General features: G+C 67.8%; 51 protein-coding genes (2 of these 51 cut by a window edge). 17 read left to right on the top strand and 34 right to left on the bottom strand.

The window, feature by feature from the left end; genetic code table 11:
- The 4 genes from EJJ38_RS02815 to EJJ38_RS02800 form a co-directional block, all read right to left on the bottom strand.
- Positions 1-686, bottom strand: the 5' portion of a protein-coding gene (locus EJJ38_RS02815; RefSeq protein WP_127088593.1) for a hypothetical protein. 139 nt of this gene lie to the left of the window's left edge; 686 of the gene's 825 nt are visible here — the first part of the coding sequence; it begins with the start codon at positions 684-686; the stop codon falls past the left edge of the window.
- Between the two features lie 75 nt (positions 687-761).
- Positions 762-1,685, bottom strand: a complete 924-nt coding sequence (locus EJJ38_RS02810; protein WP_127088592.1) for a sugar kinase — start codon at positions 1,683-1,685, stop codon at positions 762-764.
- Positions 1,686-2,057: 372 nt separating this feature from the next.
- A complete protein-coding gene (locus tag EJJ38_RS02805; RefSeq protein WP_127088591.1) occupies positions 2,058-3,242 on the bottom strand; it encodes a pyridoxal phosphate-dependent aminotransferase in 1,185 nt (394 codons plus the stop codon).
- Positions 3,243-3,346: 104 nt separating this feature from the next.
- Complete coding sequence (locus EJJ38_RS02800; protein WP_127088590.1) at positions 3,347-4,057, bottom strand: GntR family transcriptional regulator; 711 nt, start codon at positions 4,055-4,057, stop codon at positions 3,347-3,349.
- Between the two features lie 143 nt (positions 4,058-4,200).
- On the opposite strand from EJJ38_RS02800, the gene EJJ38_RS02795 reads away from it, so the two are divergent.
- The 3 genes from EJJ38_RS02795 (at position 4,201) to EJJ38_RS02785 (ending at position 7,790) form a co-directional block, all read left to right on the top strand.
- A complete protein-coding gene (locus tag EJJ38_RS02795) occupies positions 4,201-5,163 on the top strand; it encodes a Bug family tripartite tricarboxylate transporter substrate binding protein (RefSeq protein WP_127088589.1) in 963 nt (320 codons plus the stop codon).
- 78 nt (positions 5,164-5,241) lie between these two features.
- Positions 5,242-7,011, top strand: coding sequence for an L-arabinonate dehydratase (gene araD / locus EJJ38_RS02790; RefSeq protein WP_127088588.1), 1,770 nt, complete (start codon positions 5,242-5,244; stop codon positions 7,009-7,011).
- Between the two features lie 14 nt (positions 7,012-7,025).
- The gene (locus EJJ38_RS02785; protein ID WP_127088587.1) at positions 7,026-7,790 is read left to right on the top strand and encodes an aldolase/citrate lyase family protein; all 765 of its coding nucleotides are present in this window, start codon (positions 7,026-7,028) and stop codon (positions 7,788-7,790) included.
- 120 nt (positions 7,791-7,910) lie between these two features.
- Here EJJ38_RS02785 and EJJ38_RS02780 read toward each other — a convergent pair whose 3' ends face one another.
- Both EJJ38_RS02780 and acnA read right to left on the bottom strand, forming a co-directional pair.
- Positions 7,911-8,699: a DUF1223 domain-containing protein gene (locus tag EJJ38_RS02780; RefSeq protein WP_127088679.1), complete on the bottom strand. Its 789-nt coding sequence runs from the start codon at positions 8,697-8,699 to the stop codon at positions 7,911-7,913.
- 185 nt (positions 8,700-8,884) lie between these two features.
- Entirely contained in the window at positions 8,885-11,581 is a 2,697-nt protein-coding gene (acnA, locus tag EJJ38_RS02775) for an aconitate hydratase AcnA (protein ID WP_127088586.1), read from the bottom strand.
- Between the two features lie 144 nt (positions 11,582-11,725).
- Here acnA and ccmA point away from each other — a divergent pair, with 144 nt between their 5' ends.
- Both ccmA and ccmB read left to right on the top strand, forming a co-directional pair.
- Positions 11,726-12,379, top strand: coding sequence for a heme ABC exporter ATP-binding protein CcmA (gene ccmA / locus EJJ38_RS02770; protein WP_127088585.1), 654 nt, complete (start codon positions 11,726-11,728; stop codon positions 12,377-12,379).
- Complete coding sequence (gene ccmB, locus EJJ38_RS02765) at positions 12,376-13,044, top strand: heme exporter protein CcmB (RefSeq protein ID WP_127088584.1); 669 nt, start codon at positions 12,376-12,378, stop codon at positions 13,042-13,044. Before ccmA ends, ccmB begins: the two co-directional genes overlap by 4 nt.
- A 288-nt stretch (positions 13,045-13,332) precedes the next feature.
- On the opposite strand, the gene rplI is transcribed toward ccmB, so the two are convergent.
- The 4 genes from rplI to rpsF form a co-directional block, all read right to left on the bottom strand.
- Positions 13,333-13,905: a 50S ribosomal protein L9 gene (gene rplI / locus EJJ38_RS02760; RefSeq protein ID WP_127088583.1), complete on the bottom strand. Its 573-nt coding sequence runs from the start codon at positions 13,903-13,905 to the stop codon at positions 13,333-13,335.
- Between the two features lie 51 nt (positions 13,906-13,956).
- Positions 13,957-14,919, bottom strand: coding sequence for a DUF2232 domain-containing protein (locus EJJ38_RS02755; RefSeq protein ID WP_164738385.1), 963 nt, complete (start codon positions 14,917-14,919; stop codon positions 13,957-13,959).
- Positions 14,920-15,062: 143 nt separating this feature from the next.
- On the bottom strand, positions 15,063-15,320 hold the full coding sequence (gene rpsR, locus EJJ38_RS02750) for a 30S ribosomal protein S18 (RefSeq protein WP_012172827.1): 258 nt from the start codon (positions 15,318-15,320) through the stop codon (positions 15,063-15,065).
- Positions 15,320-15,757 (bottom strand): 30S ribosomal protein S6, encoded by a 438-nt coding sequence (gene rpsF, locus EJJ38_RS02745; RefSeq protein WP_127088581.1) that lies wholly within the window; start codon positions 15,755-15,757, stop codon positions 15,320-15,322. Before rpsF ends, rpsR begins: the two co-directional genes overlap by 1 nt.
- A 387-nt stretch (positions 15,758-16,144) precedes the next feature.
- Between rpsF and fabD the strand changes: the two genes are divergently transcribed.
- The 7 genes from fabD to gmk all read left to right on the top strand — a co-directional run bounded on the left by fabD (position 16,145) and on the right by gmk (position 22,722).
- Positions 16,145-17,101 carry an ACP S-malonyltransferase gene (gene fabD, locus EJJ38_RS02740; protein WP_127088580.1) on the top strand — a complete coding sequence of 319 codons (957 nt, stop codon included), beginning with the start codon at positions 16,145-16,147 and terminating at the stop codon, positions 17,099-17,101.
- Positions 17,102-17,133: 32 nt separating this feature from the next.
- The gene (gene fabG / locus EJJ38_RS02735) at positions 17,134-17,871 is read left to right on the top strand and encodes a 3-oxoacyl-[acyl-carrier-protein] reductase (RefSeq protein ID WP_127088579.1); all 738 of its coding nucleotides are present in this window, start codon (positions 17,134-17,136) and stop codon (positions 17,869-17,871) included.
- A 247-nt stretch (positions 17,872-18,118) separates the two neighbouring features.
- The gene (locus EJJ38_RS02730; RefSeq protein ID WP_127088678.1) at positions 18,119-18,355 is read left to right on the top strand and encodes an acyl carrier protein; all 237 of its coding nucleotides are present in this window, start codon (positions 18,119-18,121) and stop codon (positions 18,353-18,355) included.
- Positions 18,356-18,432: 77 nt separating this feature from the next.
- Positions 18,433-19,695, top strand: coding sequence for a beta-ketoacyl-ACP synthase II (gene fabF, locus EJJ38_RS02725; RefSeq protein ID WP_127088578.1), 1,263 nt, complete (start codon positions 18,433-18,435; stop codon positions 19,693-19,695).
- A 159-nt stretch (positions 19,696-19,854) separates the two neighbouring features.
- Positions 19,855-21,087 carry an endolytic transglycosylase MltG gene (mltG, locus tag EJJ38_RS02720; RefSeq protein ID WP_127088577.1) on the top strand — a complete coding sequence of 411 codons (1,233 nt, stop codon included), beginning with the start codon at positions 19,855-19,857 and terminating at the stop codon, positions 21,085-21,087.
- 26 nt (positions 21,088-21,113) lie between these two features.
- On the top strand, positions 21,114-22,016 hold the full coding sequence (locus EJJ38_RS02715; protein WP_245454082.1) for a YicC/YloC family endoribonuclease: 903 nt from the start codon (positions 21,114-21,116) through the stop codon (positions 22,014-22,016).
- A gap of 100 nt (positions 22,017-22,116) precedes the next feature.
- A complete protein-coding gene (gene gmk / locus EJJ38_RS02710) occupies positions 22,117-22,722 on the top strand; it encodes a guanylate kinase (protein ID WP_420836863.1) in 606 nt (201 codons plus the stop codon).
- A 40-nt stretch (positions 22,723-22,762) separates the two neighbouring features.
- Here gmk and EJJ38_RS02705 read toward each other — a convergent pair whose 3' ends face one another.
- The 16 genes from EJJ38_RS02705 to EJJ38_RS02635 form a co-directional block, all read right to left on the bottom strand.
- Positions 22,763-24,022 carry a histidine-type phosphatase gene (locus tag EJJ38_RS02705; RefSeq protein ID WP_127088575.1) on the bottom strand — a complete coding sequence of 420 codons (1,260 nt, stop codon included), beginning with the start codon at positions 24,020-24,022 and terminating at the stop codon, positions 22,763-22,765.
- A gap of 61 nt (positions 24,023-24,083) precedes the next feature.
- Positions 24,084-25,406: a diguanylate cyclase domain-containing protein gene (locus EJJ38_RS02700; protein WP_164738384.1), complete on the bottom strand. Its 1,323-nt coding sequence runs from the start codon at positions 25,404-25,406 to the stop codon at positions 24,084-24,086.
- Between the two features lie 82 nt (positions 25,407-25,488).
- On the bottom strand, positions 25,489-26,343 hold the full coding sequence (rsmA, locus tag EJJ38_RS02695; protein WP_127088573.1) for a 16S rRNA (adenine(1518)-N(6)/adenine(1519)-N(6))-dimethyltransferase RsmA: 855 nt from the start codon (positions 26,341-26,343) through the stop codon (positions 25,489-25,491).
- Positions 26,340-27,368, bottom strand: coding sequence for a 4-hydroxythreonine-4-phosphate dehydrogenase PdxA (gene pdxA, locus EJJ38_RS02690; protein WP_127088572.1), 1,029 nt, complete (start codon positions 27,366-27,368; stop codon positions 26,340-26,342). The genes rsmA and pdxA overlap by 4 nt, the downstream gene beginning before the upstream one ends.
- Positions 27,368-28,279 (bottom strand): peptidylprolyl isomerase, encoded by a 912-nt coding sequence (locus EJJ38_RS02685; protein WP_127088571.1) that lies wholly within the window; start codon positions 28,277-28,279, stop codon positions 27,368-27,370. The genes pdxA and EJJ38_RS02685 overlap by 1 nt, the downstream gene beginning before the upstream one ends.
- A gap of 182 nt (positions 28,280-28,461) precedes the next feature.
- Positions 28,462-30,957, bottom strand: a complete 2,496-nt coding sequence (locus EJJ38_RS02680) for an LPS-assembly protein LptD (RefSeq protein WP_127088570.1) — start codon at positions 30,955-30,957, stop codon at positions 28,462-28,464.
- Positions 30,954-32,051, bottom strand: coding sequence for an LPS export ABC transporter permease LptG (gene lptG, locus EJJ38_RS02675; protein WP_127088569.1), 1,098 nt, complete (start codon positions 32,049-32,051; stop codon positions 30,954-30,956). Before lptG ends, EJJ38_RS02680 begins: the two co-directional genes overlap by 4 nt.
- Positions 32,052-32,055: 4 nt before the next feature.
- Complete coding sequence (locus tag EJJ38_RS02670) at positions 32,056-33,219, bottom strand: LptF/LptG family permease (RefSeq protein ID WP_127088568.1); 1,164 nt, start codon at positions 33,217-33,219, stop codon at positions 32,056-32,058.
- 115 nt (positions 33,220-33,334) lie between these two features.
- The gene (mepA, locus tag EJJ38_RS02665; protein WP_127088567.1) at positions 33,335-34,258 is read right to left on the bottom strand and encodes a penicillin-insensitive murein endopeptidase; all 924 of its coding nucleotides are present in this window, start codon (positions 34,256-34,258) and stop codon (positions 33,335-33,337) included.
- A gap of 2 nt (positions 34,259-34,260) precedes the next feature.
- Positions 34,261-35,634: a ribosome biogenesis GTPase Der gene (der, locus tag EJJ38_RS02660; protein ID WP_127088566.1), complete on the bottom strand. Its 1,374-nt coding sequence runs from the start codon at positions 35,632-35,634 to the stop codon at positions 34,261-34,263.
- A gap of 24 nt (positions 35,635-35,658) precedes the next feature.
- The gene (locus EJJ38_RS20565; RefSeq protein WP_245454081.1) at positions 35,659-35,925 is read right to left on the bottom strand and encodes a hypothetical protein; all 267 of its coding nucleotides are present in this window, start codon (positions 35,923-35,925) and stop codon (positions 35,659-35,661) included.
- Between the two features lie 15 nt (positions 35,926-35,940).
- Positions 35,941-36,603: a tetratricopeptide repeat protein gene (locus tag EJJ38_RS02655; protein WP_245454080.1), complete on the bottom strand. Its 663-nt coding sequence runs from the start codon at positions 36,601-36,603 to the stop codon at positions 35,941-35,943.
- A 75-nt stretch (positions 36,604-36,678) separates the two neighbouring features.
- The gene (locus tag EJJ38_RS02650; RefSeq protein WP_127088565.1) at positions 36,679-37,851 is read right to left on the bottom strand and encodes a benzoate/H(+) symporter BenE family transporter; all 1,173 of its coding nucleotides are present in this window, start codon (positions 37,849-37,851) and stop codon (positions 36,679-36,681) included.
- Between the two features lie 88 nt (positions 37,852-37,939).
- The gene (locus EJJ38_RS02645) at positions 37,940-38,773 is read right to left on the bottom strand and encodes a class D beta-lactamase (protein WP_127088564.1); all 834 of its coding nucleotides are present in this window, start codon (positions 38,771-38,773) and stop codon (positions 37,940-37,942) included.
- Positions 38,770-39,600 (bottom strand): 3-methyl-2-oxobutanoate hydroxymethyltransferase, encoded by an 831-nt coding sequence (gene panB, locus EJJ38_RS02640; protein ID WP_127088563.1) that lies wholly within the window; start codon positions 39,598-39,600, stop codon positions 38,770-38,772. Before panB ends, EJJ38_RS02645 begins: the two co-directional genes overlap by 4 nt.
- Before the next feature lie 58 nt (positions 39,601-39,658).
- Positions 39,659-40,225 (bottom strand): NnrU family protein, encoded by a 567-nt coding sequence (locus EJJ38_RS02635; protein WP_127088562.1) that lies wholly within the window; start codon positions 40,223-40,225, stop codon positions 39,659-39,661.
- Between the two features lie 334 nt (positions 40,226-40,559).
- On the opposite strand from EJJ38_RS02635, the gene guaB reads away from it, so the two are divergent.
- Positions 40,560-42,062: an IMP dehydrogenase gene (guaB, locus tag EJJ38_RS02630; protein ID WP_127088561.1), complete on the top strand. Its 1,503-nt coding sequence runs from the start codon at positions 40,560-40,562 to the stop codon at positions 42,060-42,062.
- Between the two features lie 75 nt (positions 42,063-42,137).
- On the opposite strand, the gene metH is transcribed toward guaB, so the two are convergent.
- From metH to EJJ38_RS02615, 3 genes are read right to left on the bottom strand one after another with little or no spacing between them, the layout of a single operon-like run.
- Positions 42,138-45,860: a methionine synthase gene (metH, locus tag EJJ38_RS02625; RefSeq protein WP_127088560.1), complete on the bottom strand. Its 3,723-nt coding sequence runs from the start codon at positions 45,858-45,860 to the stop codon at positions 42,138-42,140.
- 39 nt (positions 45,861-45,899) lie between these two features.
- Positions 45,900-46,820, bottom strand: coding sequence for a methylenetetrahydrofolate reductase [NAD(P)H] (metF, locus tag EJJ38_RS02620; protein ID WP_127088559.1), 921 nt, complete (start codon positions 46,818-46,820; stop codon positions 45,900-45,902).
- Positions 46,820-47,842 (bottom strand): ArsR/SmtB family transcription factor, encoded by a 1,023-nt coding sequence (locus tag EJJ38_RS02615; protein ID WP_127088558.1) that lies wholly within the window; start codon positions 47,840-47,842, stop codon positions 46,820-46,822. The genes metF and EJJ38_RS02615 overlap by 1 nt, the downstream gene beginning before the upstream one ends.
- Positions 47,843-48,131: 289 nt before the next feature.
- Here EJJ38_RS02615 and EJJ38_RS20560 point away from each other — a divergent pair, with 289 nt between their 5' ends.
- From EJJ38_RS20560 to EJJ38_RS02600, 3 genes are all read left to right on the top strand, one after another.
- Positions 48,132-49,427: a L,D-transpeptidase family protein gene (locus EJJ38_RS20560; RefSeq protein WP_245454079.1), complete on the top strand. Its 1,296-nt coding sequence runs from the start codon at positions 48,132-48,134 to the stop codon at positions 49,425-49,427.
- A 258-nt stretch (positions 49,428-49,685) separates the two neighbouring features.
- Positions 49,686-50,261, top strand: coding sequence for an HdeD family acid-resistance protein (locus EJJ38_RS02605; RefSeq protein WP_127088557.1), 576 nt, complete (start codon positions 49,686-49,688; stop codon positions 50,259-50,261).
- 7 nt (positions 50,262-50,268) lie between these two features.
- Positions 50,269-51,084: an SGNH/GDSL hydrolase family protein gene (locus tag EJJ38_RS02600; protein WP_127088556.1), complete on the top strand. Its 816-nt coding sequence runs from the start codon at positions 50,269-50,271 to the stop codon at positions 51,082-51,084.
- On the opposite strand, the gene dapB is transcribed toward EJJ38_RS02600, so the two are convergent.
- From dapB to galU, 5 genes are all read right to left on the bottom strand, one after another.
- The gene (gene dapB / locus EJJ38_RS02595) at positions 51,045-51,860 is read right to left on the bottom strand and encodes a 4-hydroxy-tetrahydrodipicolinate reductase (protein ID WP_127088555.1); all 816 of its coding nucleotides are present in this window, start codon (positions 51,858-51,860) and stop codon (positions 51,045-51,047) included. The genes EJJ38_RS02600 and dapB overlap by 40 nt on opposite strands.
- 117 nt (positions 51,861-51,977) lie before the next feature.
- Positions 51,978-52,682 (bottom strand): orotidine-5'-phosphate decarboxylase, encoded by a 705-nt coding sequence (gene pyrF, locus EJJ38_RS02590; protein WP_245454078.1) that lies wholly within the window; start codon positions 52,680-52,682, stop codon positions 51,978-51,980.
- A 37-nt stretch (positions 52,683-52,719) separates the two neighbouring features.
- Positions 52,720-53,292, bottom strand: coding sequence for a histidine phosphatase family protein (locus EJJ38_RS02585; protein ID WP_127088553.1), 573 nt, complete (start codon positions 53,290-53,292; stop codon positions 52,720-52,722).
- A gap of 43 nt (positions 53,293-53,335) precedes the next feature.
- Positions 53,336-53,929 carry a class I SAM-dependent methyltransferase gene (locus EJJ38_RS02580; protein ID WP_127088552.1) on the bottom strand — a complete coding sequence of 198 codons (594 nt, stop codon included), beginning with the start codon at positions 53,927-53,929 and terminating at the stop codon, positions 53,336-53,338.
- 164 nt (positions 53,930-54,093) lie between these two features.
- Entirely contained in the window at positions 54,094-54,981 is an 888-nt protein-coding gene (galU, locus tag EJJ38_RS02575; protein WP_127088551.1) for a UTP--glucose-1-phosphate uridylyltransferase GalU, read from the bottom strand.
- A gap of 166 nt (positions 54,982-55,147) precedes the next feature.
- On the opposite strand from galU, the gene galE reads away from it, so the two are divergent.
- On the top strand, positions 55,148-56,041 hold the 5' portion of the coding sequence (galE, locus tag EJJ38_RS02570; RefSeq protein WP_127088550.1) for a UDP-glucose 4-epimerase GalE. It continues 96 nt past the right edge of the window; 894 of the gene's 990 nt are visible here — the first part of the coding sequence; its start codon is at positions 55,148-55,150; its stop codon lies off the right edge, out of view.

Genomic DNA, 56,041 nt, shown 5'->3' with positions numbered 1-56,041 from the left:
AGATCAGCCTCGCACATTTTCCTGAGCGGGAATCCCTGAGCGGGCAACCACTCCCTCCACACGGATAGACCGCCTGCGTTCAACCACACAAATTGATCGCCAGGACGCGCAATACCTGGCTCCTGGAAAAAATAAAGACTTGGTCTCTTGGGATCATCATAGAGAAGTCGAATTTGTCCCGACTGACCACCGTCCTTAAATCGCGCGCATATTGCCTTCACATACGGCAGGGCTTGCCACACATCCGCAGCCATCGATGCGGCTATGTGAAATGGAACCTTGTGATCTGTGGCGATCAACTGGCCGTTCTCATAAATCGTCAGTGGCGCGAAAGGAATCAACAGATCAATATCCGCCGGCAGACGCAGGGCACCCATGACGTATCGCGGCTTCCATGTCGCAACTTTTAATTGCGATAAGTTCCCCACTGCAGGATCGAGGCTTGCCTCCTCCGACGCGGCCGAAAACACCACTTGAAGCTGCGCCAAAATCTGCACAGCGGGAAGATGCGTGGCGGCGTTCAGTTCAGTCGTTTTGTCCAGCGAGTTACGGCGCTGAACTTCGGACTGAAGCTGCCATCCCACGATGCCGAGGGTGATGACACCAAGGGCAGAAAGCCCTTTGATCGACAGATCGAGGACGGCATACCAAAGGCTTTTGGTTGCCTCGGGTTTCTCGTCCGACATGCCAATCTCGCCGCCATAGTCTAAATTTGAACACAACTATAGCGCGCGCCACTTCGGATGCAATCGACGTCGCCCTCAGTGCGCCCACACGCCCTCATGGGCTGCGCGGGGAATGAGCGCGCCGCGATGCATGATGACGGCCCCCGCGAGGCGGTGGCCTTCCAGCGCCGCCTCCGCCGGGCTGGCGCCCTTCAGGCGGGCGGCGAGATAGCCCGCATTGAAGCTGTCGCCCGCCCCCGTCGTGTCCACGGGCAGCACTTCGCGCTCCACCGGCACCTCGATCACCTGCCCGTCCGCATAGATGAGCGCGCCCGCCGGGCCGTTCTTCACCACCACTTCGCGCACACCATAGGTGGTGATGCGCTCGATGGTGGCCATGGGCGAGGCATCGCCCCAGAGCGCCACCTCATCCTCGAAGGTGGGCAGGGCGATGCTGGCGCGCTTCATGGCCTCCGCGAACACGGTGCGGGCCCGGGCGAGATCGCCGCCCCAGCCGCGCGGACGGAAATTGCCGTCGAACACACGCTGCGCGCCCTTGGTGCCCGCCAGTTCCAGCGCCGCGAGGAAGCGACCGAGGCCCGTATTGGTATAGAGCGAGAGGGTGATGCCGGAGAAATAGACCGCGCGCGCCGTCACCATGCGCTCGGCCACCTCCTGCCAGCCTTCCAGCTCGAACAAAGCGCGGGCGGGCGAGGTGTCGCGCCAATAATGGAAGGTGCGCTCGCCCTTGTCGTCGGTGGTGATGAGATAGAGGCCGGGCATGCGGCCCTTCACCTGGAGCATGGTGTCTCGCCCCACCCCTTCCAGGGCGGCGAGCGCCATGAGCTGGCCGGAGAACAGGTCGTCCCCCAGCGCGGTGGCATAGGCCGTCTCGATCCCGGCGCGGGAGAGATAGACCGCGGTGTTGAAGGTGTCGCCGCCGAAGCCGAGGCCGAAGCGCCCGTCAGCGCCCCGCGCCAGCTCAACCATGACCTCGCCCACGCAGACTACGCTCGTCATGTCCTACCCATCCTGTCCATCCCGGATGCGCGCCCACGGCACGCCGTTCTTCATTGGCGCGCACCATCCGACAGGGCGACCCCACGCGCAAGGCGCGGCCTGCCTTCGGAGCCCTTATGGAACGTGAACGGAACCAGGGGCGTTGTTACACGCAAAGATCGAAAGGTCACCCACTTGGACAACCGTACGCAGACAATGCGGCGGCGGGCCTGGGATGACGGGCTTCACCGCATTCGCCATCACACGCGCCCCTGCCCCCACCGGAAACAGGCGCGCCCTCTCTTCCTGGGACACCTGACTGAACCGGAGCACCTCGAAGTGCGCCAGGATCCGTTCCTGCGCCCGCCACGCCACACGGCGTGAGGGCCGGGATCAGGCCGCCGCGCGCCGCTCCAGAAACGCGCCCATCCGCTCCAGCGCCCTGCGGATATTCTCCGCCGAATTGGCATAAGAGAGCCGCAGATAACCCTCGCCGTGAACGCCGAAATCCGGCCCGCCAATGACCGCGACCCCCGCCTCCTCCAGAAGCGCCGAGGCGAGCTTCTTGGCGGAACCCCAGCCCGTGCCCTGCACGTTCGGGAAGGCGTAGAAAGCCCCCCTGGGCGTCGCGCAGGAGACGCCCGGAAGCGCATTCAGCCCTTCCACCACCAGATGACGGCGACGGTCGAACTCCGCCACCATGGCCTCGACCGCATCGTGCGGGCCGTCCAGAGCGGCGATGCCGGCATATTGGGTGGCGGCGTTCACGCAGCTCCAGGCATTCACGGAGAGCTTGCGGACGGATTCGTAAAGACGCTTCGGCCAGATGGAATAGCCGAGCCGCCAGCCGGTCATGGCATAGGTCTTGGACCAGCCATTCAGAATGATCAGCCGGTCGCGGATCTCGGGATAGGCGAGGAGCGTCTGGTGCTTCTCTCCGTCGAAGACGAAATGGTCGTAGATCTCGTCCGACATCAGCGCGACATGGGGATAGGCGGCAAGGCCCTTCACCAGCTTGTCGATCTCCGCCTTCGGCGTGACGCCGCCCGTGGGATTGGCCGGGGAATTGATGATGAGCAGGCGCGTGCTGGGGGTGATGAGCCCCAGCGTCTCCTCGGCGGAGAAGGCGAAGCCGTTCTCCTCGCGGATCGGAACGGGCACGGGCGTTGCGCCGGTATGCTCGATCATGGAGCGGTAGATGGGGAAGCCGGGATCGGGATAGAGGATTTCCGCCCCCGGTTCGCCGAACAGGCGGATGGCGGCATACATGGTCACCTTGCCGCCGGGCACGATCATGACGAGGCCGGGATCCACCTCCACGCCGTAGCGCCGGTTGAGATCATGCGCCACCGCCTCGCGCAGCGGCAAGATGCCCACCGAGGGGGTATAGCCGTGATGCCCGTCCTGCAGCGCCTTTATGGCCGCTTCGACGATATGCTCGGGCGTGCGGAAGTCCGGCTGGCCGATGCCCAGATTGATGATGTCCCGCCCCTCGGCCACGAGCGCAGTGGCACGGGCGAGCACCGCGAAGGCATTCTCCTCGCCGATCCGGTCGAAGGCATCCACTGTGGTGAGCATGGCGTTTCCCTCCGGACGGCCACGGCCGCCGCTTTGATCTTGCCTGACGTGTCACGGACATAGCACCGCACCGCCGGATCGAGAACCGGGCTAGGTTCTGCCTCTCAGTCCCGGAAATAATCCGGCCGTCCCTGGCGCATGCCGTCCGCCGAGGCGAGGGAGCGGAAGAGATGGTCGCGCACGGCGGCTTGGGCGAGAGCAGCATCCCCCGCCGCAATGCCCGCCACGATGGCCTCATGGTCGCGGATGATCTGGGGCGCCTTGCCCGCCAGGGGCAGGTTGAGGCGGCGCAGCCGGTCGATATGGCCCGAGGAGCGACGCACCATCGCCCAGACCTCGCCCGCCTCCACCAGATCGCAGAGCGTTCCGTGGAAGGCGCGATCCTCCGCGTCGAACGCCTCCAGGTCCCCCGCCGCCAGGAACGCGCCCTGGCGGGCGATCACCTGCTCCAGCACGGCCACGGCGGCGGCGCGATCCGCCTGGGCGCATAAGAGCCGCACCGCCTCCTGCTCGATGGCGCGGCGCAGGAACTGGGTGCGCCGGGCCTGTCCGAGATCGATGGGCGACACCAGCGTCGCGTGCTGGGGGAAGACTTCCACAAGCCCTTCCTCCTCCAGCCGCATGAGCGCGTCGCGTACGGGCGTGGAGGAGACGCCGAACAGGTCCTGCAGCGCGCTCCGCGGCAAGGTGGTGCCCGGCGGCAGTCGCAGCGTGACGATCTGCTCGCGCAGATAGTCCAGCACCTGGGGCGCGGCCTGCCGCGAACGGTCCCGCGCCGGGCGGGGGAGAAGCTGGGGGTTGAACACCTCGTTCATGGGGCAAACCCATAACACGAATAGAGGTTGACCGACTAATGCATTAGTGTTTTTGTTTTCACAGACCCGCCTCAGACGGGCAAATCGGCGTGCGGCAACCGACGCGCGACCGGAAAAGACAAAAGTCCTTGGGAGGACGTCCGATGTCGTTGAAATTTTTCGGCGCGGCCCTGTTGGGTGTCGCGCTCAGCACCACCGCATTCGCCGCCGGCTTTCCGGACCGGGCCGTCACCGTGGTGGTCCCCTTCCCCGCCGGCGGCGCGTCGGACAGCACGGCTCGCTTCCTGACCCCGAAAATGTCGGAGGTGCTGGGCCAGCCCGTGGTGGTGGACAACAAGCCCGGCGCCAATGGCGGCACGGGTGCGGCCCATGTGGCCAAGTCCCCGGCGGACGGCTACACGCTGCTGGTGGGGTCCATCGGCGTCTTCTCCATCAATCCCGCCCTGTATGACTCCTTGCCCTACGCACCCAAGGACATGGACCTCCTGACCCAGGCGGTACGCACCCCCAACGTGCTGGTGGCCTCTCCCAATTTCCCGGCCAATACGGTGCAGGAACTGGTGGAGTATCTGAAGAAGAACCCCAACAAGGTCACCTTCGCCTCGTCCGGCATCGGCTCCTCGGATCACCTCACCGCGGCCCTGTTCTGGCAGAAGACCGGAACCCAGGGCGTGCATGTGCCCTATAAGGGCGGCGGACCGGCCATCAACGACCTGATGGGCGGGCATGCGGATGTTTCGTTCCAAAATCTCGGCTCGGTGGCGAACCAGATCCGGGGCGGCAAGCTGAAGCTGCTGGCGGTGACCGCCGCCGACCGCACGCCGCTCTTCCCCGACGCCCCCACCATGGCCCAGGCGGGCGTGCCGCTGGAGGTCTATTCCTGGCAGGCGGCCGCCGCGCCCAAGGGCCTGCCGGCGGACGTGAAGGCCAAGATCGTGGCCGCGCTCCAGGCCGCCATGAAGGACCCCGATGTGAAGAAGAAGTTCAACGACATCGGCTTCGAGGTGGTCGCCTCCTCCCCCGCCGACTTCACCGCCTTCCAGGCCCAGGAAGAGGCCATGTGGAAGAAGGTCATCAAGGACGGCAATATCACCCCCGCCCAGTAAGCCTCGCCTCCCTCATGGGCGTCCCGGCCGCGCCGGGGCGCCCACCTCAAGTATCCTGAGCCGTGTGAGACGCGTTCCATGTCCGAGCCCCGCAAGATCACGCCCCGCGAGACCCCGCCCCGCAAAACCCCCGACACGCTGCGCTCCGCCCGCTGGTTCGCCCAGGACGATCTGCGGGGCTTCGGCCACCGCTCGCGCATCATGCAGATGGGTTATGCCCCCCAGGACTTCATCGGGCGGCCCGCCATCGCCATCATCAACACCTGGTCGGACATCAATCCCTGCCACGCCCATTTCAAGCAGCGTGTGGAGGATGTGAAGCGCGGGGTGCTCCAGGCGGGCGGATTCCCCATCGAGCTGCCGGCCATCTCGCTGGCCGAGAATTTCGTGAAGCCCACCACCATGCTCTACCGCAACCTCCTGGCCATGGAGGCGGAGGAGCTGATCCGCTCCCATCCGGTGGACGGCGTGGTGCTCATGGGCGGCTGCGACAAGACCACGCCCGCGCTCCTCATGGGCGCCACCAGCGCGGGCCTGCCCGCCATCTTCGTGCCCGCCGGCCCCATGCTGCGCGGCAACTGGAAGGGCAAGGTGCTGGGCTCGGGCTCGGACGCCTGGAAATACTGGGACGAGCGACGGGCCGGCAATATTTCCGACCAGGACTGGCTGGACATCGAGGGCGGCATCGCCCGCTCCTACGGTCATTGCATGACCATGGGCACGGCCTCCACCATGACCGCCATCGCGGAGGCGCTGGGCATGACGCTTCCGGGCGCCTCCTCCATTCCCGCCGCGGACGCCAACCACCTGCGCATGTGCGCCGCCGCCGGTCGCCGCATCGTGGACATGGTGTGGGAAGACCTCACGCCCGCCGCGATACTGAGCCGGGAAAGCTTCGAGAATGCCATCGCCGTGGCCATGGCCATGGGCTGCTCCACCAATGCCATCATCCATGTGCTCGCCCAATCCCGCCGCGCCGGGGCCACCGTGACGCTGGACGATTTCGAGGCGGCGAGCCGGAAGGTGCCCACCCTCGCCAATGTGCGCCCCACGGGCGATGCCTACCTCATGGAGGACTTCTTCTATGCGGGCGGCCTTCCGGCCCTCATGACCCGCATCACCGAGCACCTGCATCTGGATGCGCTGACCGTCTCGGGCCGGACCCTGGGCGAGAATATCGCCGGCGCCACCGTCTATAATGACGACGTGATCCGCACCGCGGACCGGCCGGCCACCCAGCAAAGCGCGCTCGCCGTGCTGAAGGGGAACCTCGCCCCGGAAGGCTGCGTCATCAAGCCCGGCTGCTGCGAGGAACACCTCCTCAAGCATACCGGCCCGGCCATCGTGTTCGACGATTACCCCTCCATGAAGGCGGTGATCGACCGGGACGATTTCGACGTGACGCCGGACCATGTGCTGGTGCTGCGCAATGCCGGTCCCCAGGGCGGGCCGGGCATGCCGGAATGGGGCATGCTGCCCTTGCCCAAGAAGCTGGTGCGCCAGGGCGTGCGCGACATGCTGCGCATTTCCGATGCGCGCATGAGCGGCACCTCCTACGGCGCCTGCGTGCTCCATGTGTCGCCGGAATCCTTCGTTGGCGGCCCCCTCGCTTTGGTGCGCACGGGCGACCTGATCAGCGTGGACGTGGAGGCGCGCACTCTCTCCCTCGATGTGAGCGAGGCGGAACTGGCGCGCCGCAAGGCGGAATGGACCCCGCCCGCGCCCCGCTTCGAGCGCGGCTATGGCTGGATGTTCTCCCGCCATATCGGCCAGGCGCATGAAGGCTGCGACTTCGATTTCCTGGAAACCCAGTTCGGCGCGCCCGTGGGCGAGCCGGCCATCTTCTGATCCGGAGCTGACCCTTGGACCTGCCCGTCAACACCTTCAAGCGCGCCATTTACGAGGGCCGCCAGCAGATCGGCCTCTGGTGCTCCGTGCCGAGCAACTTCACCGCCGAGATCGTGGCCGGATCCGGCTTCCACTGGCTGCTGCTGGACACCGAGCACGCGCCCAACGAGCTGCCCATCGTCTACAGCCAGCTCCAGGCCTGCATGGAATGCCCGCAGACGCACCCCATCGTGCGCATTCCCTGGAACGACCCGGTGACCATCAAGCGCTATCTGGATGCCGGGGTGCAGACCTTCCTCATCCCCATGGTCCAGAATGCCGATGAGGCCCGCGCGGCGGTGGAGGCCACGCGCTACCCACCCAAGGGCATCCGGGGCTTTGCCTCCGCCTCGCGCGCCTCGCGCTTCGGGCGCATCAAGGACTATTACGACCGCGCCGAGGAGGAGATCTGCGTCCTCGTGCAGGTGGAGACCCAGGAGGCGCTGGACAATATCGAGGCCATCAGCGCCGTGGAGGGCGTGGACGGGGTCTTCATCGGCCCCGGCGACCTCTCCTCCTCCATCGGCTATCTGGGACGGCAGGGCGAACCGGAAGTGGTCTCCCTGATCGAGGCCTCCATCCGCCGCATCGTCGCAGCGGGGAACCGCGCGGGCATCCTTACCCCCGACGAAGCCCTCGCGAAGCGCTACATGGCGGCGGGCACCGTCTTCACGGCGGTGGGCTCGGACACCGGCATCCTGGCGCGCGGCTCCGAAGCACTGTTCCGCCGGTTCGTGTGAGGCCGGAAACTCAGCCGCTCCGGCTGAGGGATCTGAGACCAAGCGGCATCGGTGCGAACCCGCCCGGTGCCGCTCAAAGATCGGGATCGCTATAGGAGGCCCTCCCGCCTTGCCTTCGGCTCAGTCCAGGGCGAGACGCGAGGCGCCGAGAATGGCGCCGGGCGCGGCGGGATTACCGGTCTGCACCATCACCACCACGCCGTCCTCATTCTCCATCCGCACCTTGTCCAGCGGCACCGAATAGGTGGCGGCCTGTCCGGTCCAGGGGCCGAGGCGGATCCAGCCGCGCACCACATTGGTATAGGTGACCGTCTTCCCCGCATTCTCGCCACGCCCGATGGAGACTTCGTGGCTACGAATGACCGGGCACACCCAGATATCGGCCGCCAGGCCCGCCGGCGCGTGCTTGGGCAGCGCGCCCACATCGATGACGATCTGGTCGTCCTTGCGCGAGAGGGTGACCGGCACGCTCAAGGAGAAATGTGGCTCCTTGGCCCGCGCCACCGCCCGCAGAACTGCCGACTTGTCGCTACCCTTAGCCGGCAACTGACCGTCGATGATCATCTGCGGCGTATAGATCATCCGGTCGCCGCGCTGCTCCGCATAGGCGCGCTGGCGCACGGAATGGCCGTGCTTGGCGAGGGTGTCCTTCCAGCCCACATAGTCCCAGTAATCCACCGCCAGGGTGATGGCGAGCACGTCCGGATCCTTCGCTAGCTCGCCCAGAAGGGCATCGGCCGGCGGGCAGGAGGCGCAGCCCTGGCTGGTGAAAAGCTCAATGATCGCTTTGGGATTCGTGGAGCCAGTCGCTGCCGTCGGGGCCTGCGTACCGCTCACCTGCTGCGCCCCGGCCGGGCCTGAAAGAAGCGCCAGGGCGAGAAGAGGGAGAAGGGCAAGGCGAACGCGCATCGGCACGAACAGTCCAAATAAAGGAGACGTTCCCACATAGGCGCCTGCCGCAGGGGAGGCCAGTCAATTCGCGGTGAGAGGAGCCAAACGCTCCCCGCGGGAAAGACCCGGCGCCGCGCCTGCGCCACCGGGTTTACCCAGCCGAAGCCGGGGGAGAAAACGGGCGCCCGAAGGCGCCCGGCAGGTCACGCCGCGAGCGAGCGCAGCACGTAAGGCAGGATGCCGCCGTTGCGGAAATAGTCCAGCTCATCCAGCGTATCGATGCGGCAGATGAGTTCGACATTCTTCACGGTGCCGTCGGCGAACCGGATCTCGGCGGTGAGCATCTGGCGCGGCTTCAGGTCGCCCTCGATGCCCTTGAGGGTGACGATCTCGTCGCCCTTCAGGCCCAGGCTCTGCCAGGACTCGCCTTCCTTGAACACCAGCGGGACGATGCCCATGCCCACCAGGTTCGAGCGATGGATGCGCTCGAAGGACTGGGCGACGACCGCGCGCACGCCGAGCAGCTTGGTGCCCTTCGCGGCCCAGTCACGGGAGGAGCCGGTGCCGTATTCCTTGCCGGCGAACACCACCAGCGGCACGCCCTCGGCCTTGTACTTCATGGCCGCGTCATAGATCGGCATCTGCTCGCCATCCGGATAATGGATGGTCACGCCGCCTTCCACGCCCGGCACCATCTGGTTCTTGATGCGGATGTTGGCGAAGGTGCCGCGCATCATGACTTCGTGGTTGCCGCGACGGGTGCCGTACTGGTTGAAGTCGATGGGGCGCACCTGATGCTCGATCAGATACTGGCCCGCCGGCGACGCCTGCTTGATGGAGCCGGCCGGAGAGATGTGGTCGGTGGTGATGGAATCGAGGAACAGCCCCATGACGCGGGCGTCGAGGATGTCCTTCACCGGAACCGGCTCCTTCGTCATGCCGACAAAGTAAGGCGGGTTCTGCACATAGGTGGACGCATCCTGCCACGCATAGGTCTGGCCGGCGGGCGCCTCGATCTTCTGCCAGTTCTCATCACCCTTGAAGACGTCGGAATACTTTTCCTTGAACATCTTCTTGGTGATGTTCTCGCGGATATAGGTGGCGATCTCCTTGTTGGAGGGCCAGATATCCTTGAGATAGACCGGGTTGCCGTCCTTGTCCTCGCCCAGCGGCTCGGTGGTGAGGTCCACCTGGAGCGTACCGGCGAGCGCATAGGCCACCACCAGCGGCGGGGAGGCGAGATAGTTCGCCTTCACGTCGGGGTTCACGCGGCCCTCGAAGTTGCGGTTGCCGGAAATCACGGCCGCGCCGATCAGGTCGTTCGTGTTGATGGCTTCGGAGATGGGTTCCGGCAGCGGGCCGGAATTGCCGATGCAGGTGGTGCAGCCGAAGCCCACCAGATTGAAGCCGAGATCGTCGAGATAGTCCTGCAGGCCCGAGGCGTTCAGATAGCCTTCCACCACCTGGGAGCCCGGCGCGAGCGAGGTCTTCACCCACGGCTTGGACTTCAGGCCCTTCTTCACCGCCGCCTTGGCCAGCAGGCCCGCCGCGATGAGCACCGAGGGGTTGGAGGTGTTGGTGCAGGAGGTGATGGCCGCGATGGTGACGTCGCCGTGGCCCAGCGTGAAATCCTCACCCGCCACCGGAACGCGCTTGGCGGCCTCGCCGGGCTTCTTGAACTCGCCTTCCAGGGCGGCCAGGAAGCCGGTCTTGGCGTCGGTGAGCAGCACGCGGTCCTGCGGGCGCTTGGGGCCGGCGATGGAGGGCAGCACGCTGTCCAGGTCCAGTTCCAGCGTGTCGGTGAAGATCGGGTCCGGCGTATCCTTCTTGCGCCACATGCCCTGGGCCTTGGAATAAGCCTCCACCAGTTCCACGCGGCTGCCCTTGCGGCCGGTCTCTTCCAGATAGTCGATGGTCTCGCGATCCACCGGGAAGAAGCCGCAGGTGGCGCCGTATTCCGGGGCCATGTTGCCGATGGTGGCGCGATCGGCGAGGGAGAGGTGCTCCAGGCCCGGGCCGAAGAATTCCACGAACTTGCCCACCACGCCCTTCTTGCGGAGCATCTGGGTGACGGTGAGCACGAGGTCGGTGGCGGTGATGCCCTCGTTCAGCTTGCCGAACAGCTTGAAGCCGATCACCTCGGGAATGAGCATGGAGATGGGCTGGCCGAGCATGGCGGCTTCCGCCTCGATGCCGCCCACGCCCCAGCCCAGCACGCCGAGGCCGTTCACCATGGTGGTGTGGCTGTCCGTGCCCACCAGCGTGTCGGGATAGGCCACCGTCACCTTCTTGCCGTCCAGCTCTTCCTTGCGGGTCCAGACGGTCTGGGCGAGGTATTCGAGGTTCACCTGATGGCAGATGCCAGTGCCGGGGGGCACCACGCGGAAATTGTCGAACGCGCTCTGGCCCCACTTCAGGAAGCGGTAACGCTCCTGGTTCTGCTTGTACTCTTCATCCACATTCTTCTTGAACGCGGTGGCATCGCCGAAAAAGTTGACGATGACCGAGTGGTCGATGACGAGGTCCACCGGAACCAGCGGGTTGATCTTTTCCGGGTCGCCACCGAGATGCACCATGGCGTCGCGCATGGCGGCCAGATCCACCACGGCGGGAACGCCGGTGAAGTCCTGCATGAGCACGCGGGCCGGGCGATAGGCGATCTCGCGCTCGGACTTGCCGCGCGAGGTGAGCCAATCGGCAATGGCGATGATGTCGTCCTTGGAGACCGAGCGACCGTCCTCGAAGCGCAGCAGGTTCTCCAGCAGCACCTTCATGGAGAAGGGCAGGCGCGCGATCCCCGAAAGGCCGTTCGCCTCCGCAGCCTCAAGGCTGTAGTAGACGTATTCCTTGTCATCCACGGACAGGGTGGTGCGGCATTTGAAGCTATCGAGCGAGGTCACGGCGCGTTCTCTCCGGTTCGATGTATCGACCGACGCCAGCCGTCCGGCGAATGTGGTGAGAAAGGCGTCATCCCACCTTGGACGGTGCGGTTCAGCCGCTTTATAGAGCGATTTTAAACGGCGGTCATGCGGTAAGACGAACGAATGTGCATTGCACCAAACGCAGGGCTCGATGATTCCTGGTCCGGGCTCGCTTTCGTTGGCGAAAGCCTCGCCTGCCGACGCGGCACGCGCCTTCTGTTCGAGAATCTGTCGTTTTCCGTGCGGTCCGGCGAGGCACTGGTGGTGACCGGCGCGAACGGCGTGGGCAAATCCTCCCTGCTGCGCCTCGCCGCCGGCCTGCTGACCGCAACATCCGGCCGCGCCCGGCTGGAGGGCGATGCCGCCGACACCCGCATGAGCGAGCGCACCCATTATCTCGGCCATGACGACGCCCTGAAGGCGTCGCTGACGGTTCGTGAAAATCTCGGCTTCTGGCGCGCGGTTCTGGGGTCACAGGGCCTGCCCGTGGAGGATGCGCTGGACGAGGTGGGGCTGGGCGGCCTGGGGCGGCTTCCCGCAATGGTTCTGTCCGCCGGGCAGAAGCGCCGCCTCGCCATCGCCCGCCTGCTGGTCTCCCGGCGCCCGCTCTGGGTGCTGGACGAGCCCACCACGGCGCTGGACGCCCAGGCCCAGGCCCGCTTCGCGGCGCTCGGCCGGACCCATCTCCAGGCCGGCGGCCTGATCCTCGCCGCCACCCATACGCCGCTGGATTTCGGCCCGGGCGCACGGGAATTGCGGCTGGGAGCCCCGCGATGACCGCCCCCTTCCTCGCTTTGGTCCATCGCGACTTTCTGCTGGCCATGCGGGCGGGCGGCGGGGCCGGGCTCGGCGTCGTGTTCTTCCTCAGCGTCGTCACGGTGGTGCCGTTCGCGGTGGGGCCGGACCTCGCGCTCCTTGCCCGCATCGCCCCGGCCATCTTGTGGATCGGCGCCATGCTGGCGAGCCTCATCGGCCTGGAGCGCCTGTTCGCGGCGGATGTGGAGGACGGCTCCATGGATGCGCTCGCAGGCGCCGTCCTGCCGCTGGAACTGGTGACCGCCGCCAAGGGCCTCGCCCACTGGCTGGCCACGGGGCTCCCCTTGGTGGTGGCGGCCCCCTTCCTCGCCCTCATGCTGAACCTGGACCTGCCCGGCATCGGCGCGCTCATGGCCACGCTGCTGGTGGGCACGCCCGCCGTCACCGCGCTCGGGTTGATCGGCGCGGCCTTCGCGGGCGCGTTCCGGCGGGGCGGGCTGCTCATCGCGGTTCTGGTGTTGCCGCTGGCCATCCCGGTGCTGATCTTCGCCGTATCAGCCACCAATGCCGCCATCACGGGGCCGGTCCCCTTCGGCACGCCATTCCAGGTGCTGGCGGGCCTGTCTTTGTTCGCCCTGGTGCTCGGCCCCGTTGCGGCTGCCGCTGCCCTGCGCGCGGCGCGGTAGCAAAGACCGCACGGCCCTGGCGAATCCCGCTTGAATGGTCGGCCTGCAACAGCCCGCTCCGCTAGCGCCGGGCGGTTCCAGGACCACATCACCGCCTTCTCCTGTCGGCAAGACGGCTCTTGAGAGGCACAAAAGAAAACGCCCGGCCGAAGCCGGGCGTTCAGGGGTACTGCAGCGTACTGGACCGGACGGCAAAGCTCCGGAAGCGGAAGCCCACCCAAGGTGGGTGCACCGCTCCAGTCTCGGTCGCCTGCGTTACCCGCGCCGCGCGCCGGGCGCGGCGTGAACTCAGGCTTCCTCTTCGCCTTCCTCGGCGACGACTTCCACCACCTGCTCCTCGGTGGCATCCACCTCGTCCTCATCCTCGTCGTCACGGGCGCGGAAGTCCTCGCCGCGAGCCAGGCGCTCGGCCTCTTCGGCGCTGCGGGCGACGTTCACGGTGACGGACACCTCCACCTCGGGGTGCAGGGTCACGGGCAAGCCGTGCAGGCCGATGGTCTTGATGGGGTGGTTCAGCACGATCTGCTGGCGGCCCACGGTGAAGCCGGCGGCGGTCAGCGCGTCGGCGATGTCACGGGTGGAGACCGAGCCGTAGAGCTGGCCGCTCTCACCGGCCTGGCGGATGACCACGACGCTGACGCCGTTGAGCTTGGCACCGACCGCCTGGGCTTCCGTCTTCAGCTCCAGGTTCCGGGCCTCAAGCTGAGCCTTCATCTGCTCGTACTTGGTGCGGTTCGCCTTGGTGGCGCGCAGGGCCTTGCCCTGGGTCAGCAGGAAGTTGCGGGCATAGCCGGGGCGCACGCTCACCACTTCGCCCATCTGGCCGAGCTTGGCGATGCGCTCGAGAAGAATAACGTCCATGTGTGTCTCCTATGTCTTCAGAATGCTGTCTTTGGAATGCGTGGAATGCGGTCAGCGGTCGTTGGCGGCCGGCGGGCCGCCCCCGGTGCCCAGGCGGGTGCGCAGGTGGAACATGGTGTCCACCAGTCCGAACAGCGCCACACCGAGCACCGGCCAGCCGAGGGCGAGCGTCGCGACCCAGGCTGCGGTCAGGATGAGCGGCCGCGCCGTGCGGCCGCGCGTGAGATCGTGAAGGGCGGCGAAACCGGCGAGCACGAAGGCCGTCACCAGCGTGGCCCCCGCCGCCGAGGCCGCAAGGCCGGCCATGCCCGGTATCACGGAGGCGGCGACGATCACTGCCAGAAGGAGGCTCGTCACCTGCGGCAGGCGCAGGCCCGCCAGATGCGGCCAGGGGCGCGCGAGGCGCCCCGAGACCATGGCCGCCCGCCCGGCGAGATAGAGGCAGACGAGCTGCGTCACCATGGAGAGCGTTGCGGCCATGCCGGGCAGGACGCCCGCCACGAGGCCGGACATGCTGGCGGCGTCCGCCGGCGCAAGGCCCGCTCCGCCCACCTCTTTCTGCACTTCGACGAAGGCACCGAAAGCGGCGGCCACCGCCGCGCGATAGGTCTCGTAGTCGCTGGCCACCGACAGGAGACCCGCCAGCGTGCTGCCGGTCGCCAGCACCGCCGCCAGGATTACGATGCCCGAGACGGAGAACCAGACCATGCCGCCGCGCCCGGCAGGCTCGTCGCGCGCCAGGAGGGCGGCATAAGCCAGGACCCAGGCCGGGCCGCCAATGCCGATGAGATAGGCGAAGAGGAAGGTGGTGCTGAACACCACGCCAAGGCTCGCCGCGCCGAACAGCACGCCGAACAGAGCGGCCCAGTGGCTGAAGGCGAGGCCCGCCACCATGATGGGGAGAGGGGCGAGATAGAACAGGGGAACGGCCAGCATGGTGCCCGCGGCGACGCCCGCCACGAGAAGTGCAGAGGCCGCGCCCGCGGCCAGGCCGATGAGAAGAATCTGTCCCATGTCTCTCGCTGTCCCGCCGAGGCGGTTAGAGGGCGGTTGCGGCGCCGGTCGCGCCATCGTCCCCAACTGGGCCGCGCCGGCGCGGCCTCTTTTACTCGAAAAACGGGGCGCGACAGCGCGCGCCCCGGATCATCGTTCCGCGATCAGCGGATCACGAAGGGCAGCAGGCCGAGGAAGCGCGCACGCTTGATGGCCGCCGACAGCTCGCGCTGCTTCTTGGCGGACACCGCGGTGATGCGGCTCGGCACGATCTTGCCGCGCTCGGAAATGTAGCGCTGCAGGAGCCGCACGTCCTTGTAGTCGATCTTCGGCGCGTTGGGGCCGGAGAACGGGCAGGTCTTGCGACGACGGAAGAACGGGCGACGCTGACCGCCACCACCACCGGCTTGAGCGAATGCCATCACACAGTCTCCTCGCTCTGGGCCTCTTCCCGCTCGCGCGGACGGCGCGGACGGTCACCGCCGAAGCCGCGATCGCCGCCGAAGCCACGCTCGCCGCGCTCGCGGTCGTCGCGATCACGCTTCTGGAGCATGGCGGACTGGCCTTCTTCATGCTCTTCGACGCGCAGGGTGAGGAAGCGCAGAACGTCCTCGTCAATGCGCATCTGGCGCTCCATCTCCTGCACCGCCGCCGAGGGGGCGTCGATGTTCAGGAGCGTGAAGTGCGCCTTGCGGTTCTTGTTGATGCGATAGGTCAGGGTCTTCACACCCCAATATTCGGTCTTGCCGACCGAACCGCCGTTCGCCTCGATCACACCCTTGAAGCGGGTGGTCAGTTCCTCGACCTGCTGCGCCGTCACGTCTTGGCGCGCGAGGAACACGTGCTCGTAGAGAGCCATGTCGTCTCTTGCCTTTCTGTTCGTTCCGCCCCCGGCGCCAAGCCCTTTCGGCCTTCGGAAAGGCGCGTCTGCTCGGAAGGCGGGAACACGGGACGACGGGCTTTCGCCCTATCGACTTCCTGCGCGCCTCTGAAGCTGGCATGAAGACGACCGTCCGTTCAGCCCCCGGCCGGGACAACGGAAGCGGGGCGTATAGCAGGTTCTGCCGCCGATGCAAGCTTTCCGGGCCCTGTGGCCGAGCCTCCGGGCGGGGTTCCGGCGCGCTCTGCGCCCGCCGCACGACACCATTGCGCGTGGACGCAGCACGGGCAACCTTGACTCCCTGCCCGAGGCAGTGTCTCTCCCCTCCCCAAATTTCAGGCCCGCAACCAAAAGCGAGAGAACCGCATGAGCACGGCCTTTATCTTCCCCGGCCAGGGCAGTCAGCAGGTGGGCATGGGCAAGGCCCTCGCCGACGCCTTTCCCGCCGCACGCGCGGTGTTCGACGAGGTGGACGCGGCACTGTCGCAGAAGCTCTCGACCCTCATGTGGGAGGGGCCGGCCGATGAGCTGACCCTTACCGCCAACGCCCAGCCCGCCCTCATGGCGGTGTCGCTCGCCACCCTGCGCGTGCTGGAAAGCGAGGCGGGCCTCGACCTTGCGCGGGACGCCGCCTTCGTGGCCGGCCACTCGCTGGGTGAATATTCCGCGCTCGCCGCCGCCGGTGCCCTCTCGGTGACCGACGCGGCGCGCCTGCTGCGCATCCGCGGCAGCGCCATGCAGCAGGCGGTGCCGGTGGGCGCGGGTGCCATGGCCGCCCTGCTGGGCCTCAATTATGCCGATGCCGCCGCCGTCGCCGTCGAGGCGGCGCAGGGCGAGGTCTGCGCCGCCGCCAACGATAATGCGGACGGCCAGGTGGTGGTCTCCGGCACCAAGGCCGCCGTGGAGCGGGCCATCGAGATCGCCAAGGCCAAGGGCGCCATGAAGGCGGTGCTGCTGCCCGTGTCCGCCCCCTTCCATTGCAGCCTCATGGCCCCGGCGGCTTCGGCCATGGCCGAGGCGCTCGCAAAGGCCGACGTGAAGGCCCCGGTGGTTCCCCTGGTCTCCAACGTGAAGGCCGCGCCCGTCACCGACCCGGCGGAGATCGTCCGCCTGCTGGTGGAGCAGGTGACCGGCACCGTGCGCTGGCGCGAGAGCGTGCTGTTCATGGCCTCCGCGGGCGTGGACCGCACCGTCGAGGTGGGCGCCGGCAAGGTGCTCTCCGGCCTGTCGCGCCGCATCGCCAAGCAGATCGCGGCGAGCGCGGTGGGCACGCCCGAGGACGTTGCCGCCTTCATCGCGGCCCGTGCCGCGCCCGCCGCCTGATCCCTTTTTCCTCTTCGGCTTCTGGAGCTCCCATGTTCGACCTCAGCGGCAAGACCGCGCTCGTCACCGGCGCCACGGGCGGCATCGGCGGCGCCATCGCCAAGGCCCTGCACGCCCAGGGCGCCACCGTCTCCCTCTCCGGCACCCGCAAGGAGGCGCTGGAGGCGCTGGCGGCCGAGCTGGGCGAGCGGGCCCATGTGCTGCCCTGCAATCTCGGCGTCGCCGAGGAGGTGGAGAAGCTGGTGCCCGACGCCGAGGCCGCCATGGGCCAGGTGGACATCCTGGTGAACAATGCCGGCATCACCCGCGACAACATCTTCATGCGCCTCACCGACGAGGCCTGGGACCAGGTGATCGCGGTGAACCTCACCTCCGCCTTCCGCCTGTCGCGGGCGGCGGTGCGCTCCATGATGCGCCGCCGGGCGGGCCGCATCATCTCCATCACCTCCATCGTCGGCGTCACCGGCAATGCGGGCCAGGGCAATTATGCCGCCGCCAAGGCGGCCATGATCGGCATGAGCAAGTCGCTGGCCCAGGAAGTGGCGAGCCGCGGCGTGACCGTGAACTGCGTCGCCCCCGGCTTCATCGCCACGCCCATGACCGACGCGCTCAATGAAAAGCAGCGGGAAAGCATCCTGAAGGCCGTGCCTGCGGCGCGGCTGGGCTCGCCCGCCGACATCGCCAATGCCTGCGTCTATCTGGCCTCCGACGAAGCCGGCTATGTCACCGGCCAGACGCTGCATGTAAACGGTGGAATGGCCATGATCTGAGCCTTGTGCATGGCAAGCCCCGCTGGACCTTTTGACGGGGATGGGGTTTGCTGGCATAGGCTTGGGAAGTGTGGTAACGACCCGCCATCCGGTCGAGCAGACAAACGCGCGTTCGGGTGAGGATTTCTGTGCTTCGATCAGCCCGACGGGAACCGAGCATGGGGGCTGGGCACGGCGGGTGAAAGGCTTTATGCCGTCTCACAGCCGCCGCACGGCAGGACATAATTCAGATAATGAGGGTGCATCGATGAGTGAAATCGCCGATCAGGTGAAGAAGATCGTCGCGGAGCATCTGGGCGTCGAGCCCGCGAAGGTCACGGAAAATGCCAGCTTCATCGACGATCTCGGCGCGGACAGCCTCGACACCGTCGAGCTCGTGATGGCCTTCGAGGAAGCGTTCAACACCGAGATCCCGGACGACGCCGCCGAGACCATTCTGACGGTCGGCGACGCGATCAAGTTCCTGGAAAAGAACGCGGCTTGATCTCAAGCCTGTGTATTCGACGGTCGCGGCGCCCCGGGCGTACGCGGCCGTCCGTCTGATTGTTCCGGAGTTCTCCCATGAGACGTGTTGTCGTCACTGGCCTCGGCATGGTGACGCCGCTCGCCTGCGGTGTCGAGCCGAGCTGGCGGCGGCTGCTGGATGGCCAGAGCGGCGCGTCGGTCGTCGAGCGTTTCGACGTTTCGGACCTGCCCTGCAAGATCGCCTGCACCATTCCCCGCGGTGACGGTTCCGATGGAACCTACAATCCCGACGACTGGATGGAGCCCAAGGAACAGCGCAAGGTCGATGAATTCATCGTCTTCGCCATGGCGGCCGCGCAGCAGGCGCTGGACGATGCCGACTGGCATCCGACCTCCTATGAGGACCAGATTTCCACCGGCGTCCTGATCGGCTCCGGCATCGGCGGCATCGAGGGCATCGCGGAAGCGTCCCTCATCCTGAAGGAGCGCGGCCCGCGCCGCATCTCGCCCTTCTTCATTCCCGGCCGCCTCATCAACCTGGCGGGCGGCTACGTCTCCATCGCGCACGGCCTCAAGGGGCCGAACCATGCGGTGGTCACGGCCTGCTCCACCGGCGCGCACGCCATCGGCGATGCCGGGCGCCTCATCGCCCTGGGCGATGCGGACGTGATGCTGGCGGGCGGCACCGAATCGCCGGTCAACCGGCTCGCGCTGGCGGGCTTCGCCTCCTGCAAGGCGCTCTGCACCGCCTTCAACGAGGAACCCGCGCGCGGCTCGCGTCCCTATGACCGGGATCGCGACGGCTTCGTCATGGGCGAAGGCGCGGGCATGGTGGTGCTTGAGGAATACGAGCACGCCAAGGCGCGCGGCGCCAAGATCTATGCGGAGCTGATCGGCTACGGCCTGTCGGGCGATGCCTATCACATCACCGCCCCCTCCCCCGACGGTGACGGCGCCTATCGCTGCATGAGCGCGGCCCTGAAGCGCGGCGGCGTGACCCCGGCCGAGGTGGACTACATCAACGCCCATGGCACCTCCACCATGGCCGATGGCATCGAGCTGCAGGCAGTGGAACGCCTTCTGGGCGATGCGGCGGCGGGCGTGTCCATGTCCTCCACCAAGTCGTCCATCGGCCACCTTCTGGGTGCCGCCGGGGCGGTGGAGGCCATCTTCTCCATCCTGGCGATTCGCGACCAGGTGGCGCCGGCCACCCTCAATCTCGACAATCCCTCCGTCGAGACGGCCATCGATCTGGTCCCGCACAAGCCGCGGGCGCGCAAGATCGACGTGGCCCTGTCCAACTCCTTCGGCTTCGGCGGCACCAACGCTTCGCTGCTGTTCCGTCGCCCGCAATCGTGAGCGCAAGGACCATCGGCACGCCGATGGTCCCATTTTTGTCCATTTGAGCCTTATCCCCTGTTCCCCGACGGTACGTGAGCGTACCCGTCGCCTGGGACAGGACGCGCCGGGCGGGGCCACGGCTCCGGCGCCCGGACCGCGAAAGGGAGGAAGACCCTCATGGCCGCACCCGACGACAAGGCCCCGAACGGCGCGCCGGACGTGATCCCGCCCGCTCCCGAGCCTGCGCCGGCGGAGAGCACGCCCGCCGCCGCCCCGCAGGGGAAGCCTGCAAAGGCACGCGGCAAGGCCCCCGCGCCCGCGAAGGCCAAGAAGAGCCGCCCCTCCCGCAGCGCCAGCCACCCCGCCGTGGTGATCGGCAGCGCCATCTTCACCTTCCTCCTGTTCCTGGCGGTGGGCGGCGGCCTCGTCGCCTGGTACGGCCAGCGGCAATATGCAGCGCCCGGCCCCCTCGCGGCCGAGAAGCTGGTGTTCATCCCGCGCGGCTCCGGCACCCGCGACATCGCCGAGATCCTGGAGCGCGAAGGCGTGGTGCGGAACTGGCTGCTGTTCCTCGCGAGCCAGCAGATCACCCATCGCGGCGAGCAGCTCCAGGCGGGCGAATATCTGTTCCCCCCGGCCATTCCCCTCTCCAAGGTCATCGACGATCTGGTGGAGGGCCGCGTGGTGGTCCATCAGGTCACCATTCCCGAAGGCCTCACCAGCCAGCAGATCCTGGACCGTCTCAACGGGTCCGAACTGCTCACCGGCACCCCGCGCCTGCCCCAGGAAGGCACGCTGCTGCCTGAGACCTACCGCATCACGCGCGGCATGCGGCGCGACGAGGTGCTCACCCGCATGGCGGCGGAGCAGCAGAAGGTGGTGCGCGACGTCTGGGCCAAGCGCGACCCCAGCATTCCCCTGAAGTCGCCCCAGGAACTGGTCATCCTCGCCTCCATCGTGGAGGAGGAGACCGGCAAGTCCGACGAGCGGGCCAAGGTGGCGGCGGTGTTCATCAACCGCCTCAACAAGAAGATGAAGCTCCAGTCGGACCCGACCATCATCTACGGCATCGCCGGGGGCAAGGGGACGCTGGGGCGCTCCATCACCCGCACCGACATCGTCACCCCCACCGCCTACAACACCTACACCATTGACGGCCTGCCGCCGGGGCCCATCGGCAATCCCGGCAAGGAGGCGCTGGCCGCCGTGGCGAATCCCGCCAAGACCGACGACCTCTATTTCGTCGCCGACGGCACGGGCGGGCACGCCTTCGCCAAGACCCTCGACCAGCACAATCGCAACGTCGCGAAATGGCGCGAGATCGAGGCGGCCCAGAGGGCGGCCCAGCCGCCTGCGACCACCGCGCCGGTCACCGCCCCCGGCGCCGGAAGCTCCACCAACGCCAACTGAGGGGGCGGCCCCGGCCGCCGCGCGCCATGTCCGCCGCCAGCACGTCCATTGCCAGCATGACCGGGTTCGCCCGCGCCCAAGGTGCCACCGGCGCCTGGCGCTGGAGCTGGGAAGTCCGCTCGGTCAACGCCAAGGGCCTTGATCTGCGGCTGCGCGTGCCCTCCGGCTTCGATGCGCTGGAGGCTTCCGCCCGCGCGGCGGCATCCGCATGGCTCTCCCGTGGGTCGGTCTCGGCCACCTTCTCCTATACCCGCGAGGGCGAGGCGGTGGCGGTGGCTGTCAACGGACCCGCCTTGGACGCGCTGGTGACGGCGGGACGGGCTGCGGCGGACCGATTCGGCCTGCCCGCCCCCAGCCTCGATGCCCTCATGGCCGTGAAGGGCGTCGTGGAAGTGATCGAGGCGGAACAGACGCCCGAGGAGGCCGAGCGTATCGTCCGCGAGGCCGCCGCCGGCTTCGAGAACGCGCTGACCGCTTTGGTGGAGATGCGCCTGAAGGAAGGCGCCGCGCTCTATGCCGTGCTCCATGAGCGCCTGGACGCCATGGCCGCCCTGATCGCCGCCGCCGAGGCCCTGCCCGAGCGCCGCACCGACGCCATCCGCGCGCGGCTGGAGGAGCAGGTGCGCGCGCTGCTGGGCTCCGGCGCCCCGCTGGATGCGGACCGGCTGCACCAGGAGGCGGCGCTGCTGGCCGCCAAGGCCGATGTGCGCGAGGAACTGGACCGCCTCACCGCCCATGTGGCCGCCGCCCATGCCCTTCTGGACGCGGGCGGGCCGGTGGGCCGCAAGCTCGATTTCCTCTCCCAGGAGTTCAACCGGGAGGCCAATACCCTATGCTCCAAGTCCAATGCGGTGGCGCTGACCCAGATCGGGCTTGACCTGAAGCTCCTGGTGGATCAGTTCCGCGAGCAAATCCAGAACATCGAGTGAGCTGCCGCGCGCCATGGCCCAAGCCCCCACTCCGACCGCCGCCCATTTCGCCACACCCGGCTGGAAGCCCGGCTCCAAGGGGCTCGCCCGGCGCGGCCTGATGCTGGTGCTGTCCTCGCCCTCCGGCGCGGGCAAGACCACCCTCTCCCGCCGCCTGCTGGCGCTGGATGACCGCATCACCATGTCAGTGTCCGTCACCACCCGCCCGCCGCGCCCCGGTGAGGAGGATGGGAAGGACTATTTCTTCGTCAGCGTCGCGGAATTCGAGCGCCTGCGGGACAGCGGGGAATTGCTGGAGCACGCCACCGTGTTCGGCAATCTCTACGGCACGCCGCGCGCCGCCGTGGAAGCCGCGCTCACCGCCGGGCGGGACGTGCTGTTCGACATCGACTGGCAGGGTACGCAGCAACTGGACCAGAGCGCCCAGCAGGACCTCGTGAAGGTCTTCCTGCTCCCGCCCTCCGCCGGAGACCTGGAGCAGCGCCTGCGCACCCGCGCGCAGGACAGCGACGAGGTGGTGCGCCAGCGCATGTCGAAGGCGTCGGACGAGATCAGCCACTTCACCGAATACGATTACATCCTGATCAACCAGGATATCGACGACAGCCTGGCCAAGCTCACGGCCATCCTGAATGCGGAGCGCCTGAAGCGTCGCCGCCTCACGGGTCTCGCGGAATTCGTGAAGAGCCTGCGCGACGCGCTCTGAGTTTCCGACCCCGCGAAACTCCGGCCTCGCCCGGAGACGCTCATTGCCCGCAGGCGGCCGGAAGCTCCGGGAGAATGCGGGCACGCATGGGTTCCAGGGGGCAGCGGCCCGTCCCGCACCCCGGCAGGGGCACAGCGAGGGCATGCACCGCCTTCGGATCGAGGCTCCGCATGCCGTCCAGCTCCGCATAGAACAGCGTGAGGCCCACGGAGATGGCCCCGGTGGCCGTGTCACGCCAACGCTCCAGCGCGAAGGCCGTGGCGGGCGCGGTGGCGTCGGGCTGCCCCGGCAATGTCCAGTTCACGCCGAACACGCCCGCCATGTTGGAGAGGTTGTCGTCATGGCCCGCCAGCGCCACCAGCCGGGCCCCGGCACCGATGGCGGGTGAGGCTGCGCGGGGCTCCAGCGCCAGCACCCCCAGCATGAGGCGCGCCATGCCCGCGCCCTGGCGCACCGCCAGATAGGGCAGGCTGCGGGCAAGATCGGAGAGCCGGTTGCGCGGCGCCAGCAACGGCCCGAGGCGCGCGGCGTCGGATGCCTCCCCCCAGGCCACCTCGCCCGGCGGAAAGCCCTGGGCATATTCCAGCAGGAAGATTTCGCCCGCCTGCGCCGCCTCGGAGAGCGGCCCGGTGATGGTGATGCCCTCCGGCTTCACCTCGAACCCATCCGCGCCCACAGACGGCGTGGGGCTGCCGGGCTTGAGGATGGTGAGGATTTGCGGGATCGCCTTGGCCGAGGCGGCATCGGCCAACGTACCGCCGGCGCCCAACGCCGCCCTTAGAGCCTGCGCGCCCTCGTCCGGCTGGAGCCAGCAGGCGCCGCCAATGCTCTCGAACAGCGGGTCCCGTGCGCCGTGAGGACCGGACTGGACGGAGAGCCCACAGCCGGGCGCCAGATGCGCGGCCATCTGCGCGCCGCTGTGCCGCGTGCGCTCGTCCCGCCCATCAGCCCAGACCTGCACGGCCCCGTTCGCGCAGCCCCCGGCAAGGAGGCCCCGCGCCGCATAATGCGCGCGGATGCCGTCGGCGATGAGCGCCACCACCTGCGCGCCCTTGTCGGTGAGATACCCGCGCGCCACGGGCCAGACGGGCCAGCCCCGCGCGCTCCAGGCATCGAGGGTCTCAAGCGACTGCGTCGGCGCGCGCACACCATGCCGCTGCACAAGCACCACCCGCTCCAGCACCGTCTCAGCCCCCGCCGGAACCGTGGCCACCCCGAACGGCAGCAGCGCGCAGGCGAGCGGCAGCAGCATGCGGCGAAGGCGGGCGGGGACGGACGGACGGGACGACATGAGCGGCATGGGCGATCTCCCGGAGAGAGCAGACGCGCGCGAGGCAAAGAGGGGCTTCAGGATTGGCGCCTCATGGCACTGCCGCCCCGGTCGCCAGCACGAAGGTGCTCCGCCCCGCCTTCTTGGCGCGATAGAGAGCCTGGTCCGCATCATGGAGCAGGCGATCGGGGTCGGGATCGCCGGGCACGGCCACGGCGATGCCGATGCTGAGGCCCACCTGTGCATGCGTGTCGGCCAGCGCCACAGGCCGCCCCGCCGTGGCGATGAGGGCCTCCGCCAGGCGCTCCGCGGACGCAATGATGTCCCCGCGAGCCGCATGATGGATCAGGACGAACTCGTCCCCGCCCCAGCGCGCCACCATATCCTGCGGCCCGGCGGCGGCCCGGAACCGGCGGGCCATTTCCATGAGCAACTCGTCCCCCGCCCGATGCCCGAAGCCGTCATTCACCGCCTTGAACCGATCGAGGTCCAGGCACAGCAGCGCCAGCCCGCCATTCTCCCCTGCCAGATCCTCTCCGAGGCGATCGCGGAAGGCGGAGCGGTTGGGCAGGCCCGTGAGGGGGTCATGCAGGGCGCGGTGCTGGAGCCGGCGCTCCATCTGCTTGCGGCGCTGAAGATCCCGCACCGAGACCACATAGCCGTCCGGCTCGCCGGTCTGCGGATCCCGCGTCATCTTGATGGACGCTTCGATCCAGATCCAGGAGCCGTCCTTGTGGCGCTGGCGCTGCTCGCTCTGCGCGACGACGATGCTCCCCTCCCGAATGCTGCGCATCAGCGCGCCGAAGGCGGGAAGATCGTCTGGATGCACCAGTTCGATGGCGCGCTTGCCCACCAATTCCTCAGGCTCGTAGCCCAGCAGGTCGCGCACGGCGGGAGAGATATAGAGGCGGATGCCATCCAGGTTTCCGCGCACAAGGGTGTCCGTGGAATTTTCAGCCAGCAGCCGGAACAGGCCTTCCCGCTGCGCCAGGGCACGCAACTCGGCACCCCGGTCGATCTCGCGCACCACCAAAGCGGCGAGGTCTTCCAGCTCCCTTATCCCGGCCCCAGGCGTGGGGTGCGGCACAAGGTCCAGCACATAGAGAACGCCCTCCACATCGCTGCCCATGGGGCGGATGGGGGCGGCGGCGCAGAAGCGGATGCCCGGCGCGCCCATCAGCTGCATATGATGAGCAGGGTGCGGGTCGGACGCGGTGTCGGGAATCACATAGGCGGCTGCGAGGGGCACCGCACCGAAAGCGGCATGGGCGCAGTCCTGTCCCTCGATCGCGCCGTGAAAGGTGACGTGCTCCGCACCCGCATGCGTCAGGCGGATGGCCGCGAACGGCACCTGGAACAGGCAGCAGGCCAAGCGGCAGACCACGCCGAGCGTGTCTTCCCCCCAACCACCCATCCTCGCCTCCCGCGATCTCAGATCCCGGCCCCCGCCGCACGATGGCAAGAATGCGCGCCAGGGGAAAGGCCCCGTTTGCGCTTCATCCCCCGGACTTGAGCGCCCCGAAGGCATTGGCGAGGCCAACGAAGCCCGCGACGTCGATTTCTTCGGCACGCTCCGTCTCCGGAACACCCGCCCGCTCCAGCAAAGCCGGCGTGTCCACGCCCAGTTGTTTGAGGCTCTGACGCAGCATCTTGCGGCGCTGGCCGAAGGCTGCCTCCGTCACCCGCTCCAGATTGGACAATGCACAAGGCAAGGGGTCCGTGCGCGGCACCAGATGGACGACCGACGAGGTCACCTTGGGCGGCGGCACGAAGGCGGAGGGCGCCACATCGAAAAGGATACGCGCCTGGGTGCGCCAGCCCGCCAGCACGGCAAGGCGGCCATAGGCCTTGGTCCCTGGGGCAGCCACGATGCGCTCGGCCACCTCGCGCTGGAACATCAGGGTGAGGGAGGCGAACCAGGGCGGCCAGGGGTCCGAGGACAGCCAGCCCACCAGCAGCAGGGTCGCCACATTATAGGGCAGGTTCGCCACCACCCGCGCCGGCCCCTCTCCCAGGAGCGGGAGCACATCCACCTTCAGGGCATCGCCCTCGATCACCTGGAGGCGCCCGGGATAGGCGTCCGCCACCTCCGCCAAAGCGGCGACGCAGCGCCGGTCGCGCTCCACGGCCACCACCCGCGCCGCGCCCAGCGCCAGCAGCGCACGGGTGAGGCCGCCGGGGCCTGGGCCCACCTCCACCACCTGCGCACCCTCCAGGGGGCCGGAGCCGCGCGCGATGCGGGCCGTCAGGTTGAGGTCCAGCAGGAAGTTCTGGCCGAGCGACTTCTGCGCGGACAGTTCGTGCTTGCGGATGACGTCGCGCAGCGGGGGAAGATCGTCGATCGCGCTCATGCCGCCTGCTCCGCGTGCCGTGCCGCCCGCTCGCCCTCCGCGAGGCGCGCCGCGAGGCGCAGCGCCGCCACGAGGCTGGAGGGATCGGCCCGCCCGGTTCCAGCAAGGTCGAAGGCCGTGCCGTGGTCCGGCGAGGTCCGCACGAAGGGCAGGCCCAGCGTGGTGTTCACCCCGTCATGGAAGGCCAGGGTCTTCACCGGCCCCAGCACCTGATCATGATACATGCCGATGACCGCGTCGTAGGTCGCCCGCGCGGCGGGGTGGAACAGGGTGTCCGCGGGCAGAGGGCCCCTGGCCTCGACGCCCTCGGCCATCAGCCGCTCGACAGCGGGGCGCACCACGTCCTCATCCTCCGAGCCGATGGTGCCCCCCTCCCCGGCATGGGGATTGAGGCCCGCAAAGGCGAGGCGGGGCGCAGCGAGGCCGAACCGGCGGCGCATGTCGCGATGGACGATGTGGCCCGTCTCCACCAACAGCTCGATGGTGAGCAGGTCCGGCACCGCGCGCAGCGGCACATGGATGGTGGCGGGCACCACGGCGAGTTCCGGCGACCAGATCATCATCACCGGCCGAGGGGCAGCCCCACCGGGCGGCGCGCAGCGGGCGGCAAGATATTCGGTATGGCCCGGAAACGGGAAACCTGCCCCATAGACCACGGATTTCGCCAGCGGCGCCGTGACGAGGCCGCAGGCGCGCCCCTCCAGCACCAGATCCACGCCCCGCTCCAGGCTCTCCAGCACCGCCGGAGCACTGGTCCCATCGGGACGCCCCGGCGCGGCAGTGGCGGTGGGCCCGGCGGGATGCACCGGGAGAGCGTCGCCGAAAAGCCGCGCGGCCTCTTCCGGCTTGCAGGCGACCACCGGGACATCGAGGCCAAGCAGCCCGGCACGGGCTCGCAGCAGGTCCGGGTCTCCCACGGCACAGAAGGCGGGCAGGAGCGCGGCCTTGCGCAGCGTCCAGGCCATGAGGACGATCTCGGGGCCGATCCCCGCCGGCTCGCCGAGCGTCAGAGCCAAAGGGCTCATCAGCGGTAGACGATCAAAGCGGATTTTCGCAGATCAGCGAGGAGCTTCTTGGATTCAGCCTGGAACTGGGTGGACGCAAGCTGGTCCTTGATCTCGCGTTTCTGCGAGCTTTCGCCCTTCACCTGCACCTTGTCGCACACGGCGAAGATCTCGACACCGGACTGGGTCACCTCCGGCGGCGTCAGGCGGCCCACATCGGTCTTGTCCAGAATCTGACGGAGTGCGGCGGGCATGTCCGAGGACATGCGGTGAACCGGCGAGCGGACGACCACTTCCCGCAGCCCCTTGGCCGCTTCCAGTCCGCTGTCGCAATTGGTGAAACGGGACCGCAGGGCATTGGCCTCCGACAGCCGCGCCTGATGGGCGTTCGAGCCGCGCGGCACCACGAAGATGATGGGATAGAGCTTGAATTCGGTGGCCACCATCTGGCCCCCGGACTCCTTGGCGCTCAGGGCCGCCAGCACGTCCGTATCCCGCACATTGATGGCCGGAGCCCGGGCGCGCACATATTGCTGCCAGACATTGTCCGCGCGCAGCTTGTTCTTGAAGGTCTGCGCATTGACGCCCTGCTGGCCGAGGAGAGCCGCAAGCTGGTCCGGGGTACGCCCGCTGCGTTCCGCCACGCCCGCGAACAGCTTGTTCAGCTCCTCATCGTCCAGGGTGATGCCGATCCGGTTGGCGGCGGCCACCTTGACGTGCTGGTCGATCAGCTCTTCGAGCGTCTCCTTGGCGCCGGGCGGCTTCTCGCCGATCACCTGATGGAGCTTCTGGCGCTGGGCCACGTCATAGCTTGTGATGGGCTGGCCGTTCACGAGCACCAGGAGCTGCTGGGCCGCGGCGGGCGCGACGCCCCCTCCGAGGAGGGCGAGGGCAAGGCCGAGGATCGGCAGGAGGCGGGCACTCGTCAGCATGGCATCATCCGGGTAGGAACCGTGTCGCGGCGAAAAGGCCGGAACCGGGCGCGGTGCCCGGAGCCGGCGCACCGTATCTTGCCAGCACCTGTGGCGGCAATACGGCCACAGGCCCGTTTTCCGCCGCCTTCCGTCACAAGATGACGTTGCGGAAATTCTTACCGCCCCTGGGGCGGCAAGGATCAATTGTTGCTGCTCCCTACGGCGCTGGAGATCCTGGACTGACCAAGAGTACGCAGACCGATCGTAACCATGATCTGCTGGCTCGGATCGGAGTCATAGGTGCTGAGTGAATATTGGGAAATGTAGCTCACCGCCAGAGTGAAGCAGTCGTCCGAATAGGTCACACCCACCGAAGTCATATCAATTCCAGACTGAGCGATATTATAACGAATACCACCCGCCACCGACCATTCGTTGGTGAGGCGGTAGGATCCGCTAGTATAGATGCCCTCGCGCTCCTCATAATAGCCCAACAGAGGCTGCGGCGCATACCGGCCATAGACGGCGGAGAGGCTAATCTTGTCAAACGAGGTCCGGCCTTCCAACTCGAACCTTTGGAGCGAATAGTTCTCCTGATCGAAGCGGAAGCGCGAGATGAATTCCAAATTATTTGTCGGCGAATAGGAGAAACGAGCCACATAATCAGACACATTGGTGTCGAGGCCCGATTCCAGTCCGGTATTGGCCATGTCGCCTTCAGCGAAGGAATTGATACCGAACAGGTGATAGGACTGCCCCACCAGAGCGGTGATCAGGCCCGCATTGTTGAGCGCCGCCGTATAGCTGACGCCCACATTCAGACGGCCACCGCCCTCAACCCGGTCCCAGCCGGAATATTTGTTGATCTCGAACAGGTTGCTGTCGTCGAACACAAGGCTTTGGGCATCCTCGTTCGGCAGCTTGCCGATACCCGTCTCGCTCGGGCGGATGACCAGTTGGGCGCGCGGCTCGATGGTCTGCGTGCCCCAGTTCTGCACCGAGATGAAGGGATAGCGATAATCGAGACCAACCGCAGGCATGGCGCGGATCAGGTTTTCATCACCTGACTGAAGCGGGTTCTGGCCCGGAAGGGTGACACCGCTCGTATAACTGGACGGCAGCGCGCTGATATTGGCGTGCGCAACATCCACCCGCGCGCTGACGAAGGGGGTCCAAATCTGGCCGATCTGGTCAGTGACGGACGTCTTCCAGTACAGCTCGGCGCTGAGACGCTGATATTCGCCCGGCGCGCCGCGCAGCAGGCACTGGGTGGGGTTTGGATTGGTGAGGGCACAGGAACCGGCAGGAACTCCGGTGCCGCCACCCGCATTGGACGTGGCCGCCGACATGCCGACAAAGTCGGCCTCGTTGCGTGAAACAGCGTTGAAGTTCACCCGCACGCCCGCTTCACCGCCGAAAACGGGTTTTCCGAACACATAATTATAGTTGAACGTCCCCACCACCGGGATCATGTCCTGGTTGTCCGTCACGGCCAGACCGAGGAAATAGAGGGCGCGGGCGTCGAAGAAGGAGCGATCGCCCTGCCCGGTCACATAGAGCTGGGAAATGATCTCGGTGGGCGTGGAATTGACGAGGCCGAGCGCGTCGACATAGCCGCCCAGGTGATAGTCGTTCAGGAAGGTGCGGTCGGAGGCGAGCGTGCCGTCCCAGCCCCACTTCCATTGGTCGGTAATGGCGAACTCACCCCGGCTCTGGATGATGCCGCGATTGTCGCGATAGCCGGGAAGGCCCGCGAAGGCGTCCTTGTCCTGCTGCATGATGCCGGCGGCGCGAATGTCATAGGCGCCGTTCATCAACTGCTGGCGCCACTCGCCCTGCATCAGCAGGCCCTGCTCGCTGTAATAGACCGGGGTCAGGGTCATGTCGCGATCGGGCGCGATGTTCCAGAAGAAGGGAATCCCCACGCCGAAGCCGAGATTGCTGGCATTGGCGAAGACCGGGCTCAGGAAGCCCGTCTTGCGCTTCACCGTCGGATCGGGGCTGGAGAAGTACGGGAAATAGGCCATGGGCAGACCGAAAAACTCCAAGGTCGCGTCCTTGTAGTAGATCATCTGCTCGTTCTGGTTGTGGATGATGCGCGCGGCCTTCACCTGCCATAGCGGCGGGCGCTCGGGCGCGTTCTTGCACGGCTCGCAGGCGGTATAGACGCCGTTCTGGAAGACCGTGACATTGCCTTCGGTCCGGTCGGCCCGGGTCGCGGCGAAATGGGTCTTATCGACCGTGTCCACCCGCATCGACTGGATAAAGCCGTTCTTGAAATCCTCGCTGAGTTCGAGGTTTTCGGCGCGGATGAGATTGCCGTCCTTCTGCTTCAGGCGAACATTGCCCTCCGCGATGACCACGTTGCGATTGCGGTCGAAGGTGACGCGCTGAGCTTCCAGGCTCGCGCCGTCATAATACAGCTGGACGTTGCCCGAGGCTCCGACCGTGTTCTTCTCATAGTCGTAGATAAGCTCGTCAGCCGTGACGAGCATCTTCTTGTTACCGTCCGTTTGCGGTGCAGAAAAAGTGTTCGCCATGCCGCCCACGGGCGACTGAGCGTGCGCGGGCAAGGTCCCAGCATAGACAGCCAGACCCAGCGCGATCGCATAGGCAAGCCCGTTCCCGCCACGACGCATTACACGCCGCCAGGCCGAAGCTGCCCCCCCTTCCGCGGGAGTGAACCCGACGGTCATCCGTCCTCCCGGTGCAACAGAACAAGAACCCCCAGGAAAATCCCCGCCACCGCCGGAAACCATGCAGCGGCAATGGGATGCACCACGCCCGCCTCGCCTAGATCCTCCGCGAGCTTGGTTCCCAGATAAAGCAGAAACCCGGCGAGCACGCCACCGAGAATCGTCTGACCCACGCCGCCGAAACGGAAGATGCGCAGCCCCACGGCGGCGGCGATCAGCACCATGGCCACGAGCAAGAACGGGCGGGCCAACAGACTCTGGAGCTGCAGCCGGTATCGCGCCGCACCAAATCCGGCCTGCTCCGCATTCTTGATGGCCTCCGGAAGTTGCCAAAAAGACACGGTTTCCGCGGACAGGAGGCTCTCCTGGATCTGCGCCGGATCGAGATTCGTGGCGATCAGAAAGGAGGCGAATTGCTCCTGCTCGAAGCCCGGAATGAGCACCCGAACCTCGCTCAGAACCCAGTAACCATGTTCGAGGATCGCGGACTTCGCCTCCACGCGCTCCACAAGCCGATCGGCCTTGTCGAACTCGAAGACGGTCACGTTCAGAAGCTCGCGCCCGCTCTGCTGGGTGGCCTGCGCCTTGATGATTGCCTGCCCGTCCACGCTCTGCTGGCGGATCCAGAACGCGCCCTTGGCCGGGCCCAGGAGGCTGCCGGACGGCGCGGAATTGAAGATCTCGCTCTCCATCCGGTTCGCCCGCTCCTTGAAGTCGGCGGAGACCGGATTGAAGACGCAGGTGGCGAACACGCCGATGAGGAAGGCCACGATCACCGCAGGCGAGGTGAATTGCCATGCGGACAGGCCCACCGCCCGCGCCACCACCAGCTCCAGGCGCTTGGAGAGCATGACGAAGGAGAAGATGCCGCCGAACAGGACCGCGAAGGGCAGGAGCTGCTCGGTGAAGGCCGGGGCGCGGTAGAGCGTCAGAAGGGCCACCACGCCTGTGGTCACGGCGTCGCGGTCGGCGGTGCGCCGGCTCATCTCGAGGAAGTCCACGAGCATGATGAGCGAGACGCACGAGAAAAAGATCATCGCCACCGCCGAGAAGAAGCGGCCTGCGAAATAGGTGCCGAGGATGCGCCCGATCATGGCGTCAGTTGGCCGTAAGCCGGTTCACGCGGGCGGAGACGGCATCCACCATCCGCACCAGCGCCTGGGGCGGGGCGAACTTGATCCATCCCTGCAGGGCGAACGCGCAAATGACGATGCAGGCCAGCGGCAACAGATAGGCCACCGGCACCGCCGCCTCGGACGTGCGCAACTGCCCGCCCACCACGAAGGAGGAGATCTGAAGCCCCACCATCACCGGGATGATGGCGGCGAGCGCGAGGCCGCGGCTCTGCCGGGTGGTACGGGGCCGCGCCAGAGCGGCGGCCGCGACGGCGAAGAAGGCGAAGGGGTAGAGACCGGCGGACAGGCGCTTGTGCACCTCCTCGCGGAAGCGCCCGGCTTGGCCGATCAGCACATAGACATCGTTGGCGGGCGGGCTTTGCACATAGTCGAACGAGCGCTCGCTGGGGCGCAGCTCGGAGCCGCCCTGGCCGCCGGGAGCCAGCCCGTCGAGGCCGAACGCATAGCGCTGGAAGGCGACCACGGAGCCGTTGGAGGCGGAGCCCGCCGTGCGCCTGTGAATCGACCCGTCCTCCAGCACCAGAAAGATCCCCTTGGGGGTTTCCACGATCTGCCCACGGTCGGCGACATAGGTGGATATTTCCTTTTCGCGGGCGTCGTCGATCAGGATGCCGCGCATCACGCCGTTGCTGGCGCGTTCGCGGATATGAAAGACGAGGCCGGGCGAAAGGGTCACGAAACGGCCGGGCTGGGCCACGAAGGACACCACGTCGGCCCGCACGCGCGATACCTGATCGCGAAAGGAGCGCAGGCTCGCCGGCACCAGGTCGATGGCCAGCACCTCCACGAACAAGGAGGCGAGCACAGCCAGGATGATGAGCGGCCGCAGCACGCGCCAATGGCTCATGCCCGCCGCCGCCATCACCACGATCTCCGAATCGCCGTTCAGCTTCAGCAGGGTGTAGGCGGTGGCGATGAACAGTGCCGCCGGCGCGATCACCAGCACCAGGGTGGGCATGGTCAGGCTGGTGATGGAAATGAAGGCGAGGATGGTCTGGCCCTGGCTGGTCACCAGATCCAGCTGACGCAGCGCCTGGGTGGACCAGATCATGGCGCTCAGCACCGCGGTCACGCCCAAAAAGGCGGTGGCGGCCGTCACGAAGATGTACCGGTCGAGACGGCCCATGCACCACTTTCCAACGCGCTCGCCGCCCCGAGCTGCTTCTATCTGGAACGACTCTTGGATAGCCGCTCACGCTGCAAAGCGCAAATAGCGACGGTATTATATGAAGCTTACCCGGTCAGCGGGCCTCCAGGACCACCGCGCAGGCCGTGGGAAGATCGGCCAGCGTCAAAGGCGGCTTGGGTTTCGATGGCGTCGGCGAGGGCTTGGGATGCAGCACCTCGTCGGTGAACCACCAGGCGAGATCCGCCCCGCAGCCGTCGCCCTGGGGCGGAGGCTCCTGGGGGCGGCAGTCCGGGCTGTCGGGCCGGCAGAACAGGCGCACATGCATGTGCGCGTCATGCCCCCAATAGGGACGGACCTTGGCGAGCCAGTCGCGATCCGGCCCCGGCGCCCGGCACAGCGCCTTCTTGATGGCGGCGTTCACGAACACCCGCTCCACGTCCTTGTCCATGGCCGCAGCGCGGATCACCGCCACATGGTCCGGCGTGAAGGACTTGGGGTCCACGTCCAGCCGGTCGGGGCGCACCATCATCACGGCGGACAGGCTTTCCCGGTCCGCCCGCGTGAGATCCCGCCCGGGACTCGGCGTCAACCAGATGTCCGCATCCAGGCCCACCTGATGGGAGGCGTGGCCGGTGCGCATGGGCCCGCCGCGCGGCTGGGACATGTCGCCCACCAGGATGCCCGGCCAGCCGGACACCTTGGGAACCCGCACGGCGAAGCGCTCGATGAAGTCCACCAGCGCCGGATGACCCCAATTGCGGTTGCGCGACAGGCGCATGGCCTGCCAGAGGGGGCCAGCCCCCGACGCGCCGGGGCCGTTCACCGGCAGCGCCTCGGCGCCCGCGAGGCAGCCCTTGGAATAGAAACCGATGGAGCGCGCCGCCATGGGCGCCGGGCCGGTGGCCGCGCCGAACAATTCCTTCGCGGGGGTGCCCGCCGCCGGGGCGGGTGCGGTCTGGGCGAAAACACTCCCCGGCAGGGCGGCGAGCCCGGCCGCAAGGCACAGGAGACGCAGCGCGGCGGAAGCGGCGCGCATGCTTACTCGCCCTTCTTGTCGTACGGATTGTCCTTCTCGCGCAGCGCGAAGCGGATCGGCGTGCCCCACAGGTTGAAGCGCTCCCGGAGGCCATTGGCCAGATAGCGCAGATAGCTCTCGGGGATGGCGTCCGCGCGCGAGCAGAAGATGACGAAGCTCGGCGGGCGGGCCTTGGGCTGCGTCATGTAGCGGATCTTCACCCGGCGGCCGGAAACCGCTGGCGGGGGATGGCTGTCGGTCGCTTCCTCGAGGAAGCGGTTCAGTGGATTGGTGGAGATGCGGATGTTCCACACCCGGTGCGCCTCGACCACCGCTTCCAGCAGCTTGTTGAGACCGCGCCCCGTGAGGCCGGACAGGTGGACGATGGGCATGCCCTTCACCTGGGGCAGCCAGTGGTCCGCCTCTTCCCGCAGCTTGCCCAGCACATGAGGATCGGTGACGAGGTCGGACTTGTTGTAGCCCAGCACCAGCGCGCGGCCTTCCCGCACCACCAGATCGGCGATGCGCAGGTCCTGTTCCTCGAAGGGGCGCTCCGCGTCCAGAAGGACGATCACCACTTCCGCGAACTTCATGGCCCGCAGGCCGTCGGCGGCGGAAAGCTTCTCCAGCTTGTCGTCGATGCGGGCGCGCTTGCGCAGGCCCGCCGTGTCGTAGAACTCGAACTTGCGGTCGCGCCACTCCAGCTCCACCGAGATGGAATCGCGGGTGATGCCCGCCTCCGGCCCGGTCAGCAGGCGCTCCTCGCCCAGCAGGCGGTTGATGAGGGTGGACTTGCCCGCATTTGGCCGCCCCAGCACCGCCACCTTGATGGGTCGGCCGGTCGGCGCTTCCGCGTCGTCGTCCTCATCTTCGTCCTCATCGCGCGGACGACGCTTGGTCTGCTCGGGCAACGCCTCGCGCAGCGCATCATAAAGCTCGCCCAGGCCCTCGCCGTGCTCGGCGGAAATGGGCAGGGGCGTGCCGAGGCCCAGTGCATAGGCCTCCATGGTGCCCGCCTCTCCGGCCCGGCCCTCGCTCTTGTTGGCAGCGAGAATCACCGGCTTGCCGGAACGGCGCACCAGCCCGGCAAAGGCCCGGTCCGTGGGGGTGAGGCCCACACGCGCATCCACGATGAAGAGGATGGCGTCCGCGTCGGCGATGGCGGCCTCGGTCTGGTGGCGCATGCGCCCTTCCAGGGAGGCGGCGTCCGCCTCCTCCAGGCCCGCCGTGTCCACCACGCGGAAGGACAGGTCGCCGAGGCGGCCATCTCCCTCCCGGCGGTCGCGGGTCACGCCCGGCCGGTCATCGACCAGAGCGAGCTTCTTGCCCACCAGGCGGTTGAAGAGCGTGGACTTGCCCACGTTCGGGCGGCCGACAATGGCCAAAGTGAAGGACATGAGACTTCCGCCCGGGGCAAGGGATCAGTTGTTCGGCGCGCCCGCGGCGCCCGGCTGCGCAGGCGCGCCGGCGGCGGGAAGGGCGATATTGGCATTGCTCGGCTGCGCCACGGGGCCGGAATAGGTCACGCCGGGCACGCCCTCGGGGAAGACCTGCCGCCGGTCGCCCGACAGCGGGGTTTCCTTCTCACCGAAGGGGTTGATCTTGTCGAAGGTCTCGCAGCCCGTGAGCGCGAGGCCGCAGCCGAGGGCGAGCACGAGACGCAGGGACCGGGTGAGGGATCGGGGCATGGCGGACCTCACGGGCTAGGGCGCGGATGCCGCCTCGGCGGCGGCGGTCAGGGTACGGATCAACTGGCCTTGGCTGCGGATGGCCGGCGGCGTCTCGGGATCATCGAGAATGGACTGGGCCACGGCTCCGGCCGCCTTCAGGTCGCCCGCCTTGAAATGGGCGAGCGCCAGGATCTGGCGCGCGGAGTGGCGCATGGGCCCGGTGCCATCCGCCAGCGGCTGCATGCGCTGGACCATCTCGGCCAGCGGCGCGGTATCCACCAGCAGCAGGCTGGCGCGAATGCGCGCCACGTCCTGGCCGGTGGCCCCGACCGACGCATCGGTGGCGAGCGCGTCATAGGCAGCGACGGCGGCGGCGCGATCGGTGCGGCCGAGGAGCCCGGCGTCGCGGAAGCGCGCCAGAACCCGGTAGCCGGTGGTGCCGTCCTTCGACAAGGCGTCGAGGGCGGTCTCGGCGTCCTTCACATTGCCGTCCGCGATCAAGCGGTTCGCCGCCTCGAAGCGCGCGCCGGATGCCTCGGACTGGGTCTGCGTCCAATAGCGATAGCCGCTCCAGGCCCCGGCCGCGCCGACGATCGCCACGCACAGGAGGATCAGATACAGGCCGTAGCGGTCCCACAGGCGCCGGAATCGTTCGCGCCGCAGGTCCTCTTCGATCTCGTGGAAAATGTCGGTCATGCCTGGCCTGATATAGGGTCCGGTGAAACGGGCCGCCGGGAGGCGCTTGAGCACCTCCCCGTGAGGGCGGCTAAACTAGCCATGCGGCTTCATCGTGGCAAATCGCTCGCGAAGGCGATCGAATCCCAGCACCGCGAGACCGGCCATAAGGCCCCAGAAGGGTGCGCCCATGCCCGCCACCGCGACGCCCGAGGCGGTGGTGGCGAAGGTGGCCACCGCCGCGAGCCGGTCGCGCTCGTCCTGAAGCGCCCCGGCCAAGGCCCCCGTGAGCGGGGACAGCAGGGCAAGGCCCGCCACGGTAGCGATGAAGGCCGGGGGCAGCGCCGCGAAGATCGCCACCAGCGAGGCGCCCGAAATAGCGAGAAGGATATACCACCCGCCATAGGCAACGCCCGCCAGATAGCGCCGGGCGGGATCGGGATGGGCATCGGGATTGGCGGTGATGGCGGCGGTGATGGCCGCGAGATTGATGCCCGTGGCGCCGAAGGGGGCCAGCAGCACGCTGGCCGCGCCCGTGGCCGCCAGCGACGGCGTGGCCGAGGGGTTGTAGCCGAAGGTGCGCAGCACGGCGAGGCCGGGCAGGTTCTGCGCCGCCATGGTGACAAGGAACAGGGGAATGCCGAGGCCGAGCAGAACCGGCACCTCGAATTGCGGCACCACCGGCACGAGATGCGGTGCGGCGAGGCGGATGTCGCCCAGCGCCACCGCACCCGATGCGAGGACCGCAGCGCCCCCCGCCACAAGAACGCCGAACACCGCCAGCGTCGGCGACCACAGGCGCAGCACGAAGAACAGGACCAACATGGGAAGGACCATGGCAGGCACGGCCACCGCATTGTCCGCCAGTGCCATGACGAAACGCACCAGAACGCCGGCCAGCATGGCCGACGCGACGCTCATGGGAATGCGCGACACCAGTCGCGACAGGGGGCCGATGGCGGCGCAGGCCAGCACCAGCGCGCCCGCCAGCATGAAGGCTCCCGCCGCCTTGGGCATGCCGATGCCCCCACCGAACGTGGCAATGACCGCCGCACCCGGCGTGGACCAGGCCGTGACGATGGGCATGCGGTAGCGCAGCGACAGGAACAGGCTGGTGGCGGCAACGCCCGCGCACAGGGCCGCCACGGCCGAGGCGGATTCGGCCGGGCTCGCCCCCACCGCCACGGTGGCGGCGATGATGAGCGCCAGGGTTCCCCCGAACCCCACCAGGGACGCCACGAGGGAAGAGACGAGGACCGAAAGACGCATCCGGCTAAAGCTCGATCACATGAGACTGAAACGGTGCGATCGGTAAATCAGTCTCCGGACGATTGATAGAGAGCGAATGAATCGCTCCCTATCGCTCCTGCGCGGCGAGGACGGCGGCGAGCGCGCTGAGGGTCTGGCGCCGGGCGCGGACACCCAGCGGCTCGTCCGCCGGAATGTCCAGGGACATGAAGCGCACGAAGACGAAGGTGCGTCCGCCCTTCTCGGCCCAGCCCACGAACCAGCCGAGTGGGCGGGAGCGGTCCAGCACGGCATCGGCCAGCCGCAGATGCCCCGTGCCGGAAACGCCGAACAGCTCATATCCCGCGGGTGTCTCGGGCTGCTTCAGGAGCGCGACCGTGCGCCCCACCGCCTCGGCCGGAACGGGCAGTTCGCCATTCAGCATCTTGCGCAGGAAATCCACCTGCTCGCGCGGTGAGATGGCGAGGGACGAGGACAGCCACGACTGGGCGAACCCGTCCGGCACGCCGGGATCACCGGAGAGATTTTCGTTGCCGTAGAGAAAGGCATGCAGGCCGGCGGCAAGGCGCTCCCGCCCCACCGCGCGGGCCACGGCACCGCCATACCAGGCCACCTGATGGCGTACCCAGCCCTGCGGGGTCTGCGGTTCCGCAGCCGGGCCGGACAGCGGAGGTACGCCCGCCATGGGGGCCGGCGGGTTCAGCACTGGCTCGCGCTCGCTGCGCAGGAAGCCCGCCTCATAGCCGAGGAGCGCCAGGGGAATGTCGAAGGTCTCGACCGGGGAATGGCGCGCGGCGCACAGCCCCTGCTTCGCCGCGACCCGAGCGGTCTTCAGCTCGGTCACGAGAAAGCATTCCTCCGCCGCCCGGGCGATGCCCGGAAGGCCGAGTGCGGTCAGAAGCCCCGCCGCCAGCAGGCCGGCGCGGATCCGGCGCGCGGTCACGGCGCCTTGGGCGCCTTCGGCGCATAGGTGTGCTCCGGGCCGGGGAACGTGCGGGCGCGCACTTCCTCGGCATAGCGGCCCACCGCTTCCTCGATGGCCGGGCCCAGCTCGGCATACTTCTTCACGAATTTCGGCACCCGTGCGCCGAGGCCCAGCATGTCCTCAAGCACCAGGATCTGGCCGTCGCAGGCCGGGCTTCCGCCGATGCCGATGGTGGGCGGCGCCACCTCCTGGGTGATCTGGCGGGCGACCGGCTCGGCCACCGCCTCCACCACGATGGCGAAGGCCCCCGCCTCCGCGATGGCCCGGCCGTCCTCGATGATCATGCGCGCCTCCGCCTCGTCGCGGCCGCGCGCCTTGAAGGAGCCGAGCGTATTGATGGCCTGAGGGGTGAGGCCCACATGGCCCATGACGGGAATGCCCCGGTCCACCAGGAAGCGCACGGTTTCCGCCATGCGCACGCCGCCTTCCAGCTTCACCGCGCCCGCGCCGGTCTCCTTCAGCACGCGCACCGCGGTGTGGAACGCCTCCACGGGGCTCGCCTCATAGCTGCCGAAGGGCAGGTCCACGGTGATGAGCGCCCGCTTGGTGCCGCGCACCACGGCGCGACCGTGCACGATCATCATTTCCACGGTGACGGGCACGGTGGTCTCCAGGCCGTGCATCACCATGCCCAGGCTGTCGCCCACCAGGATGACGTCCACATGCCGGTCCAGCAGCTGGGCGGTATGGGCATGGTAGGAGGTAAGGCTGACGATGGGATCGCCGCCCTTGCGCGCACGGATCTCGGGCGCCGTGATCCGGCGGGCATCGGCTTGGATGGACATATGCTTTCCTCAACGAATTAATGGCGGCTCTGTCGGCCGCTTTGGTCCGGGCGCCGTCTCACATGACGGGAACGCCGATCACATAGGGATGGAAGACGAAGGCGAGCAAGCCGTAGAGCGCCAGTCCGCCCACAACGGCCACCGCGTCCCCGCCAAATCCCTTCGGAGCCGGCTGCACGACGGCGCCGCGCCGCTTCAGCGAGATGCGGTCATAGACCGCCCAGGCGAGCACGGCGAGGAACAGGGTCATGGAGGCGGCATCGCCATTGGCCAAAAGATGGGCGAGAGCCCAGGTCTTCAGGCCCACCAGCAAGGGATGCTTCATGCGGGTGCGGATGTGGCTCGGCACATAGGCAGCCACGAAGAAGATGCAGGCGAACACCATGAGCAGCAACGCGAGGTGCCGCAGGCCCATGGGCGGCACCCAGAGCTGGGCCGGCCCTTCCGCCCGCCACAGGGCAAAGCCATAAGCCGTGAGCAGGAGGCCGCTGGCGGCCAGCAGGGAATAGAAGCCCTTATAGCCTCCTTCCCCGAGCGCACCGATGAGCTTTGCCCTGAACCCGCGCAGGCTGGACACCACATGCACCCCGAGGAAGACCACGAGGCCGAACAGCATCATCACCATGGCCTCAACGCCCGACCGGCGCCCTCCCTGACGTAAACCGGCGGGACTTTAGAGCATCTCCAGCGAAAGTCGAAGCGACAATCGCCGCAGGCAAGACAACCAATTCATTGATTTCATTGATTATTTTATAAGTCACTCGAATGCGGCCGCTCTGAATCCCCTGACACCTGCGCTGGACGCATGGCGGAACCGCGCCGTTGCGGACGACGGAAGGTCTTCTAATCGTCGCGCGCCCATGGTATGCGCCACCGCCAACTCGAAATGCGTGCGGCGACCGGCGCCGCTCCATTCGCAACGTGCCGCAAGCCACTCTGGCGCGGCAGAGGAGTTGGCCATGTCCTCGTTCGCTACCCCCCCCGGCTCCCTGTTTCGCGAAGCCCTGACCTTCGACGACGTTCTGCTCGTCCCCGGTCCGTCCGACGTCATGCCCGGCGGCGTGAATCTCGTCACGCGCCTCACCAACACCATCACCCTCAACCTGCCCATTATCTCCGCCGCCATGGACACGGTGACGGAATCCCGCCTCGCCATCGCCATGGCCCAGGCAGGCGGCATCGGCGTGATCCACCGCAACCTCACGCCCGAGGCGCAGGCGGAGCATGTGCGGCAGGTGAAGAAGTTCGAATCCGGCATGGTGGTGAACCCCGTCACCGTCTATCCCGACGACACCCTGGCGGACGCCCTCGCCCTCATGAAGCGGCACGGCATCTCGGGCATCCCGGTGGTGGAGCACGGCTCCAACGGCCGGGGCGGCAAGCTGGTGGGCATTCTCACCAATCGCGACGTGCGCTTCGCCACCGATCCCGCCACGCCCGTGCGCGAGCTGATGACCAAGGACCGGCTCATCACCGTGAATGAAAGCGTCCAGCAGGAAGAGGCCAAGCGCCTGCTGCACCAGCACCGCATCGAGAAGCTGCTGGTGGTGGATGGCGATTATCGCTGCGTGGGCCTCATCACCGTGAAGGACATGGAAAAGGCCGTGACCTATCCCGAGGCCGCCAAGGACGAGCAGGGGCGCCTGCGCGTCGCCGCCGCCACCACGGTGGGCGAGGACGGTTTCGAGCGCACGGAGCGCCTCATCGATGCGGGCGTGGACCTCGTGGTGGTGGATACCGCCCATGGCCATTCCCGCAAGGTGCTGGACCAGGTGGACCGCATCAAGCGCCTGTCCAACAAGACCCAGATCCTCGCCGGCAACGTCGCGACGGCGGACGGCACCAAGGCGCTGATCGATGCGGGCGCGGACGCCATCAAGGTGGGCATCGGCCCCGGCTCCATTTGCACCACCCGCATCGTGGCGGGCGTGGGCGTGCCCCAGCTCACCGCCGTGATGGACGCGGTGGAAGCCGCCCAGGCCACCGGCACCCCCATCATCGCCGATGGCGGCATCAAGTTCTCCGGCGACCTCGCCAAGGCGCTGGCGGCGGGCGCCTCCTGCGCCATGGTGGGTTCACTTCTCGCGGGCACGGACGAGAGCCCCGGCGAGGTGTTCCTCTATCAGGGCCGCTCCTACAAGGCCTATCGCGGCATGGGCTCGGTGGGTGCCATGGCGCGCGGCTCCGCCGACCGCTACTTCCAGGCCGAGGTGCGCGACACGCTGAAGCTGGTGCCGGAAGGCGTCGAGGGGCAGGTGGCGTACAAGGGCCCGGTCGGGGCGGTGCTGCACCAGCTCGCCGGCGGCCTGCGCGCCGCCATGGGCTATGTGGGCGGCGAGAACCTCAAGGAGTTCCAGGCCCGGGCGCGCTTCGTGCGCATCTCCTCCGCGGGCCTGCGCGAAAGCCACGTCCATGACGTGACCATCACCCGCGAGAGCCCCAACTATCCCACCGGCGCCTGAACGCGGATCAGTCCTTCAAACGAAAACGGCCGGCGGATCGTCTCCGCCGGCCGTTTTCGTTCAATCCGGGTTTACTTATTCCGCAGCCGCGCGGCGGGCGGGATCGTAATTGAGCGTGGGCGCCAGCCAGCGCTCCGCCTCCTCCACGCTCCAGCCCTTGCGGGCCGCATAGTCCGCCACCTGGTCGCGCTCGATGCGCCCGACGCCGAAATAGGCGCTCTCGGGATGGGAGAAATAGAGCCCCGACACCGCCGCTCCCGGCCACATGGCATAGCTCTCCGTGAGCTCAAGGCCGATGCGGTTGGTGGCATCCAGCAGCGCGAACAGCGTCGCCTTCTCCGTATGGTCGGGCTGGGCGGGATAGCCGGGTGCCGGGCGGATGCCCTGGTACTTCTCCAGGATCAGATCCGCGTTGGAGAGCCCTTCCTGCGGATCATAGGCCCAGAATTCGGTCCGCACCCGCTGGTGCATGCGCTCCGCGAACGCCTCCGCGAAGCGATCCGCCAGGGCTTTCAGCAGGATGGCGGAATAGTCGTCATTGGCCGCCTTGAAGGCGGCGGTGCGCGCCTCCTCCCCGATGCCGGCAGTGACCGCGAAGCCGCCCACATAGTCCGAGACGCCGGAGGTGACCGGCGCGACGAAGTCCGACAAGGCGATATTGGCCCGTCCCTCCCGGCGCGCCAGCTGCTGACGCAGGGTGTGGAGGGTGGCGAGCGGGGTCTTCCGGCTGTCGTCCCGGAACAGGATGATGTCGTCGCCTTCCGCATTGGCGGGCCAGAAGCCGATCACCGCGCGGGCAGTCAGCCACTTCTCGTCCACGATGCGCTTCAGCATGGCCTGCGCGTCCGCGAACAAGGCACGCGCGGCCGGGCCTACCGCCTCGTCGTCCAGGATGGCGGGATAGCGCCCGGTCAGCTCCCAGGACTGGAAGAAGGGCGTCCAGTCGATGAAGGGCACGAGGTCGGCGAGGTCATAGTCCTCGAACACCTTCGTGCCCAGGAAGGCGGGCTTGGGCGCCGTACGGGCGAAATCCAGCTTGAGGGCATTGTCGCGCGCCTTGGCCAGCGGCACGCGCTGCTTGGCCTCGTCGGCGCGGGCATGGGCTTCGGCGAGCTTGGCATATTCGCCGCGCACGTCCGCCTTGTAGGTCTCCCGCGTGTTCGGGTTCAGCAGGCTCGACACCACGCCCACCGCGCGGCTGGCGTCCGTCACGTACACCGCCTGCCCGCGCTCATAGCGCGGCGCGATCTTCACGGCCGTGTGGACGCGCGACGTGGTGGCCCCGCCGATGAGGAGCGGCACGTCGAAGCCCTCCCGCTCCATCTCGGCGGCAACCCCGACCATCTCGTCCAGGGAGGGCGTGATGAGGCCGGAGAGGCCGATCACATCCACCTTCTCGGCGCGCGCCACGTCCAGGATCTTCTGGGTGGGCACCATGACGCCGAGGTCGATCACCTCGTAATTGTTGCACTGGAGAACCACGCCCACGATGTTCTTGCCGATGTCGTGGACATCGCCCTTCACCGTGGCCATGAGAATCTTGCCGGCGGCGGAACGCTCCGAGACGCCGCTCACCCGCTTCTCCTCCTCCATGAAGGGCATGAGATAGGCCACCGCCTGCTTCATCACGCGGGCGGACTTCACCACCTGGGGCAGGAACATCTTGCCCGCGCCGAACAGGTCGCCCACCACGTTCATGCCCGCCATGAGCGGACCCTCGATCACATGAAGCGGCCGCTCGACGCCCTGGCGCGCCTCCTCGGTATCGGCCTCCACATAATCGGTGATGCCGTTGACCAAGGCATGGGCGAGGCGCTTCTCCACCGGCCAGGTGCGCCAGGTGAGGTCCGCTTCCTTCTTCTCCTTGCCCGCGCCCCGGAAGCCTTCCGCCAGCGCCAGCAGGCGCTCGGTGGAATCGGCGCGGCGGTTCAGCACCACGTCCTCGCAGGCGTCGCGCAGGTCCGCCGGGATATTCTCATAGACCGCCAGCTGGCCGGCATTGACGATGCCCATGTCCATGCCCGCCTGGATGGCGTGGTAGAGGAACACGGCGTGCATGGCCTCGCGCACCGGCTCGTTGCCGCGGAACGAGAAGGAGAGGTTCGAGACGCCGCCCGAAATGTGGGCATAGGGCAGGTTCTCACGGATCCAGCGCGTCGCATCGATGAAGAACACGCCGTATTCGGAATGCTCCTCGATGCCGGTGGCCACCGCGAAGATGTTGGGGTCGAAGATGATGTCCTCGGCCGGGAACCCCACCTCCTGCGTCAAGATGCGGTAGGCGCGGGCGCAGATCTCGGTCTTGCGCGCGAAGGTGTCGGCCTGGCCCTGCTCGTCGAAGGCCATCACCACCACGGCCGCGCCGTAGCGCCGCACGAGGCGGGCCTGGGCTCTGAAATTCTCCTCGCCCTCCTTCATGGAGATGGAGTTCACGATGCCCTTGCCCTGGATGCACTTCAGGCCGGCCTCGATGATGTCCCACTTGGAGCTGTCCACCATCACCGGCACGCGGGCGATGTCGGGCTCGGAGGCGACGAGGTTCAGGAAGGTGACCATGGCCGCCTGCGAATCCAGCAGGCCCTCGTCCATGTTGATGTCGATGACCTGGGCGCCGCTCTCCACCTGGTCGCGCGCGACCGCGAGGGCGGCGGGGAAGTCGCCATTGGTGATGAGCTTGCGGAACTTGGCCGAACCCGTGACGTTGGTGCGCTCACCCACGTTCACGAACGGGATTTCCGGCGTCAACTCAAAGCTCTCCAGCCCCGACAGGCGTAGCCGTTCCGGCAGTTCGGGGATCGCGCGGGGCGCATGGGGCGCCACGGCTTCGGCGATGGCCCGGATATGGGCGGGCGTGGTGCCGCAGCAGCCACCCACCACATTCACGAGGCCGGAGGCCGCGAATTCGCCCACCAGCGCCGCCATGGCTTCCGGGCTCTCGTCATAGAGGCCGAACTCGTTGGGCAGGCCCGCATTGGGATAGGCGCAGACCAGCGTGTCCGCGACCTTGCCGATCTCCGCGATATGGGCGCGCATCTCCTTGGCGCCCAATGCGCAGTTGAAGCCGATGGAGAAGGGATCGGCGTGGCGCAGCGCATACCAGAAGGCGGAGGGCGTCTGGCCCGACAACGTGCGGCCGGACAGGTCCGTGATGGTGCCGGATATCATCACCGGCACACGGTATCCCAGCTCGTCGAACAGGCCCTCGATGGCGAACACCGCCGCCTTGGCGTTCAGCGTGTCGAAGATGGTCTCGATGAGCAGCAGGTCGGAGCCGCCCTCCAGAAGGCCGCGCGCCTGCTCGCCATACGCCACGGCCAGCTCATCGAAGGTCACGGCCCGGAAGCCCGGGTCGTTCACGTCCGGCGAGATGGACGCGGTGCGGTTGGTGGGGCCGATGGCGCCCGCCACGAAGCGGCGGCGTCCGTCCTTTTCTTCCGCCAGCTTCGCCGCCGCCTTGGCGAGGCGCGCGCCTTCCACGTTCAGCTCATAGGCCAGCGCCTCCATGGCGTAGTCGGCCTGGGCGATGGTGGTGGAGGAGAAGGTGTTGGTCTCGACGATGTCGGCGCCGGACAGGAAATATTCCAGGTGGATGTCCCGGACCGCGTCCGCCTGGGTCAGGTTCAGAAGGTCGTTATTGCCCTTCACGTCCTGGGGCCAGTCGGCGAAGCGCGCGCCGCGATACCCGGCCTCGTCCAGCTTCAGCCCCTGGATCATGGTGCCCATGGCGCCGTCGAGCACCAGGATGCGCTCCCGCGCGGCGGCGGTGAGGGCGGCGGTAGAATCGATGTGGCGGGTCATGGCTGTCTCTTCGGGTCCGAACGTGCCGGAAAACGGGAACTACACCGCAAGGCGCTGCGCGGGGGCGGCAGCCCCTTGTGGACGCAGGCCGAGAAGGTGGCAGATGGCATAGACGAGGTCGGCGCGGTTCAAGGTGTAGAAATGGATATCGCCCACCCCGCGGTCAACGAGGTCCGTCACCTGCTCGGCGGCAACCGCGGCGGCGATGAGCTTGCGGGTCTCGGGATCATCATCCAGGCCCTCGAAGCGCTTCAGCAGCCAGCCCGGCACGCTGGCGCCCGTGCGGCCGGCGAAGTTGGACGCCTGCTTGAAATTGGTCACCGGCAGGATGCCCGGCACGATGGGGATGTCGATGCCCGCCGCGCGCACCTTGTCGAGATAGCGGAAATAGACGTCGTTCTCGAAGAAGAACTGGGTGATGGCCCGGGTCGCGCCCGCATCCACCTTGCGCTTCAGATAGTCGATATCCGCGTCCAGGCTCGGGCTTTCCGGGTGCTTCTCGGGATAGGCGGAGACCGAGACCTCGAAATCGCCGATGGCGCGGATGCCCGCCACGAGGTCACAGGCATGGGCATAGCCGTCCGGATGGGGGACATAGGCCGTGCCCACCCCGGTCACCGGATCACCCCGGAGCGCCACGATGTGGCGGATGCCCGCGCCGGCATAGTCGCGCACCACTTCGTCGATCTCGGCCCGGCTGGCGGCGACGCAGGTGAGGTGCGCCGCCGGGGCGAGCGCGGTCTCGCGCGCGATCTTTTCCACGGTGGCATGGGTGCGCTCCCGCGTGGAGCCTCCCGCGCCATAGGTGACCGACACGAAGCTCGGCCCGAGCGGGGCGAGCCGCTCGATGGACGCCCATAGCGTGCGCTCCATCTCTTCCGTCTTGGGCGGGAAGAACTCGAAAGAGACGCGCACCGGCGGGCGCGACAGCTCCCGGCTGGCCCGGATCGGCGGGGTCATCAGGCACTCTCCCTGGTCTTATGGATTTGGCCCGGCGCCGAGGCGACGGGGCGCGGATCGCGGCCGAGCCAGAAGGAAACGGTGAGCGCGCCTTCGGCGTCTGCGCCCGGCGGCAAAACATGGTGGAGCGTGGGCACGAGGCCGGCCTGCGTCATCCAGCCGGCCACCGCCTCCTCCGGGAAGCCGAGGCGACGATGGGCATGGGCCTCGCGCAGGAATTCGAGATCGTGGGGGGCGAAGTCCACCACCAGCAGGCGACCGCCCGGGCGCAGCACCCGCGCCGCCTCCCGCACCGCCCGCGCCGGCTCGTCCAGGAAGTGCAGCACCTGATGGATGAGCACCGCGTCGAAACTGTCGCGCGGCAAGGCCAGATTGAAAATGTCACCCTGGCGCACGGCACAATTGCGCACCCCCGCCCGCTCCAGGTTGACGCGGGCGACACCCAGCATGTCGGGGGACAGATCGATGCCGACCCCCTTCTGGATGCGCGGCGACAGGATTTCCAGCATGCGCCCCGTGCCCGTGCCGAGATCCAGCAGGGTATCGATGGGCCCTGCCCCCAAGGCATCCCGCACCTGCTGCTCCACCAGCGCATCGGGGACATGGAGGGAGCGGATGGCATCCCACCGGGCAGCGTGGCTCGCGAAATAGGCCTGGGCCTGGGCGGCCCGCGCCGCCCGCACCTCGCCGAGGCGCTCCCGGTCATGGCGAATCAGGGGATCGTCGGTTGCCAGCAAGGCAAGCAGGGTGGTGACGAGCAGGCCCTGCCCGCCCTCGGCGGCGCGCTGGTAGAAGACCCAGCTCGCCTCGCGCCTGCGCTCCACAAGCCCGGCCTCGGCCAGCAGCTTGAGATGGCGCGAGATGCGCGGCTGCGACTGGCCGAGAATGTCGGTCAGCTCGCTCACCGTCAGCTCCGCCTCGTCCAGCAGGGCCAGCAGCCGCAGGCGCGTATCCTCCCCGGCGGCCTTCAGGCCGTCCAGGAGAGTCGCATAGGCAAGCGCAGGCGAACGATCTAAAGACATAAAGATATCTTTATATTGCGCCCCTCAGAAGCGCAAGGGCCACGCACGGCCGGGAGCCAAGGCGAAGGTGTGGCTTCCATGGCACGTCCGCCCGCTGCGGAGCGGCCATGCATTCCGTTGCGTTGCGGTCACAGTTACGTGGGTTTAAACCATGATGGAACGCGCGGCGCATTCCTGACGTTTTTGAAAACGAAGGTGGTCCGGCGAGACGGTTGGCACCAGCTTGGTACCAGCCCAAAAGTGTACGCCGTTTCCAATTTCGTCACGTTTCACCTGTAGCACGAGTGTCATGACGCTGCGCACCACACTCCTCTCCGCCCTTGGCGCCTCCCTGCTGGCCATTCCGGCCGCGCAGGCGCAGATCTATCAAGGCCAGACCTACGTGGTCCCGTCTTATGTCGCGGCCGGCCAGGCCGACGACGACGAGACGGGTGCGCTGGGTCAGGACGTGCCCAACGGCAGCGTCCCCGGCTACCGAGATCCCTACGCATCCAGCAGCCCGCGCGGCGACTATGTGCAGAGCACGCCCATGGCGCCGCCTGCCGGTGTCGCGCAGGCCCCGACCTATGCGCCCGGCACGCCCGCGCCGCAGGGTTACGTGTCTCCCGGCGCGGGCTACCAGCCCGGCCAGGGTTCGGCGCCCGGCCAGCCCTTGGCCATCGCGCCCGGCGCCCTGCCCGCTCCGAACGCACAGCAGATTCCCGGCCGTGACGGCACGCCTCCCGGCTATGTCCAGCCCGGCTATGCCGCGCAGCAGCCCTACCCTGCCCAGCAGGCGCCCGGCGGCTACGTGCAGCCCGGCTACGCCCAGCCGCAGCAGGCGGGCTATGAAGGCTCCTACAAGCAGGACGCCATGCTCCAGTCGGCGCGCAACCCGGCCCAGGGCCAGGTGGCGCCGCAGCAGATGGCGCCGCAGGGTGGCTATGTTCAGCCCGGCTATGCCGCGCCGACCAATGCCGCCTATGCGCCCGGCGCCGCGCCCGGCGGCTCCTACGGCCCCAATGCGGCCGTGGTGCCCGGCACGCAGGAAGCGCCGTCCGGCCCGCGCATCGAGAATGTGGATCCCAGCGAGCCCGTGGACTCCCGTTTCCGCCGTCAGACGGTGGATTACGTGACCACGCAGCCCGCCGGCTCCATCATCATCGATACCGGCAACACCTATCTCTATTATGTGCTGGGTGGCGGCAAGGCGATCCGCTACGGCATCGGCGTGGGCCGCGACGGCTTCACCTGGGCCGGCACCGAGCGGGTCAGCCGCAAGGCGGAATGGGCCGATTGGCGCCCGCCGACCGAGATGATCGAGCGCCAGCCCTACCTGCCCCGCTTCATGGCGGGTGGCCCCGGCAACCCGCTGGGCGCGCGCACCCTGTATCTGGGCGGCACCATCTACCGCATCCACGGCACCAACGAGCCGCAGACCATCGGCAAGTTCGTGTCCTCCGGCTGCTTCCGCATGCTGAACGCCGACGTGGAAGACCTCTACGAGCGCGTGAAGGTGGGCACGAAGGTGGTGATCCTGCCGAAGTCCAGCGGTGCGCAGGCCAATGCCGCCGCCGGCAAGCCTCCGGTGGCCACCGCCCGCTGAGCGGCGCGGACACTGTTTCAACATCAAAGGCGCGTCCCCGGGACGCGCCTTTTTGTTTAGCGGGCGGGCTCTACCATTCCCGCCGCGCAAGTCTATGATACCCACGCGCAAGGGGGCTTGACGCGATCTTTGAACCGGGACGACCCGCATCGTCCCCGGCTGGACGGATCGATTCCAGATTGCCCGAGCGAACCGGGCGCGGGCGATCCGTCACGCGGCCGGATGGTTCATTCGTGCTCCAGCCTGGAGATCCTCCCGATGCCCACCTCCATTCCCACCCCCGGCAGCTCCGTTCGAGACCAACTCACCGCGATCCGCGCGGGCTGGGGATGGTTCGTGGGCCTCGGCATCGCCTTCGTCATCCTGGGCTGCATCGCCCTCGCCCATCTCGCCATCTCCACTGTGGCCACCGCGCTTTATGTGGGGGCTCTGGTGCTGGTGGGCGGCGTCGTCCAGATGCTGCATGCCTTCCGCGTCCAGGGCTGGGGCCGCTTCTTCTTCTGGCTGCTGTCGGGCCTGCTCTATGTGGTCGCCGGCGGCCTCATCGTCTACCAGCCCATGTTCGCCGCGGGCGTCATCACCCTCATGATCGGCGTGTCGCTGGTCATTGGCGGCCTGTTCCGCATCTGGGCGGGCATCGGCGCGCGGCCCCAGAAGGGCTGGGGCTTCATCGCGGTGGCGGGCGCCATCACCTTCCTGCTGGGCCTTGAGATCATTGCGGGCTGGCCGGTCAATTCGCCCATCATCCTCGGCCTGTTCCTGGGGATCGACCTGATCATCAACGGCGTGATGACGGCCATGTTCGGCCTCGCGTTGCGCAACAAAGGGGCCTGATCCCGGCATGCCGACCCCGTTCCTCGCCGCCCGGGGCGGCCGCCTCGCCCGCATCATCGCCTGCGCCCTCGGCATCCTCGTCGCGGGCGCGAGCGGCGCCTTCGCCCAGCAGGACATGCCCGCCTGCACCACGGGCCCGGTCGTGTCCCTCAAGACCCCGCGCGCCGCGCAGGCGCTCGCGACGAAGCGCAGCCTGACCATCGTGGCCATCGGCTCATCCTCCACGGTGGGCGTGGGCGCCTCCTCCGGCGCGCGCACCTATCCGGCGATCCTGGAAGCCCTGCTGCGCGCGCGCTTTCCGGGAACGGACATCACGGTCATCAATCGCGGGGTGAATGCGGAGGATGTGCCGGAGAACCTCGCCCGCTTCCAGCGCGACGTGGAAGCGCTGAAGCCGGACCTCGTCCTGTGGCAGGTGGGCACGAACTACGTGATCCGCAGCTTCGGCGTCGGCAATTTCGGGCCGCTCCTGCGCCAGGGCATCGACGCCATCCAGGGCTGGGGCGCGGACGTGGTGCTCATCGACCTGCAATATTCACCCTGGGTGAACGACAAGCCCAACCGGCCCGCCATCAACGAGCTGATCGCCTCCACGGCGCGCAATGCGGGAGCCTCCATGTTCCCGCGCTATGCGCTGATGCGCGGATGGGTGGAGCAGCAGAAGATCCCCGCCTCGCGGCTGCTGATCTTCGACGGCCTCCACCTCAATGACTGGAGCTATGACTGCTTCGCCCGCGCGCTGGCCGCGAGCCTCATTCCGGCCTTGGCGAGCCGGCCGAGGGCTCAGGCGTCGCCGAGCCCCAGCACGTCCACCATGGAATAAAGCCCTGGCGTCCGGCCCGCCGCCCAGCGGGCCGCCGTCAGCGCGCCATTGGCGAAGATGCCCCGGTCTTCCGCCCGGTGCGCCAGTTCGATCCGCTCCGACGGTCCGGCGAAGATCACCACATGCTCGCCCACCACGGAGCCGCCGCGCAGGCTGGCGAAGCCGATATCGCCCGCTTTGCGGCTGCCCGTATGCCCGTCGCGCACACGCACCGCATGGCTCTCCAGATCCACCGCGCGCCCTTCCGCCGCCGCCTCGCCCAGAAGCAGCGCGGTGCCGGACGGTGCATCCACCTTCCGGGCGTGGTGCATTTCCACGATCTCGATGTCAAAGCTCGGATCCAGCACCGCCGCCACCTTGCGGGTGAGCGCCGCCAGCAGGTTCACGCCGAGGCTCATATTGCCCGAGCGCACGATGGCCGTGCCCGCCGCCGACACCGCGATGGCCTCAAGATCCTCCGCGGAAAACCCCGTCGTGCCGATCACATGGGCGATGCCCTTCTGGGCGAGCAACGCGGCGAGGCGCACCGAAGCGGCGGGGGAGGAGAAGTCCACCACCGCGTCCGCGCCCTGCACCGCCGCCGCCATGTCCGACTGAACGCTGATCCCCGCATGGGGCAGGCCCGCAAGCTGGCCGGCATCCTCGCCGAGATGGGCGCTGCCGTCATGCTCCAGCGCTCCCGCCAGCACATAGGTTTCGCTTTCGAGGACCGCGCGCAGCAAGGTCCGGCCCATGCGCCCACCGGCGCCCGCGATGACGATGCGAAGCTTCGACACGTCTGCCCCCTGATCTGGTGCGAGGTCTGCCCGGGTGGCCCCGACCCGGACGAAGAATTAGGTGTTTAGAGCGCGATCGGCCCGGACGGAAGGCCCGGAGCTTCGCTCCCGCGCGGCTCAGCGCAACGCGCTGTCCATATCCGCCAGAATCGCCTGCGCGGCGGCGGCGGGATCGGCGGCGGCAGTGATGGGGCGGCCGACGACGATGGCATTGGCCCCTGCACGGATGGCGTCGGCAGGCGTCGCGATGCGTTTCTGGTCACCCACATCCGCCCCGGCGGGGCGCACGCCCGGCGTCACCACCAGCCCGTTGGGGCCGAGAATGGAGCGCACCATGGTGGCATCGGTGGGCGCGCAGATGACGCCCGCCACCCCGGCCTCGCGCGCCTGCTCCGCACGGCGCGCCACCATGGCTTCGACGCCAAGGCCATAGCCTGCCGCCGCCAGATCCTGCGCGTCATAGGAGGTGAGCACGGTCACGCCCAGCACCTTGAGGGGGGAGCCCTGCGCGCCGCGTGCAGCGGCAGCCAATGTCTGGGGATAGGCATGGACGGTCAGCAGCGTCACGCCGCGCTCGGCAGCCGCCGCCGTGGCGCGCTCCACCGTCTGGCCGATGTCATGGAGCTTGAGATCGAGGAAGACCTTCTTGCCGGCGCCGATCAGGTCCGCCGCCAGGTCCAGCCCACCGGCAATGGTGAGTTCCAGGCCGATCTTGTAGAACGTGACCGCGTCGCCCAGCTGCCAGACCATGGCCTCGGCGGCGGTGACGGAGGGAAAATCCAGGGCGACGATCAGCCGATCGCTCAGCAGGGTCTCAGTCACCGTGTTCTCCTTGCGTCCGTATGCGGCCCCCGAAGTCTCACGCCCCATCCTCCATGGCGCACCAGCCCTGAGGCGGTGCGGCACCGTGGCGGAACCAGCAGCCCCCGCCCACCGGAGGCTGATCGTGGGATCGCGAGATTGCGTAGCCGGCCAGATGGCACAGCAACAGCGTGCCAACCCCTCCATGGCCCACAAATATGGCGGGAATCCCGGGCGCCTCCGCAAGCGCGGCGTTCACCGCCCCGACAATGCGCGCCTGCGCGTCCCGTGCCCGCTCCCAGCCGCGAATGCTGTCGTCCGGATGGGCGAAGAATTCGTTGGCCACCGCCTGGAATTCCGGCTCCGGCAGGAAACCCGTGGCGGAACGGTCATTCTCATGCATGGCCGGGCGCACCTCCACGGCGAGCCCCAAGGCGGCACCGAGAATGGCGGCCGTCTCCTTGGCCTTCACCTCCTCGCTCGACACGATGCGGCGATAGAGGGACAGGTCGGGACGGCGGGCAAAGGCTTCGGTGCGCTGGCGCCCCACATCGGAAAGCGACCAATCCGGCACGGGAACGTCCGGATCCACCTTCACCTGCGGATGGCTGAGATAGAGGAAGGGCGTCATGCCGCCGCTCCGAGTGGCGCGCCGTCCTGCCGGGGTCCGGCGCTCACGGGCGGCGATAGACCCAGACGCGGGCCGGGGGAAGGTTCATCCACACGCGAGGCGAGCGCTTGCCCTCGATCACGCCGGACTTGAGCGGAACCGGAGAGACCACCGCATAGGTGAACTGAACGAAGGGCCCGCCCGCATGGGAGAGGTCGAACGCCTCATTGACCATGCGGTCGCGATCCTGGGGGGAGCGCGTGAACAAGGGCAGCGAGGAGATGGTGCCGACCGCCGGGCCGGGCAGCTTGCCCTTCAGCGTCTTGCGCATCTCATAGGCATCCCCCTGGATCACGGTCACGCCGGGATAGCGCAGCCGCAGGAGATTGCAGAACTCGCGGTTATATTCGATCAGGAACAGCCGCTCGGGCGCGAAGCCGCGCTCCAGCAGGGCCTTGGTGACCGGGCCGGTGCCGGGTCCAAGCTCGATCACCGGGCCTTCCATGCGCGGGTCGAGATAGCTCGCCATCATCCTGGCAAGCGCCCGCCCGGAGGGCGAGACCGCGCCCGTCTTCAAGGGGTTCTGGAACCAGGACTGAAGAAAGCGAAGCTCGTCATTCAGCCGCGGCTTGAAAGGTACGCCACGGCGCTCGGGCATTTGGAGCATTCGAAGGGCCCCGCAGGAAGAATTGGGCAATGCGGCGATTAGACGGGAAACGAGACGCGGTCAAGGCAAGGCCGGACGATCCTGGGCCGGTGTGTCCATGCTGCATCGCCGCCGGCTCCCCTTTTTGCGGGGAAACCGGCGCGCGAAAGGGCCCGCTAGCGGTTGGCAGCCATCATGGATTGAAGCTCGGCGCGGAATTCCGGCTCGATGTCCGGGCGCGAGAGGGCATAGGCCACATTGGCCATGAGGAAGCCGATCTTCGAGCCGCAATCATAGACCTGGCCGTCGAATTTCACGGAGAAGAAGCGCTCGCGCTCCTTCAGCTTCAGCATGGAATCAGTGAGCTGGATCTCGCCGCCCGCCCCCTGCTCCTGCTTGGCCAGCAGGTCGAAGATGGTGGGTTGGAGGATATAGCGGCCGGAAATGGCGAGATTGGTAGGCGCGGTGCCGAGTGCGGGCTTCTCCACCATGTCCAGGATCTCGTCCACGCCCGTATGGGTGGGGCCGGTATCGACGATGCCATATTGGTGGGTCTGGTCGTCCGGAACCTCATAGACCGAGACCACGTTCCCGCCGGTACGCTCGAAGGCCCGGACCATGGTGGCGAGGCACCCGTGCCCGTTGCGTGGCAGGTGCAGCATGTCAGGCAGCAGCAGCGCGAACGGCTCGTCGCCGATCAGGTCGCGCGCGCACCACACCGCATGGCCGAGGCCCAGCGGCAGCTGCTGGCGGGTGAAGGAGGTGGTCCCGGCCTTGGGCGTGTCCTTGTCGAGCTGTTCCAGCTCCTTGGTCTTGCCCCGGTCCGAGAGGGTCTTCTCCAGCTCGAACTGCCGGTCGAAATGGTCCTCGATGACCGCCTTGTTGCGGCCGGTCACGAACACGATGTGCTCGATGCCCGCCGCGCGCGCCTCATCGACCACGTGCTGCACCACCGGCCGATCGACGACCGTGAGCATTTCCTTGGGCACCGCCTTGGTGGCGGGCAGGAAGCGGGTGCCGAGACCGGCAACCGGGAGGATCGCTTTCCGAAGAGGCTTGGGCATGAAGGGCACCAGGTTGATAGGCCGGGATCGTAATACAGGCGTGAGCTGCGCGGTCAAAGAACCCTCGGATGAGCCAAAAGGTTCATTCCGGCGTTATTGACCTCGCGCGCATGCTGTCCCAGCTTGCCCACCATCGCGAGGACATTATGGCAAAGGCGGTGCTGACATGACGGTTCTGGTCACGGGCGGGGCAGGTTATATCGGCAGCCACATGGTCCTTGCGCTGCTGGATGCGGGTGAGACGGTGGTGGTGCTGGACGATCTGTCCACCGGATTCCGCTGGGCCGTGGCGCCTGAGGCCACCTTCATCCTGGGCGACGTGAGCAACCAGGAACTGGTGAAGCGTATCGTCGCGGAGCACGGAATCACCGCAGTCATCCATTTCGCCGCCCGCATCGTGGTGCCTGATTCGGTGGCCGATCCTTTGGGCTACTACCTCGCCAACACCGTGAAGACCCGTGCTTTGCTGGAGGCCGTGACGGCGGCGGGCGTCCGGGATTTCATCTTCTCCTCCACCGCCGCCGTCTACGGCATGGTGGGCATCGATCCCGTGGCGGAGGAGGCGGCGCTCGCGCCCATCTCGCCCTATGGACGCTCGAAGCTCATGAGCGAGTGGATGCTGAAGGACACCGCCTTCGCCTTTCCGCTGCGCTATGTGGCGCTGCGCTATTTCAACGTGGCGGGCGCGGATCCGGCCGGGCGGACGGGCCAGTCTACCGCCGGGGCGACGCACCTGCTCAAGGTCGCCTGCGAGACGGCGCTGGGCAAGCGGCCCGGCATCGACGTCTACGGCACCGACTATCCCACCCCCGACGGCACCTGCCTGCGCGACTACATCCATGTGAGCGACCTGGTGCGCGCTCATCTCGATGCCCTCACCTATCTGCGCAACGGCGGGGAGAGCGGCGTGTTCAATTGCGGCTATGGGCGCGGCTATTCGGTGCTCCAGATCCTGGAGACGGTGAAGCAGGTGTCCGGCGTGGACTTCACGGTGCGCTTCGCGCCCCGCCGGCCGGGCGACCCGGCGGCGGTGGTGGCCAAGGCCGACCTGATCCACGCC

The sequence above is a fragment of the Aquabacter cavernae genome, from assembly GCF_003993795.1.
Taxonomy (GTDB): Bacteria; Pseudomonadota; Alphaproteobacteria; order Rhizobiales; family Xanthobacteraceae; genus Aquabacter; species Aquabacter cavernae.
Note: the sequence above shows the minus strand (reverse complement) of the source record. Positions and strands in the feature narration are given on the sequence as shown.

Bases quoted from the DNA above. Each gene is read 5' to 3' on its own strand.
- EJJ38_RS02810 (WP_127088592.1), bottom strand. From the start codon at position 1,685: ATGACGAGCGTAGTCTGCGTGGGCGAGGTCATGGTTGAGCTGGCGCGG.
- EJJ38_RS02805 (WP_127088591.1), bottom strand. From the start codon at position 3,242: ATGCTCACCACAGTGGATGCCTTCGACCGGATCGGCGAGGAGAATGCC.
- EJJ38_RS02800 (WP_127088590.1), bottom strand. From the start codon at position 4,057: ATGAACGAGGTGTTCAACCCCCAGCTTCTCCCCCGCCCGGCGCGGGAC.
- EJJ38_RS02795 (WP_127088589.1), top strand. From the start codon at position 4,201: ATGTCGTTGAAATTTTTCGGCGCGGCCCTGTTGGGTGTCGCGCTCAGC.
- araD (WP_127088588.1), top strand. From the start codon at position 5,242: ATGTCCGAGCCCCGCAAGATCACGCCCCGCGAGACCCCGCCCCGCAAA.
- EJJ38_RS02780 (WP_127088679.1), bottom strand. From the start codon at position 8,699: ATGCGCGTTCGCCTTGCCCTTCTCCCTCTTCTCGCCCTGGCGCTTCTT.
- ccmA (WP_127088585.1), top strand. From the start codon at position 11,726: ATGTGCATTGCACCAAACGCAGGGCTCGATGATTCCTGGTCCGGGCTC.
- ccmB (WP_127088584.1), top strand. From the start codon at position 12,376: ATGACCGCCCCCTTCCTCGCTTTGGTCCATCGCGACTTTCTGCTGGCC.
- rplI (WP_127088583.1), bottom strand. From the start codon at position 13,905: ATGGACGTTATTCTTCTCGAGCGCATCGCCAAGCTCGGCCAGATGGGC.
- EJJ38_RS02755 (WP_164738385.1), bottom strand. From the start codon at position 14,919: ATGGGACAGATTCTTCTCATCGGCCTGGCCGCGGGCGCGGCCTCTGCA.
- rpsR (WP_012172827.1), bottom strand. From the start codon at position 15,320: ATGGCATTCGCTCAAGCCGGTGGTGGTGGCGGTCAGCGTCGCCCGTTC.
- rpsF (WP_127088581.1), bottom strand. From the start codon at position 15,757: ATGGCTCTCTACGAGCACGTGTTCCTCGCGCGCCAAGACGTGACGGCG.
- fabD (WP_127088580.1), top strand. From the start codon at position 16,145: ATGAGCACGGCCTTTATCTTCCCCGGCCAGGGCAGTCAGCAGGTGGGC.
- fabG (WP_127088579.1), top strand. From the start codon at position 17,134: ATGTTCGACCTCAGCGGCAAGACCGCGCTCGTCACCGGCGCCACGGGC.
- EJJ38_RS02730 (WP_127088678.1), top strand. From the start codon at position 18,119: ATGAGTGAAATCGCCGATCAGGTGAAGAAGATCGTCGCGGAGCATCTG.
- fabF (WP_127088578.1), top strand. From the start codon at position 18,433: ATGAGACGTGTTGTCGTCACTGGCCTCGGCATGGTGACGCCGCTCGCC.
- mltG (WP_127088577.1), top strand. From the start codon at position 19,855: ATGGCCGCACCCGACGACAAGGCCCCGAACGGCGCGCCGGACGTGATC.
- EJJ38_RS02715 (WP_245454082.1), top strand. From the start codon at position 21,114: ATGTCCGCCGCCAGCACGTCCATTGCCAGCATGACCGGGTTCGCCCGC.
- gmk (WP_420836863.1), top strand. From the start codon at position 22,117: ATGCTGGTGCTGTCCTCGCCCTCCGGCGCGGGCAAGACCACCCTCTCC.
- EJJ38_RS02705 (WP_127088575.1), bottom strand. From the start codon at position 24,022: ATGCCGCTCATGTCGTCCCGTCCGTCCGTCCCCGCCCGCCTTCGCCGC.
- EJJ38_RS02700 (WP_164738384.1), bottom strand. From the start codon at position 25,406: ATGGGTGGTTGGGGGGAAGACACGCTCGGCGTGGTCTGCCGCTTGGCC.
- rsmA (WP_127088573.1), bottom strand. From the start codon at position 26,343: ATGAGCGCGATCGACGATCTTCCCCCGCTGCGCGACGTCATCCGCAAG.
- pdxA (WP_127088572.1), bottom strand. From the start codon at position 27,368: ATGAGCCCTTTGGCTCTGACGCTCGGCGAGCCGGCGGGGATCGGCCCC.
- EJJ38_RS02685 (WP_127088571.1), bottom strand. From the start codon at position 28,279: ATGCTGACGAGTGCCCGCCTCCTGCCGATCCTCGGCCTTGCCCTCGCC.
- EJJ38_RS02680 (WP_127088570.1), bottom strand. From the start codon at position 30,957: ATGACCGTCGGGTTCACTCCCGCGGAAGGGGGGGCAGCTTCGGCCTGG.
- lptG (WP_127088569.1), bottom strand. From the start codon at position 32,051: ATGATCGGGCGCATCCTCGGCACCTATTTCGCAGGCCGCTTCTTCTCG.
- EJJ38_RS02670 (WP_127088568.1), bottom strand. From the start codon at position 33,219: ATGGGCCGTCTCGACCGGTACATCTTCGTGACGGCCGCCACCGCCTTT.
- mepA (WP_127088567.1), bottom strand. From the start codon at position 34,258: ATGCGCGCCGCTTCCGCCGCGCTGCGTCTCCTGTGCCTTGCGGCCGGG.
- der (WP_127088566.1), bottom strand. From the start codon at position 35,634: ATGTCCTTCACTTTGGCCATTGTCGGCCGCCCGAACGTGGGCAAGTCC.
- EJJ38_RS20565 (WP_245454081.1), bottom strand. From the start codon at position 35,925: ATGCCCCGATCCCTCACCCGGTCCCTGCGTCTCGTGCTCGCCCTCGGC.
- EJJ38_RS02655 (WP_245454080.1), bottom strand. From the start codon at position 36,603: ATGACCGACATTTTCCACGAGATCGAAGAGGACCTGCGGCGCGAACGA.
- EJJ38_RS02650 (WP_127088565.1), bottom strand. From the start codon at position 37,851: ATGCGTCTTTCGGTCCTCGTCTCTTCCCTCGTGGCGTCCCTGGTGGGG.
- panB (WP_127088563.1), bottom strand. From the start codon at position 39,600: ATGTCCATCCAAGCCGATGCCCGCCGGATCACGGCGCCCGAGATCCGT.
- EJJ38_RS02635 (WP_127088562.1), bottom strand. From the start codon at position 40,225: ATGGTGATGATGCTGTTCGGCCTCGTGGTCTTCCTCGGGGTGCATGTG.
- guaB (WP_127088561.1), top strand. From the start codon at position 40,560: ATGTCCTCGTTCGCTACCCCCCCCGGCTCCCTGTTTCGCGAAGCCCTG.
- metH (WP_127088560.1), bottom strand. From the start codon at position 45,860: ATGACCCGCCACATCGATTCTACCGCCGCCCTCACCGCCGCCGCGCGG.
- metF (WP_127088559.1), bottom strand. From the start codon at position 46,820: ATGACCCCGCCGATCCGGGCCAGCCGGGAGCTGTCGCGCCCGCCGGTG.
- EJJ38_RS02615 (WP_127088558.1), bottom strand. From the start codon at position 47,842: ATGTCTTTAGATCGTTCGCCTGCGCTTGCCTATGCGACTCTCCTGGAC.
- EJJ38_RS20560 (WP_245454079.1), top strand. From the start codon at position 48,132: ATGACGCTGCGCACCACACTCCTCTCCGCCCTTGGCGCCTCCCTGCTG.
- EJJ38_RS02605 (WP_127088557.1), top strand. From the start codon at position 49,686: ATGCCCACCTCCATTCCCACCCCCGGCAGCTCCGTTCGAGACCAACTC.
- EJJ38_RS02600 (WP_127088556.1), top strand. From the start codon at position 50,269: ATGCCGACCCCGTTCCTCGCCGCCCGGGGCGGCCGCCTCGCCCGCATC.
- EJJ38_RS02585 (WP_127088553.1), bottom strand. From the start codon at position 53,292: ATGACGCCCTTCCTCTATCTCAGCCATCCGCAGGTGAAGGTGGATCCG.
- EJJ38_RS02580 (WP_127088552.1), bottom strand. From the start codon at position 53,929: ATGCCCGAGCGCCGTGGCGTACCTTTCAAGCCGCGGCTGAATGACGAG.
- galU (WP_127088551.1), bottom strand. From the start codon at position 54,981: ATGCCCAAGCCTCTTCGGAAAGCGATCCTCCCGGTTGCCGGTCTCGGC.